The 54,908-nt window shown below is 59.3% G+C and carries 58 protein-coding genes; 30 read left to right on the top strand and 28 right to left on the bottom strand.

Annotated elements, in window-relative coordinates; genetic code table 11:
* Positions 1 to 78: 78 nt before the first annotated feature.
* Both AC1DWG_RS00290 and AC1DWG_RS00285 read left to right on the top strand, forming a co-directional pair.
* Positions 79 to 810, top strand: a complete 732-nt coding sequence (locus tag AC1DWG_RS00290; protein WP_008045785.1) for a carbonic anhydrase — start codon at positions 79 to 81, stop codon at positions 808 to 810.
* Between the two features lie 90 nt (positions 811 to 900).
* Entirely contained in the window at positions 901 to 2,430 is a 1,530-nt protein-coding gene (locus tag AC1DWG_RS00285) for a SulP family inorganic anion transporter (protein ID WP_477763133.1), read from the top strand.
* A gap of 120 nt (positions 2,431 to 2,550) precedes the next feature.
* On the opposite strand, the gene AC1DWG_RS00280 is transcribed toward AC1DWG_RS00285, so the two are convergent.
* Entirely contained in the window at positions 2,551 to 3,201 is a 651-nt protein-coding gene (locus AC1DWG_RS00280) for a hypothetical protein (protein WP_477763134.1), read from the bottom strand.
* A 370-nt stretch (positions 3,202 to 3,571) separates the two neighbouring features.
* Here AC1DWG_RS00280 and coxB point away from each other — a divergent pair, with 370 nt between their 5' ends.
* The 4 genes from coxB to AC1DWG_RS00260 all read left to right on the top strand — a co-directional run bounded on the left by coxB (position 3,572) and on the right by AC1DWG_RS00260 (position 7,983).
* Positions 3,572 to 4,699, top strand: a complete 1,128-nt coding sequence (gene coxB / locus AC1DWG_RS00275) for a cytochrome c oxidase subunit II (RefSeq protein WP_477753439.1) — start codon at positions 3,572 to 3,574, stop codon at positions 4,697 to 4,699.
* Between the two features lie 82 nt (positions 4,700 to 4,781).
* Positions 4,782 to 6,380 (top strand): cytochrome c oxidase subunit I, encoded by a 1,599-nt coding sequence (ctaD, locus tag AC1DWG_RS00270; RefSeq protein ID WP_477753438.1) that lies wholly within the window; start codon positions 4,782 to 4,784, stop codon positions 6,378 to 6,380.
* A 138-nt stretch (positions 6,381 to 6,518) separates the two neighbouring features.
* Entirely contained in the window at positions 6,519 to 7,070 is a 552-nt protein-coding gene (locus AC1DWG_RS00265) for a cytochrome c oxidase assembly protein (RefSeq protein ID WP_477753437.1), read from the top strand.
* A gap of 25 nt (positions 7,071 to 7,095) precedes the next feature.
* On the top strand, positions 7,096 to 7,983 hold the full coding sequence (locus AC1DWG_RS00260) for a cytochrome c oxidase subunit 3 (protein WP_477753436.1): 888 nt from the start codon (positions 7,096 to 7,098) through the stop codon (positions 7,981 to 7,983).
* A gap of 19 nt (positions 7,984 to 8,002) precedes the next feature.
* Here AC1DWG_RS00260 and AC1DWG_RS00255 read toward each other — a convergent pair whose 3' ends face one another.
* Positions 8,003 to 8,206, bottom strand: a complete 204-nt coding sequence (locus AC1DWG_RS00255; protein ID WP_223455081.1) for a twin transmembrane helix small protein — start codon at positions 8,204 to 8,206, stop codon at positions 8,003 to 8,005.
* 71 nt (positions 8,207 to 8,277) lie between these two features.
* Here AC1DWG_RS00255 and AC1DWG_RS00250 point away from each other — a divergent pair, with 71 nt between their 5' ends.
* From AC1DWG_RS00250 to AC1DWG_RS00230, 5 genes are read left to right on the top strand one after another with little or no spacing between them, the layout of a single operon-like run.
* Positions 8,278 to 9,018 (top strand): SURF1 family protein, encoded by a 741-nt coding sequence (locus AC1DWG_RS00250; RefSeq protein WP_477787163.1) that lies wholly within the window; start codon positions 8,278 to 8,280, stop codon positions 9,016 to 9,018.
* Positions 8,984 to 9,577, top strand: a complete 594-nt coding sequence (locus tag AC1DWG_RS00245) for a hypothetical protein (RefSeq protein ID WP_477763135.1) — start codon at positions 8,984 to 8,986, stop codon at positions 9,575 to 9,577. Before AC1DWG_RS00250 ends, AC1DWG_RS00245 begins: the two co-directional genes overlap by 35 nt.
* A gap of 10 nt (positions 9,578 to 9,587) precedes the next feature.
* On the top strand, positions 9,588 to 10,661 hold the full coding sequence (locus tag AC1DWG_RS00240) for a COX15/CtaA family protein (protein WP_477753434.1): 1,074 nt from the start codon (positions 9,588 to 9,590) through the stop codon (positions 10,659 to 10,661).
* Entirely contained in the window at positions 10,649 to 11,548 is a 900-nt protein-coding gene (gene cyoE, locus AC1DWG_RS00235; RefSeq protein WP_477763136.1) for a heme o synthase, read from the top strand. The genes AC1DWG_RS00240 and cyoE overlap by 13 nt, the downstream gene beginning before the upstream one ends.
* On the top strand, positions 11,545 to 12,180 hold the full coding sequence (locus tag AC1DWG_RS00230; protein ID WP_477763137.1) for an SCO family protein: 636 nt from the start codon (positions 11,545 to 11,547) through the stop codon (positions 12,178 to 12,180). The genes cyoE and AC1DWG_RS00230 overlap by 4 nt, the downstream gene beginning before the upstream one ends.
* 136 nt (positions 12,181 to 12,316) lie before the next feature.
* Here AC1DWG_RS00230 and AC1DWG_RS00225 read toward each other — a convergent pair.
* The 8 genes from AC1DWG_RS00225 to zur form a co-directional block, all read right to left on the bottom strand.
* Positions 12,317 to 13,539 (bottom strand): IS3 family transposase gene (locus tag AC1DWG_RS00225; protein ID WP_477787110.1). Its coding sequence is split into 2 segments (ribosomal slippage): positions 12,317 to 13,188 and positions 13,188 to 13,539, totalling 1,224 coding nucleotides; the frame shifts between segments, so codons are not numbered across the junction.
* A gap of 108 nt (positions 13,540 to 13,647) precedes the next feature.
* A complete protein-coding gene (locus tag AC1DWG_RS00220) occupies positions 13,648 to 14,421 on the bottom strand; it encodes a MetQ/NlpA family ABC transporter substrate-binding protein (RefSeq protein ID WP_477765413.1) in 774 nt (257 codons plus the stop codon).
* A 74-nt stretch (positions 14,422 to 14,495) separates the two neighbouring features.
* Positions 14,496 to 15,170, bottom strand: coding sequence for a methionine ABC transporter permease (locus tag AC1DWG_RS00215; protein ID WP_477753430.1), 675 nt, complete (start codon positions 15,168 to 15,170; stop codon positions 14,496 to 14,498).
* Positions 15,170 to 16,177 (bottom strand): methionine ABC transporter ATP-binding protein, encoded by a 1,008-nt coding sequence (locus tag AC1DWG_RS00210; RefSeq protein ID WP_477753429.1) that lies wholly within the window; start codon positions 16,175 to 16,177, stop codon positions 15,170 to 15,172. Before AC1DWG_RS00210 ends, AC1DWG_RS00215 begins: the two co-directional genes overlap by 1 nt.
* Before the next feature lie 278 nt (positions 16,178 to 16,455).
* A complete protein-coding gene (locus AC1DWG_RS00205) occupies positions 16,456 to 17,172 on the bottom strand; it encodes a PA5502 family lipoprotein (protein ID WP_477765412.1) in 717 nt (238 codons plus the stop codon).
* A gap of 37 nt (positions 17,173 to 17,209) precedes the next feature.
* Entirely contained in the window at positions 17,210 to 17,998 is a 789-nt protein-coding gene (gene znuB, locus AC1DWG_RS00200; RefSeq protein ID WP_477753427.1) for a zinc ABC transporter permease subunit ZnuB, read from the bottom strand.
* On the bottom strand, positions 17,991 to 18,776 hold the full coding sequence (gene znuC / locus AC1DWG_RS00195; protein ID WP_116262474.1) for a zinc ABC transporter ATP-binding protein ZnuC: 786 nt from the start codon (positions 18,774 to 18,776) through the stop codon (positions 17,991 to 17,993). Before znuC ends, znuB begins: the two co-directional genes overlap by 8 nt.
* Positions 18,776 to 19,258, bottom strand: a complete 483-nt coding sequence (zur, locus tag AC1DWG_RS00190; RefSeq protein WP_477765411.1) for a zinc uptake transcriptional repressor Zur — start codon at positions 19,256 to 19,258, stop codon at positions 18,776 to 18,778. The genes znuC and zur overlap by 1 nt, the downstream gene beginning before the upstream one ends.
* Positions 19,259 to 19,324: 66 nt before the next feature.
* Between zur and znuA the strand changes: the two genes are divergently transcribed.
* Entirely contained in the window at positions 19,325 to 20,245 is a 921-nt protein-coding gene (gene znuA / locus AC1DWG_RS00185; RefSeq protein ID WP_477765410.1) for a zinc ABC transporter substrate-binding protein ZnuA, read from the top strand.
* A 76-nt stretch (positions 20,246 to 20,321) separates the two neighbouring features.
* Here the strand turns inward: znuA and AC1DWG_RS00180 are convergent, their stop codons facing one another.
* On the bottom strand, positions 20,322 to 21,272 hold the full coding sequence (locus AC1DWG_RS00180; protein WP_007989412.1) for a homoserine kinase: 951 nt from the start codon (positions 21,270 to 21,272) through the stop codon (positions 20,322 to 20,324).
* A gap of 57 nt (positions 21,273 to 21,329) precedes the next feature.
* A complete protein-coding gene (locus AC1DWG_RS00175) occupies positions 21,330 to 21,620 on the bottom strand; it encodes a DUF2782 domain-containing protein (RefSeq protein ID WP_116262477.1) in 291 nt (96 codons plus the stop codon).
* 74 nt (positions 21,621 to 21,694) lie between these two features.
* Between AC1DWG_RS00175 and polA the strand changes: the two genes are divergently transcribed.
* Positions 21,695 to 24,499 carry a DNA polymerase I gene (gene polA / locus AC1DWG_RS00170; RefSeq protein WP_477787109.1) on the top strand — a complete coding sequence of 935 codons (2,805 nt, stop codon included), beginning with the start codon at positions 21,695 to 21,697 and terminating at the stop codon, positions 24,497 to 24,499.
* Positions 24,500 to 24,845: 346 nt separating this feature from the next.
* Here the strand turns inward: polA and yihA are convergent, their stop codons facing one another.
* The gene (gene yihA / locus AC1DWG_RS00165; protein WP_008002192.1) at positions 24,846 to 25,490 is read right to left on the bottom strand and encodes a ribosome biogenesis GTP-binding protein YihA/YsxC; all 645 of its coding nucleotides are present in this window, start codon (positions 25,488 to 25,490) and stop codon (positions 24,846 to 24,848) included.
* Between the two features lie 191 nt (positions 25,491 to 25,681).
* On the opposite strand from yihA, the gene AC1DWG_RS00160 reads away from it, so the two are divergent.
* From AC1DWG_RS00160 to AC1DWG_RS00130, 7 genes are all read left to right on the top strand, one after another.
* Positions 25,682 to 25,972, top strand: a complete 291-nt coding sequence (locus tag AC1DWG_RS00160; RefSeq protein WP_223455051.1) for a c-type cytochrome — start codon at positions 25,682 to 25,684, stop codon at positions 25,970 to 25,972.
* Positions 25,973 to 26,017: 45 nt separating this feature from the next.
* On the top strand, positions 26,018 to 26,647 hold the full coding sequence (locus AC1DWG_RS00155) for a c-type cytochrome (RefSeq protein WP_477754123.1): 630 nt from the start codon (positions 26,018 to 26,020) through the stop codon (positions 26,645 to 26,647).
* A 199-nt stretch (positions 26,648 to 26,846) separates the two neighbouring features.
* Positions 26,847 to 27,488 (top strand): thiol:disulfide interchange protein DsbA/DsbL, encoded by a 642-nt coding sequence (locus AC1DWG_RS00150; protein ID WP_108218734.1) that lies wholly within the window; start codon positions 26,847 to 26,849, stop codon positions 27,486 to 27,488.
* 14 nt (positions 27,489 to 27,502) lie between these two features.
* Positions 27,503 to 28,381, top strand: a complete 879-nt coding sequence (locus AC1DWG_RS00145; RefSeq protein WP_218431436.1) for an endonuclease/exonuclease/phosphatase family protein — start codon at positions 27,503 to 27,505, stop codon at positions 28,379 to 28,381.
* Entirely contained in the window at positions 28,378 to 30,372 is a 1,995-nt protein-coding gene (locus AC1DWG_RS00140; protein WP_477787108.1) for a GGDEF domain-containing protein, read from the top strand. The genes AC1DWG_RS00145 and AC1DWG_RS00140 overlap by 4 nt, the downstream gene beginning before the upstream one ends.
* A gap of 92 nt (positions 30,373 to 30,464) precedes the next feature.
* Complete coding sequence (locus AC1DWG_RS00135; RefSeq protein ID WP_477787107.1) at positions 30,465 to 31,244, top strand: N-acetylmuramoyl-L-alanine amidase; 780 nt, start codon at positions 30,465 to 30,467, stop codon at positions 31,242 to 31,244.
* A gap of 77 nt (positions 31,245 to 31,321) precedes the next feature.
* A complete protein-coding gene (locus AC1DWG_RS00130; protein WP_477754120.1) occupies positions 31,322 to 32,941 on the top strand; it encodes an EAL domain-containing protein in 1,620 nt (539 codons plus the stop codon).
* 7 nt (positions 32,942 to 32,948) lie between these two features.
* Here the strand turns inward: AC1DWG_RS00130 and AC1DWG_RS00125 are convergent, their stop codons facing one another.
* Together AC1DWG_RS00125 and algB are read right to left on the bottom strand one after the other, a co-directional pair.
* Positions 32,949 to 34,739, bottom strand: a complete 1,791-nt coding sequence (locus AC1DWG_RS00125; RefSeq protein ID WP_477787106.1) for an ATP-binding protein — start codon at positions 34,737 to 34,739, stop codon at positions 32,949 to 32,951.
* A gap of 10 nt (positions 34,740 to 34,749) precedes the next feature.
* Positions 34,750 to 36,096 (bottom strand): sigma-54-dependent response regulator transcription factor AlgB, encoded by a 1,347-nt coding sequence (algB, locus tag AC1DWG_RS00120; RefSeq protein ID WP_477787105.1) that lies wholly within the window; start codon positions 36,094 to 36,096, stop codon positions 34,750 to 34,752.
* Positions 36,097 to 36,533: 437 nt separating this feature from the next.
* On the opposite strand from algB, the gene AC1DWG_RS00115 reads away from it, so the two are divergent.
* The 4 genes from AC1DWG_RS00115 to AC1DWG_RS00100 all read left to right on the top strand — a co-directional run bounded on the left by AC1DWG_RS00115 (position 36,534) and on the right by AC1DWG_RS00100 (position 40,603).
* Positions 36,534 to 36,821 carry a hypothetical protein gene (locus AC1DWG_RS00115; protein ID WP_477765403.1) on the top strand — a complete coding sequence of 96 codons (288 nt, stop codon included), beginning with the start codon at positions 36,534 to 36,536 and terminating at the stop codon, positions 36,819 to 36,821.
* A gap of 68 nt (positions 36,822 to 36,889) precedes the next feature.
* Entirely contained in the window at positions 36,890 to 37,054 is a 165-nt protein-coding gene (locus AC1DWG_RS00110) for a DUF1328 domain-containing protein (RefSeq protein WP_003177151.1), read from the top strand.
* A 792-nt stretch (positions 37,055 to 37,846) separates the two neighbouring features.
* On the top strand, positions 37,847 to 39,178 hold the full coding sequence (gltP, locus tag AC1DWG_RS00105; RefSeq protein ID WP_477765402.1) for a glutamate/aspartate:proton symporter GltP: 1,332 nt from the start codon (positions 37,847 to 37,849) through the stop codon (positions 39,176 to 39,178).
* A 195-nt stretch (positions 39,179 to 39,373) separates the two neighbouring features.
* On the top strand, positions 39,374 to 40,603 hold the full coding sequence (locus tag AC1DWG_RS00100) for a nucleoside recognition domain-containing protein (RefSeq protein ID WP_223443495.1): 1,230 nt from the start codon (positions 39,374 to 39,376) through the stop codon (positions 40,601 to 40,603).
* Here AC1DWG_RS00100 and AC1DWG_RS00095 read toward each other — a convergent pair.
* Positions 40,585 to 41,682 carry an aminopeptidase gene (locus AC1DWG_RS00095; RefSeq protein ID WP_477787104.1) on the bottom strand — a complete coding sequence of 366 codons (1,098 nt, stop codon included), beginning with the start codon at positions 41,680 to 41,682 and terminating at the stop codon, positions 40,585 to 40,587. The genes AC1DWG_RS00100 and AC1DWG_RS00095 overlap by 19 nt on opposite strands.
* 59 nt (positions 41,683 to 41,741) lie before the next feature.
* On the opposite strand from AC1DWG_RS00095, the gene AC1DWG_RS00090 reads away from it, so the two are divergent.
* A complete protein-coding gene (locus tag AC1DWG_RS00090) occupies positions 41,742 to 42,164 on the top strand; it encodes a PA0061/PA0062 family lipoprotein (RefSeq protein ID WP_477765400.1) in 423 nt (140 codons plus the stop codon).
* 41 nt (positions 42,165 to 42,205) lie between these two features.
* Positions 42,206 to 42,628, top strand: a complete 423-nt coding sequence (locus AC1DWG_RS00085) for a PA0061/PA0062 family lipoprotein (RefSeq protein WP_477754112.1) — start codon at positions 42,206 to 42,208, stop codon at positions 42,626 to 42,628.
* Between the two features lie 4 nt (positions 42,629 to 42,632).
* Here the strand turns inward: AC1DWG_RS00085 and AC1DWG_RS00080 are convergent, their stop codons facing one another.
* The gene (locus AC1DWG_RS00080) at positions 42,633 to 42,866 is read right to left on the bottom strand and encodes a DUF1161 domain-containing protein (RefSeq protein ID WP_477754111.1); all 234 of its coding nucleotides are present in this window, start codon (positions 42,864 to 42,866) and stop codon (positions 42,633 to 42,635) included.
* Between the two features lie 392 nt (positions 42,867 to 43,258).
* On the opposite strand from AC1DWG_RS00080, the gene AC1DWG_RS00075 reads away from it, so the two are divergent.
* On the top strand, positions 43,259 to 44,260 hold the full coding sequence (locus AC1DWG_RS00075) for an LLM class flavin-dependent oxidoreductase (protein WP_477787103.1): 1,002 nt from the start codon (positions 43,259 to 43,261) through the stop codon (positions 44,258 to 44,260).
* Positions 44,261 to 44,328: 68 nt separating this feature from the next.
* Here AC1DWG_RS00075 and AC1DWG_RS00070 read toward each other — a convergent pair whose 3' ends face one another.
* Positions 44,329 to 44,550, bottom strand: coding sequence for a DUF1161 domain-containing protein (locus AC1DWG_RS00070; RefSeq protein WP_477765398.1), 222 nt, complete (start codon positions 44,548 to 44,550; stop codon positions 44,329 to 44,331).
* A 121-nt stretch (positions 44,551 to 44,671) separates the two neighbouring features.
* On the bottom strand, positions 44,672 to 44,887 hold the full coding sequence (locus AC1DWG_RS00065) for a dodecin (RefSeq protein ID WP_008002152.1): 216 nt from the start codon (positions 44,885 to 44,887) through the stop codon (positions 44,672 to 44,674).
* 157 nt (positions 44,888 to 45,044) lie between these two features.
* Between AC1DWG_RS00065 and AC1DWG_RS00060 the strand changes: the two genes are divergently transcribed.
* Positions 45,045 to 45,368 (top strand): ElaB/YgaM/YqjD family protein, encoded by a 324-nt coding sequence (locus AC1DWG_RS00060; protein ID WP_150728191.1) that lies wholly within the window; start codon positions 45,045 to 45,047, stop codon positions 45,366 to 45,368.
* On the opposite strand, the gene AC1DWG_RS00055 is transcribed toward AC1DWG_RS00060, so the two are convergent.
* Positions 45,365 to 46,258, bottom strand: coding sequence for a LysR family transcriptional regulator (locus AC1DWG_RS00055; RefSeq protein WP_477759756.1), 894 nt, complete (start codon positions 46,256 to 46,258; stop codon positions 45,365 to 45,367). The genes AC1DWG_RS00060 and AC1DWG_RS00055 overlap by 4 nt on opposite strands.
* Positions 46,259 to 46,382: 124 nt before the next feature.
* Here AC1DWG_RS00055 and trpB point away from each other — a divergent pair, with 124 nt between their 5' ends.
* Together trpB and trpA are read left to right on the top strand one after the other, a co-directional pair.
* The gene (gene trpB / locus AC1DWG_RS00050) at positions 46,383 to 47,603 is read left to right on the top strand and encodes a tryptophan synthase subunit beta (RefSeq protein WP_008002146.1); all 1,221 of its coding nucleotides are present in this window, start codon (positions 46,383 to 46,385) and stop codon (positions 47,601 to 47,603) included.
* Positions 47,603 to 48,415, top strand: a complete 813-nt coding sequence (gene trpA / locus AC1DWG_RS00045; protein WP_477787102.1) for a tryptophan synthase subunit alpha — start codon at positions 47,603 to 47,605, stop codon at positions 48,413 to 48,415. Before trpB ends, trpA begins: the two co-directional genes overlap by 1 nt.
* Before the next feature lie 153 nt (positions 48,416 to 48,568).
* Here trpA and AC1DWG_RS00040 read toward each other — a convergent pair whose 3' ends face one another.
* From AC1DWG_RS00040 to AC1DWG_RS00005, 8 genes are all read right to left on the bottom strand, one after another.
* The gene (locus AC1DWG_RS00040) at positions 48,569 to 50,530 is read right to left on the bottom strand and encodes a DUF7844 domain-containing protein (protein ID WP_477765397.1); all 1,962 of its coding nucleotides are present in this window, start codon (positions 50,528 to 50,530) and stop codon (positions 48,569 to 48,571) included.
* Positions 50,527 to 50,847: a DUF2388 domain-containing protein gene (locus AC1DWG_RS00035; protein WP_108231768.1), complete on the bottom strand. Its 321-nt coding sequence runs from the start codon at positions 50,845 to 50,847 to the stop codon at positions 50,527 to 50,529. Before AC1DWG_RS00035 ends, AC1DWG_RS00040 begins: the two co-directional genes overlap by 4 nt.
* 27 nt (positions 50,848 to 50,874) lie before the next feature.
* Positions 50,875 to 51,192 (bottom strand): DUF2388 domain-containing protein, encoded by a 318-nt coding sequence (locus AC1DWG_RS00030; protein ID WP_477765396.1) that lies wholly within the window; start codon positions 51,190 to 51,192, stop codon positions 50,875 to 50,877.
* Between the two features lie 107 nt (positions 51,193 to 51,299).
* The gene (locus tag AC1DWG_RS00025; protein ID WP_477756308.1) at positions 51,300 to 51,620 is read right to left on the bottom strand and encodes a DUF2388 domain-containing protein; all 321 of its coding nucleotides are present in this window, start codon (positions 51,618 to 51,620) and stop codon (positions 51,300 to 51,302) included.
* 142 nt (positions 51,621 to 51,762) lie between these two features.
* Positions 51,763 to 51,972 (bottom strand): DUF1127 domain-containing protein, encoded by a 210-nt coding sequence (locus tag AC1DWG_RS00020; RefSeq protein ID WP_477765414.1) that lies wholly within the window; start codon positions 51,970 to 51,972, stop codon positions 51,763 to 51,765.
* Between the two features lie 258 nt (positions 51,973 to 52,230).
* Positions 52,231 to 52,446, bottom strand: coding sequence for a DUF1127 domain-containing protein (locus AC1DWG_RS00015; protein ID WP_108218709.1), 216 nt, complete (start codon positions 52,444 to 52,446; stop codon positions 52,231 to 52,233).
* 319 nt (positions 52,447 to 52,765) lie between these two features.
* A complete protein-coding gene (locus AC1DWG_RS00010; protein WP_477787101.1) occupies positions 52,766 to 54,259 on the bottom strand; it encodes an acetyl-CoA hydrolase/transferase family protein in 1,494 nt (497 codons plus the stop codon).
* A 213-nt stretch (positions 54,260 to 54,472) separates the two neighbouring features.
* Positions 54,473 to 54,908, bottom strand: a 436-nt coding sequence (locus AC1DWG_RS00005) for an NAD(P)(+) transhydrogenase (Re/Si-specific) subunit beta (RefSeq protein WP_477787100.1), incomplete at its 5' end; no start/stop codon positions are given.

The raw sequence follows: 54,908 nt of genomic DNA, 5'->3' as shown, positions 1-54,908 counted from the left end.
GATGTTTTTTAACCAGCCACTGGCATCACACCGGACCACACGGGATGACTCCCTGAGCCCGCCAATGAGGATGAATTGATGAGTGACAAGGATAAACAGCCGTTGGCTGCGTCGGCTTCAGCCCAACCCGAGGCAGAAACCGCCGATGCAGCGTTGCAGCATATCGTTGACGGCTTTTTGCATTTTCATCATGAGATCTTTCCTCAGCAGGAAGAGCTCTTCAAGAAACTCGCCACGGCCCAGCGGCCGCGAGCGATGTTCATTGCCTGCGCCGATTCGCGCATTGTTCCTGAATTAATCACTCAAAGCTCCCCAGGCGATCTGTTCGTGACTCGCAACGTCGGCAACGTTGTACCGCCTTACGGGCAAATGAACGGCGGTGTTTCCACGGCGATCGAGTACGCCGTACTGGCTCTGGGGGTGCATCACATCATCATTTGCGGGCATTCCGACTGCGGCGCCATGCGTGCGGTGCTCAACCCGGACAGTCTGGAAAAAATGCCCACGGTCAAAGCCTGGCTGCGTCATGCCGAAGTGGCCAAAACCATGGTGCAGGAGAACTGCAACTGCTCTAGCGAAAGCGAAAGCATGCACATCCTCACCGAAGAGAACGTGATCGCCCAATTGCAGCATCTGCGCACCCATCCGTCGGTGGCTTCGCGCATGGCCAACGGTCAGCTATTTATTCACGGCTGGGTCTACAACATCGAAACCAGCGAAATCAAAGCGTACGACGCCGATCAAGGTTGTTTCCTGCCGCTCAATGGCAGCCTGCCAATTCCCGTGGCGACGCCCAAAGCGCGCTTCTAAACCCTCCTAAATCGTTGTGTGGTTCATCCGAGGCTGCCGTTCAGGCAGCCTGGCTTTGCCATGCCTGAAGAAAACTTCGGGAGACTCACCATGCGTGCTGCTCGACTCAAAGCTGTTCTGCCACGGGAGCTGTTGGCTTCGGTGGTTGTTTTTCTTGTCGCCCTGCCCCTGTGCATGGGCATCGCGATTGCCTCGGGGCTGCCGCCGGCGAAAGGGCTGATCACCGGCATCATCGGTGGTCTGGTGGTCGGTTGGTTGGCCGGCTCGCCACTGCAAGTCAGCGGCCCGGCGGCGGGCCTGGCCGTTCTGGTATTCGAGTTGGTCCGCCAGCATGGCATCGCCATGCTCGGGCCGATTCTGTTGCTGGCGGGTTTGCTGCAACTGGTTGCTGGCCGATTGAAGCTGGGCTGCTGGTTTCGGGTGACGGCGCCTGCGGTGGTGTACGGCATGCTGGCCGGGATTGGCGTGCTGATCGTGCTGTCTCAGGTGCATGTAATGCTTGATGCCGTGCCCAAGCCCTCGGGCCTGGATAACCTGGCAGCTTTCCCGGCAGCGCTGGCTCAGGCGTTGCCCACGTTTGGCTGGCAAGCCGGTTTACTCGGTTTGTCGACGATCGCCGTCATGTGGCTGTGGGAGAAATTCCGTCCGCAATCCCTGCGCTTCATTCCCGGCGCGCTACTCGGCGTCGGTCTGGCCACGCTTGCCAGCCTGGTGTTGGCATTGCAGGTCAAACGGGTTGAGGTGCCGGCCAACCTGACGGAGGCCATCGACTGGCTGAAGCCAGCGGATCTGCTCAACCTGGCTGATCCGACCTTGCTGATCGCGGCGTTTGCCGTGGCCTTCATCGCCAGCGCCGAAACCTTGCTCTCAGCCGCCGCGGTTGATCGCATGCACAGCGGTCAGCGCTCGGACTTCGACCGGGAATTGTCGGCGCAAGGTATTGGCAACATGCTGTGTGGCTTGCTTGGGGCGTTGCCGATGACCGGCGTTATCGTGCGCAGCTCGGCGAACGTTCAGGCCGGAGCAACCACGCGGTTTTCAACCATTTTCCACGGCCTGTGGTTGTTGGCGTTCGTGCTGTTGCTGTCCAGCGTGCTGCAAAGCATTCCGGTGGCGAGCCTGGCGGGCGTGCTGGTGTACACCGGTTTCAAATTGGTGGATCTCAAGGTCTTCCGTGGTTTGGGCCGGTATGGTCGGGCGCCGATGTTCACCTATGCGGCAACTGCGCTCGCCATCGTTTTCACGGACCTGCTGACCGGCGTGTTGATTGGCTTCGGCCTGACGCTGGTGAAGCTGGCGCTTAAAGCCTCGCGATTGAAAATCAGCCTGATCGACCTGCCTCAGGAAGGGCAAATGGAATTGCGCCTGGTGGGCGCGGCGACCTTCCTCAAAGTGCCGGCGCTGACCCAGGTGCTGGGCAGCATTGCACCGGGCACAACAGTGCATGTGCCACTCAACAATTTGAGCTACATCGATCACTCGTGTCTGGAACTGCTGGAGGAATGGGGGCGGGCGAATGCGGCCAAGGGTTCGAAGCTGTTGATTGAATCGCGGGGGTTGAAGCGCAGGCTCGAGGGGCGGGTGCGGACGAATACGGGCGTCGGTTCGACAGTGGTTTAACGACAGTCCTTTGTGGGAGCGAGCCTGCTCGCGATGAACGATAACGCGGTCTGCCTGACAAACCGCGTCGACTGAATCGCGAGCAGGCTCGCTCCTACAGGTACTGTGTTGAACTCTGGATCAAGCTGCCGGCTGATCCAGCTCCAGGCCCACGCCCAAACGGCGCGACATGCACGGCCAGCGCTTCCACGCGGCACCGGTGTCCGGGCTGCTGAGCTTGTCGCGGTAGGCTTCCACCGACTCTAGCGCAAAGCTCTCTTCGGTCAACATTTGATCGAACGCGTGATGTACGACTTCGTCCAGTTGGTTGGCAAACTCCTCGCCGATCAATTGGTGAGCAATCAGGTTGGCGACAGTCATGTCCAAGGGGATCAGTGGCTGGCCGAAATGCTTGATGTACAGGTCGTTCACCTCTTCGACAAACCGGTGCGCCAGATAGGCTTCATCCAGCAGGCTGTCGAGCCCGACGTGGCCGTCCATGATGGCTGGCGGCTGGAGGAAGTACTGCTCGGCGATTTCCAGCACCGGTTTGATCTGTGACTCAATGCCCGCTTCCCTGGCGACTTCATTGGCTGCATCCAGCAGATCAGGCACTTCTTCGATGTAGGCGGCGACAAATCGCGTCAGTACGCCGTTGGTATCGGTCTCCGGCAACTGGATCGCCGGGTGTAGATGAGGCAGTTTACTTTCCAGCTGACGCGTCAGCAGGCCGGTCTCGGCTTCATGTTGTTGGGCTTTTTGGATCTGCTCGCGCAATGCGGCGGTGTTCATGAAAACTCCAGGAAACAAGGCAATGAAATAGGGAAGACATAACTTAGCTGGCTTATGAAAAATGCTAAGACGCATTTGTCATAATTATTTCATCCTTGAGACGGCCCCGTTATATCGATTAGCCACCACTCGTCTGCATCCTTCTCCATTCGTGCCTTGCAAAGCAAGTTAATGCTGTCTCAGATGATTTACGCCTTCGCATTGCGAGGTCAGAGGTGCTGTCTATACTCGGGTTGGAATGGAGCTAGCTGATGACGCCCGACTGCATGTGCAGCAAGGCCCGGCGATTCAAGTTCGTAGTCTGATGCAGCCGCTCCCTTGCCGCAGGTGAAAGCCGGCGGGATAACAAGAACGATAAGGGGAACCCGCAATGATGCGACATCCACATGTCTGGATGGGCCTCCTGTTGTGGTCGATTTTCAGTCAGGCGCAAGCGGCCTGGACTGTGAATATGGCGCCTGGAGCGACTGAAATCAGTCACGCAGTATTCGACCTGCACATGACCATTTTCTGGATCTGTGTGGTGATCGGCATCATCGTTTTTGGTGCCATGTTCTGGTCGATGATTCTCCACCGCCGCTCGACCGGGCAGGTGGCCGCCAAATTTCATGAAAGCACCACCGTCGAAATCCTCTGGACCATCGTGCCCTTCCTGATCCTGGTGGCCATGGCGGTTCCCGCTACCGCAACCCTGATCAAGATGTACGACGCCAGCGAGCCGGAGATCGATATACAGATCACCGGCTACCAGTGGAAGTGGCATTACAAATACCTGGGCCAGGACGTCGAGTTCTTCAGCAACCTGACCACCCCCCAGGATCAAATTCACAACAAGGAAACCAAGAGCGAGCACTACCTGCTTGAAGTCGACAAGCCATTGGTGCTGCCGGTCGGCACCAAGGTGCGCTTCCTGGTGACCTCCGCCGACGTGATCCACTCCTGGTGGGTGCCGGCTTTCGCGGTCAAGCGCGATGCGATTCCCGGGTTCGTCAATGAGGCCTGGACCCGCATCGACAAGCCCGGCATCTACCGTGGCCAGTGCGCCGAGTTGTGCGGCAAGGATCACGGCTTCATGCCGACGGTGGTCGAGGTCAAGGAAAAGGCCGATTACGAAAAATGGCTGGCCGATCGCAAGGTCGAGGCCGCGCAGCTCAAAGAGCTGACCAGCAAGGAATGGACGCTCGATGAACTCAAGGATCGCGGCGACAAGGTCTATCACACCACCTGCGTGGCCTGTCACCAGGCCGAAGGCCAGGGCCTGCCGCCGATGTTCCCGGCGCTCAAGGGCTCGAAAATCGCCACCGGGCCAAAAGAGGCTCACCTGAGCCTGGTCTTCCACGGCAAGCCCGGCACCGCCATGGCGGCGTTCGGCAAGCAACTCTCGGAAGTCGATATCGCGGCAGTCGTGACCTATGAACGTAATGCCTGGGGCAACAACAAGGGCGACATGGTCACGCCTAAAGAAGTACTGGAGCTGAAACAGGCGGAAAGCAAATGACCCGGTCTATTGCGCACGTACGGAACCGGTCGGGGCTATGCACCCCGGCCTGCCCAGCCCATCTGTTTGCAGGAGACAGGACATGACTGCTGTAATCGATGAACATGTTCATACCGCCACCGCCACCGACCACGCCCACGGCCCAGCCAAAGGCTTGATGCGCTGGGTGCTGACCACCAACCACAAGGACATTGGCACGCTGTACCTGTGGTTTGCATTCTCCATGTTCCTGCTTGGCGGCTCGTTCGCCATGGTGATCCGTGCCGAGCTGTTCCAGCCGGGACTGCAAATCGTCCAGCCGGAGTTCTTCAACCAGATGACCACCATGCACGGTCTGGTGATGGTCTTCGGTGCAGTGATGCCGGCTTTCGTCGGCCTCGCCAACTGGATGATCCCGCTGATGATCGGCGCGCCGGACATGGCCCTACCGCGGATGAACAACTTCAGCTTCTGGCTGTTGCCGGCAGCGTTCCTGCTGCTGGTATCGACCCTGTTCACCGCCGGCGGCGGGCCGAACTTCGGCTGGACCTTCTATGCACCGCTGTCGACGACCTACGCGCCGGAAAGCGTGACCTTCTTCATTTTCGCCATTCACTTGATGGGGATCAGTTCGATCATGGGGGCGATCAACGTGATCGCGACCATCCTAAACCTGCGCGCCCCCGGCATGACGTTGATGAAAATGCCGCTGTTCGTCTGGACCTGGCTGATCACCGCGTTCCTGTTGATTGCGGTGATGCCGGTACTGGCGGGCTGCGTGACCATGATGCTGATGGACATCCATTTCGGCACCAGCTTCTTCAGCGCCGCCGGTGGCGGTGACCCGGTGCTGTTCCAGCATGTGTTCTGGTTTTTCGGTCACCCCGAGGTGTACATCATGATCCTGCCGGCCTTCGGTGCCGTCAGCTCGATCATTCCGGCTTTTTCGCGCAAGCCATTGTTCGGCTACACCTCGATGGTCTACGCCACGGCGAGTATCGCGTTCCTGTCGTTCATCGTCTGGGCGCACCACATGTTCGTGGTCGGCATTCCGCTGGTGGGCGAGCTGTTCTTCATGTACGCCACACTGCTGATTGCGGTGCCAACGGGCGTGAAGGTGTTCAACTGGGCCAGCACCATGTGGCAAGGCTCGCTGACGTTCGAGACGCCGATGCTGTTTGCCGTGGCGTTCGTGATCCTGTTCTCCATCGGCGGGTTCTCCGGGTTGATGCTGGCCATCGCCCCGGCGGACTTCCAGTACCAGGACACCTACTTCGTGGTTGCGCACTTCCACTACGTACTGGTGCCGGGGGCGATCTTCGGGATCTTCGCCTCGGCCTATTACTGGATGCCGAAATGGACCGGCCACATGTACGACGAAACCCTCGGCAAGCTGCATTTCTGGCTGTCGTTCATTGGCATGAACATGGCCTTCTTCCCGATGCACTTCGTGGGGCTGGCGGGGATGCCGCGACGGATTCCGGACTACAACCTGCAATTCGCCGACTTCAACATGGTGTCGTCGATCGGTGCATTCATGTTCGGCGCCACGCAGATCTTCTTCCTGTTCATCGTGATCAAGACCATTCGCGGCGGTCCGCCAGCACCGGCCAAACCGTGGGACGGGGCTGAAGGCCTGGAGTGGAGCATCCCGTCACCGGCGCCGTATCACACCTTCACCACGCCGCCGGAAGTGAAATGAATACCTTGGCCACTGTAGGAGCGAGCTCGCTCGCGATGAATGTGAAAGCGACGCGTTTTTCCAGACAGCATGCGTTTTCGTTTACGCCCATCGCGAGCAAGCTCGCTCCTACAAGGGGCACGGTGGAGGCTGGAAACCATGGCTGACTCGATTTCGTTGAGGAAACTGGTCACGCGCCTGCTGACCGTGGTGATTGCGATGTTTGTGTTCGGGTTTGCACTGGTGCCGATCTACGACGTGATGTGCAAGGCCTTTGGCATTAATGGCAAGACCGGCGGGCAGTACGAGGGTGAGCAGACGGTCGACACCTCGCGGCAGGTGCGTGTGCAGTTTCTGTCGACCAACACTGCCGATATGCCCTGGGACTTCTATCCCAAGCACGATGAACTGACAGCCAACCCCGGGGCGGTGAACGAAATGATCTTCATCGCCCACAACCCCACCGATAAGCCGATGAGTGCCCAGGCCGTGCCGAGCATTGCGCCGAGCACCGCGGCAGCGTACTTCCACAAGACCGAATGTTTCTGCTTTACCCAGCAAGTGCTGCAGCCCGGTCAACGGATCGAGATGCCGGTGCGTTTCATCGTTGACCGTGACATGCCCAAGGATGTGAAGCACCTGACGCTGTCTTACACGCTGTTCGATATCACCGCCCGACATCCACCGGTAGCTGTAAACACTGGCGGCTGAGCGTGCCCGATAAGGAGAACAATAAATGGCAACTCATGAACATTATTACGTTCCCGCCCAGAGCAAATGGCCGATCATCGCCACGCTCGGCATGGTCACCACCGTGTACGGCCTGGCCACCTGGTTCAACGATCTGAAAGCGGCGCGCCCGGAATCCCACGGGCCACTGATCTTTTTCGTCGGCGGGTTGCTGCTGGCCTACATGCTGTTCGGCTGGTTCGGCACGGTCATCAAAGAAAGCCGCGGCGGCTTGTACAGCGCGCAGATGGATCGCTCATTCCGTTGGGGCATGAGCTGGTTCATTTTCTCGGAGGTGATGTTCTTCATCGCCTTTTTCGGTGCGCTGTTTTATGTGCGTCACATCTCCGGGCCGGCGCTCGGCGGTGAAGGCGCCAAAGGCATCGCGCATATGCTGTGGCCGAACTTCGAGTTCGTCTGGCCGTTGCTGAACAACCCCGACTCGAAATTGTTTCCGCCGCCCAAGGAAGTCATCAGCCCCTGGGGCCTGCCACTGCTCAACACCGTGTTGCTGGTGAGCTCCAGCGTGACCGTGACCATCGCCCACCATGCCTTGAAAAAGGGCCATCGCGGCGCACTGAAGCTATGGTTGGCGTTCACCGTGTTGCTGGGCTGTGGGTTCCTCACGTTCCAGGCCGAAGAGTACATGCACGCCTACCGCGAGCTGGGCCTGACCCTGGGCTCGGGCATCTACGGTGCGACATTCTTCATGCTCACCGGGTTCCACGGCGCCCACGTGACCATTGGCACCATCATCCTGTTCGTGATGCTGATGCGGATCATGCGCGGGCACTTCGACAGCGAGCACCAGTTCGGCTTCGAAGCGGCGAGCTGGTACTGGCACTTCGTGGATGTGGTGTGGATCGGGCTGTTCGTTTTCGTCTATGTGCTCTAAAGCAGCTTGTAGGAGCGAGCTACCACGGGACATGGGAGACCAGTTGGCCGCTGAAAAACCCCCAGGCGATCAGACCGAGGGTAAGGGCGGCCAGCGTCACCCGCACACTCAAGGCAATGACGAGGCGGTTTGAGCGGCTGTCGTCCTTGACCAGAAAAAACAGGCCGCTGAACAGGCTGACAACCGTGGCAATCAGCATCAGGACGATGGCTGCTTTGAGCATGGTGAGACTCCGGGGGACAAGCGATGCATTTGAGTATAGCTATCGCGATGACCAGACTTTCTGGCTATGCCATGAAGTGCTTTCGGCCGGGTATCGTGCCAACGCTTGTGGTGGCGCTGTTGCTGCCGCTGCTGGTGTCCCTGGGGTTCTGGCAGTTGAGCCGGGGCGCGGAGAAAAGCGCGCTGCTGCAAACCTACGCCGAGCGCCGTGTCGCCGAGCCGATGGCCAGCACCGAACTGCAACACACTACAGAGCCGGCCTTCCGCCGGGTTCGCCTGCACGGCCAGTTCGATGTCGAACACAGCCTGCTGCTGGACAACAGTCAACGCAACGGCAGGGTTGGTGTCGAGCTGTTGCAACCGTTTCACGATCAGGCCAGCGGGCTCTGGCTGCTGGTCAATCGCGGCTGGCTGCCGTGGCCGGAGCGCCGCACGCCACCCCAATTCAAGACACCCACCGAAGCGGTCAGCCTCGACGCGTGGGTCTACGTCTCCCCCGGTGCGACGTTCCAATTGCACGCAGATCCCACAACGTCGACATGGCCGAAGCTGATTACGGCCGTTGAGCCAAACAAACTCTGGACAGTACTGAACCGCGAAGGCTTTGCCTTTGAGCTACGCGCCGAAACCGGCCCCGCCACCTATCAGGCCGACTGGCCGGTGGTAGCCATGGGCCCGGAAAAACACATCGCTTATGCCGTGCAGTGGTTCGCCATGGCGATCGCCCTGTTCGGTCTTTATCTCTATCTCGGCTGGCACAATGCAAAGGAGAAACACCATGGGAGCGGCCATGAATCCACCCAGCATGTCTGAGGCGAAACCTTCGGTGAACCGGCGCAAGGGCCGCATGCAACTGCTGTTGATTTTGCTCGGGGTGATCGGTCCTATGATCCTCGCCACCGGCATGTACAAGCTGAATTTCTGGGTGCCCGAGGGCCGCAGTTATCACGGCGAACTGATCGGCAACGGCCAGACCCGCGCCGATATCGGCGTGCAGGCCCAGGAAGATCGCTGGCAGATGCTGGTGACGGCGCCCAAGGATTGCGCGGTGGACTGCCAGCAACTGGTGTATCTGGCGCGGCAGATCCAGATCGGCCTCGGCCGCGATGCGTCCCGCGCCAGCCATGCATTGGCCGCCACGCAGACGCTGAACAGCGATTACGAGACTAAACTTCAACGCGAGTACCCGCAGTTGCAACGCTATTCACTGGACTTGCCTGCCTACACAAAAGGCGCTCAGAGCAATGATGCGCCGCACCTGTGGATCATCGACCCCCACGGCAATCTGGTGCTGCGCTACGACCCGTCGGTGAAGGGCAAGGACCTGCTCAACGACCTGCGTCACCTGCTGAAACTGTCGAATATCGGATAAGGGCATCGTCATGGCCAAACCTGGATTTCGCCTCGCGTTGTTTGCCACCTTGCTGGCACTGATTGTGGTGTTGCTCGGCGCCTACACCCGCCTGACCCACGCCGGCCTCGGCTGCCCGGACTGGCCCGGCTGCTACGGCTTCATCAGCGTGCCGAAAAGCGAAGCCCAGCTGGCCCATGCCGAATTGCATTTTCCGGACACTCCAGTCGAGGCCCACAAGGGCTGGAACGAGATGATCCACCGCTACTTCGCCGGCACGCTGGGGATATTGATCACGGTGTTGGCCGGTCGTGCGTGGTTGCATCGCCGCCATCCGGGGCAACCGGTGAAGTTGCCGTTGTTTCTGTTGGCGGTGGTTTTTGGCCAGGCCGCGTTCGGTATGTGGACGGTAACGCTCAAACTTTGGCCGCAGGTGGTCACCGGGCATTTGCTTGGCGGTTTCGCGACCTTGAGCCTGTTGTTTCTGTTGACCTTGCGCCTGTCCGGCGTATTGCCGGCGCTGACCGTGCCGCGACGTCTGCAGCACTGGGCGACTGCCGGACTGCTGCTGGTGATCGGGCAAATCGCCCTCGGTGGTTGGGTCAGTTCCAATTACGCCGCCGTGGCCTGTATCGACTTTCCTACTTGCCACGGCCAATGGCTGCCGCCTGCCGACTTCGCCAATGGCTTTCACCTGACCCAACACATCGGTCCGAACTATCTCGGCGGGCAACTGGACAGCGATGCCCGTACGGCCATTCACCTGACCCATCGCATCGGTGCATTGCTGGTCACCCTGGTGTTGCTCGGTCTGGCCTGGCAATTGAAGGTTGTCGGCATGACGCGCCTGGCAGGTCTGGTGCTGATTGCCCTTGGTGCACAAATCACACTGGGCATCAGCAACGTGCTGTTCCATCTGCCGCTGCCAGTGGCCGTCGCGCATAACGCGGGCGGCGCGGCGCTGTTGCTGACCATGGTGCTGGTCAATTACCACGCCAGAACCAGTCTGGTCCGGGTCAAACAGCCAATGCGCTGGCACTTCAGCCCACGTAAACACTCAGCCGGGCCCATAACAATAAAAGGAGAGATGCCATGGCGATTCTGATCGGCGAACGTCCCAGTCAGGCGATCTGGCGTGACTACCTGGAGCTGACCAAACCCAAAGTCGTGGTGCTGATGCTCATCACTTCACTGGTGGGGATGTTCCTCGCGACCCGTGCCGGCGTGCCGTGGACGGTGCTGATTTTCGGCAACCTGGGCATCGCTTTGTGTGCCGGTGGCGCGGCGGCGGTCAATCATGTGGTGGACCGGCGCATCGATGCGATTATGGCGCGCACCCACAAACGGCCGCTCGCCGAAGGCCGGGTTTCGCCGGCCGCCGCGCTGACGTTCGCGCTGGTATTGGCGCTCCTCGGACAAGCCCTGCTGCTGGCGTTTACCAACCCGCTGACTGCGTGGCTGACCCTCGCCTCGTTGCTCGGCTACGCGGTGATCTACACCGGATTCCTCAAGCGCGCGACCCCGCAGAACATCGTCATCGGTGGTCTGGCCGGCGCCGCCCCGCCGTTGCTCGGCTGGACCGCCGCCACCGGCCACGTCAGCGCCGAACCGCTGCTGCTGGTGCTGATCATCTTCGCCTGGACCCCGCCGCACTTCTGGGCACTGGCGATCCATCGCAAGGAGGAATACGCCAAGGCCGACATCCCGATGCTGCCGGTCACCCATGGCGTGCACTACACCAAGATTCATATCCTGCTGTATACCTTCGCGTTGCTCGCTGTCAGCCTGATGCCTTACGTGATCCACATGAGCGGTATGCTGTACCTGGCGTGTGCGCTCGGGCTGGGTGCGCGATTTCTGCAATGGGCCGTGGTGTTGTACCGTGGCACTCGGCCGCACGCGGCGATCAACACGTTCAAGTACTCTATTTACTACTTGTTCTTGCTGTTTATCGCCCTGCTCGTAGACCACTACTTACTGTTGAACCTATGACTCGAACCCAGAAAACCGTCTTCATTCTCGTTGCCCTGGTCGCACTGATCCTGGGCCTGACCGTCAACAAGGTGCTATCCGGGAAGAATCAGGGCGATCCTACAGCGCTGATCGACGCCGGCATCATTTTGCTGCCGCAGAGCCGTAATCTGCCGGACGTGACGATGACCAATCAGGACGGCCAGCCGGTCGCGATCAATGAATTGAAAGGCAAGTGGAGCCTGCTGTTCTTCGGCTACACCTTCTGCCCGGACATCTGCCCGACCACCCTCGCCCAGCTGCGACAGATCAAGAGCGAGTTGCCGCCAGAAGCGGTGGATAAACTGCAAATCGTGCTGGTCAGCATCGACCCCAATCGCGATACGCCCAAGCAGCTCAAGCAGTACCTGGGTTACTTTGACCCACAGTTCATCGGCCTGACCCCAGTGTCGACCGAAGAGCTGCAAAAGGTCGCCAACGCGGTGAGCATTCCGTTCATTCCGGCGGACACCAGCAAGCCGAACTACACCGTTGACCACAGCGGCAACCTCGCGGTGATCGGGCCGGACGGCACCCAGCGCGGCTTCATCCGCGCGCCGTTGAATAATGCGAAGTTGGTGGCGCAATTGCCGGTGATGCTCAAACGCCCGTAGGAGCGGGCTTGCCCGCGAAAGCGATCTGACTGACACAGAAATGTTGGATGTGCCGACGCCTTCGCGGGCAAGCCCGCTCCTACAGTTTCGGTCGTCCAGTGTCTAGTCCTGAAATAGGTTTACACCTGTTTCAGCCTCAAAACGCCCGATGCACCGCATCGGGCGTTTTGTATTTCAGCGACAGATGAGGCCGCTCGTTGTTATAGATCTGCACCGACTCGTCCACCATCCGGATGGCCTCTGCAAAATCTTTGGGGCGATGCAGCAATAACTCGTTTTTCAAAATCCCGTTCACACGCTCAGCCAACGCATTTTGGTAGCAGTCGTAGCCATCGGTCATTGAGCAGGTGATGCCGTATTTGGCATGCAGCCGCTGATAAAGCTCGGAGCAGTATTGGACGCCTCTATCCGAGTGATGCACCAGGCGTTGCTCCGTTGTCCGCTGCTTGAGGGCTTTGTTGAACGCCTGGATCACCGATTCGGTGTGCAAGCTTTCATGGACATGGTGCCCCACGATTTTTCGGGAGTACGCATCAGTGATCAAACTCAGATAAGCCACACCCGTTTGCGTCGGTAAGTAGGTGATGTCCGCAACCCATACTTGCTCTGGCGCCTTGGCGACTACCTGAATCGGCCCATCTTTGAGCAGGTTTGGATGCCGGCGAAAACGATGATGGCTGTCTGTCGTTTTGTGATAGGCCCGTCGGCGGGGAAGCAGTTCGCGTCGATCTCGCAAGATATCGAATAAACGGTCTCGACCAACCTTTACGGACACTTCTGGCTCCGTGCGCATTAGATTGTGAAGTTTTCGGGTGCCAAGGCGCGGTTGTCTAAGTCGCTTTTCCCTCACGAACCCCATCACTTCCTGGGCATGACGGGCCCGGGCATCACACGCCGGGTTGCGCTTGTAATAAGCCTGACGGGAAATCCCCATGAACTGGCAAGCCCGACTGATGCTCAGGTCTTGGATCTGCCCTTGGGAGAGGACTTGCCGGATCGCTTTTTTACGACAGAAATACCGAAATCGTTCTTCAAAACATCAACGACGGCTTCGAAAAACTGAGCTTTCTGGTTGGCTTGGGCAAGCTTTTCTTCAAGCTCTTTGATTCGCTGTTCGGGTGTCAGCGGCTTATCGGGCTCATCCATGGAACGGGGTCTCTTGGAGCGAATGGACGCGCCTTGACTCCAGTCCTGCCGACCATGCCTGCGTAACCAGTTCAGTACGGTCGTTTTACCCTGAATGCCATAGCGCTCTTGAGCCTCTTTATAACTCAACTCGCCTTTTTCGACCTGATCGACGACCGACAATTTAAAGGTCAGCGTGTAATCACGCTGACTGCGCCTTTCTCCCGTATTCATTACTCCCTCCTGAGAATGGGTCAGAAGGTGTAAACCTTATTCAGGACGGGACACAGATATAAAAAAGGGGCGCATTGAATGCGCCCCTTTTTTCGTTGCAGCAGTCGATCAGAACGCCGGCACCACTGCGCCTTTGTACTTCTCGAGAATGAAAGCCTTCACTTCCGGGCTGTGCATGGCAGCCACCAGTTTCTTCATCGCTTCGCTGTCCTTGTCGTCCGGACGAGCCACCAGAATGTTCACGTAAGGCGAGTCGCTGCCTTCGATGAACAGCGCGTCCTTGGACGGATCGAGCTTGGCTTCCAGCGCGTAGTTGGTGTTGATCAGCGCCAGGTCGACCTGGGTCAGCACGCGCGGGATAGTCGCGGCTTCCAGTTCGCGGATTTTCAGGTCCTTGGTGTTCTCGGTGATGTCCTTGACGGTCGACAGGATGTTGTTCGAATCCTTCAACTTGATCAGGCCGGCCTTGGCCATCAGCAACAGCGCACGGCCGCCGTTGGTCGCATCGTTCGGGATCACCACGTTGGCGCCGCCAGGCAGTTCAGCAATGGTCTTGTACTTGCTGGAGTAAGCACCCAGAGGTTCCAGGTGCACGCCCGCCACCGACACCAGGTGGGTGCCCTTGGCCTTGTTGAACTCATCCAGGTACGGCTGGTGCTGGAAGAAGTTGGCGTCCAGGCGCTTTTCCGCGACCTGCACGTTCGGCTGGATGTAGTCGGTGAATACCTTGACCTTCAGGTCCACGCCTTCTTTGGCCAGGGCCGGCTTCACGAATTCGAGGATCTCGGCGTGCGGAACCGGAGTAGCCGCGACGGTCAGGGTGTCGGCCGCGTGGGCCGAGAATGCGGCAACAGCAGCGAAGGCGACGAGTAGTTTTTTCATTCAGCTAACTCCTTGTGGGTGCCCGCTTGCGGCGCCGGTTTCCGGCGCCTGCCAGCGAATGGCCGGCTCATGTCTTATTTACGGGAGAAATGCACAACCAGTTTGTCGCCGACGGTTTGCAGCACCTGGACCAGTACCAGCAGCAACACCACCGTCACGACCATCACATCGGTCTGGAAACGCTGGTATCCGAAGCGAATCGCCAGGTCACCCAGACCACCGGCACCCACGACACCGGCCATAGCCGTGTAGGACACCAGTGTAATTGCTGTCACCGTAATCGCCGCGAAGATGCCCGGACGAGCCTCCGGCAGCAACGCGTTGGTGATGATCTGTCGGGTGGTCGCGCCCATGGCCTGGGTCGCTTCGATGATGCCGCGATCCACTTCACGCAGGGCGGTTTCCACCAGGCGGGCGAAGAACGGCGTGGCACCCACCACCAGCGGCGGAATCGCACCGGCGACACCCAGGGACGTGCCGGTGATCAACACGGTGAACGGGATCATCACAATCAACAGGATGATGAACGGCAGCGAACGCAGGATGTTCACCACCAGCGACAACAACGCGTAGACGCCTTTGGCTTCCAGCAACTGGCGCGGGCTGCACAGGAACAGCAGCACTCCCAGGGGCAAGCCGAGCAGCACGGTGAACAGCAGCGAACCGCCGAGCATCAGCAGGGTGTCGCCGGTGGCCAGCCAGATTTCGAACCAGTCGATATTGGCGAAGAAACTTGTCAGGGCTTCCATTAGCGCAGCACCTCCATGTGGACGTCGGCTGCGGTGAAGCGGGCAAAGGCCGCTTCCATGTCACCGCCGGTCACGGCCAGGGTCAGTTGCCCGTAAGGGATGTCTTTGATGCGGTCGATACGACCGGCCAGGATGCTGTAGTCCACACCGGTTTCCCGGGCGACAGTGCCCAGCAGAGGCGCGTAGGTCGCTTCGCCCTGGAAGGTTAGGCGCAGGATGCGCCCCGGTACGTGAGCGAAGTCGTCACGCTGCTCGCTTTCGTCGATCTGCTCGTCTTCCTGCACGAAACGCTTGGTGGTCGGGTGCTTCGGATGCAGGAATACCTCGGCCACCGAGCCTTGCTCGACGATCACGCCGGCGTCCATCACGGCTACCTGGTCGCAAACCCGACGGATCACGTCCATCTCGTGGGTGATCAACACAATGGTCAGTTTTAGCTCGCGATTGATCTCGGCCAGCAACTGCAACACCGATGCGGTGGTTTGCGGGTCAAGGGCGCTGGTGGCTTCATCGCACAGCAGGATTTTTGGCTTGGTCGCCAGGGCGCGGGCAATGCCGACACGCTGCTTTTGTCCGCCGGACAATTGCGCCGGGTACTTTTTCGCGTGGTCGGACAAACCGACCCGCGCCAGCAGCTCGGCCACGCGCGAGTCGATCTCGCTGCGCGACAGCTCGCCGGCCAGGGTCAGTGGCAGCGCGACGTTGTCGGCGACAGTCTTGGAGGCCAGCAGGTTGAAGTGCTGGAAAATCATCCCGACCTGCTGACGGAAGCGGCGCAGGCCATTGGCGTCGAGCGCGGTGACTTCTTCACCGTCGACGGTGATCTTGCCGCCACTGGCGTTTTCCAGGCGATTGATCAGACGCAGCAGGGTACTTTTTCCTGCACCGGAATGACCGATCAAGCCGAAAACCTGCCCGTTCTCAATCGTCAGACTGGTCGGATGCAGAGCGGGGATTTCCTTACCGGCGATGCGGTAGGTTTTATGGACGTTTTGAAACTCGATCACGTAGCGAACCTTGTGGGGCGCGTTAGAAAAGGATCAGCGGTTAGCCGGGCGCGCATTTTAGCCTGTCCGTATAGAGGTTCTTAGCATTTATTTCGCATTTGTCCTGTCATTTGGAAATAACGCGATCAAAGGTCAGAAAAAAGGAACGGCTGAAGAGGCTCACTCCAGCGATTGGTCGGCATCGGGTTTGGGAGAGGTATGCGAAGGCCAAGGCGATTTCGGCCTGAGCATTTTTATTGCCAGAAAGGATGCCTTCGCGGGCTTGCCCGCGAAGCTTTTCAGGGTTTCCGAGGGCTAAGAACCATCTGCGCCGGAACATTGCGCAAAATCTGCCGCTCAAGCTTCAGATCAAACTCAGGATCGAGCTTCTTCACCCGTTTGGTCAGCAAGTTAGCCAGCCAAGGGTAATCATTGGTGCGTGGAGCCTGAATGCTCACGTCGCACTGAAAATTCACCACATCAGCGGCAATGGCATCCAGTTGGCGACGCAGTTTGCCCATATCGTTGATATTCAGCACGATCGTGGTGCTTTCAGCCGTCAGGTCGATAACCTTGGCTTTTGGCTTGGCTTCGGCAGCCTTGAGGGCGGCTTCGGCTTTTTCCAGCTCGGCCTTGCGCGCCTGGGCAATCGAGCCGTTGACTCCGCCGGTCAGTGCCGGAGCCTTGGGCATCAACGCGCGGGCACGGCTCAGGGCGGTCGCGGCGGCATCCACATCACCCTTTTGCAGCACGATCTGGCTGCGGCGCAGGTAGGCTTCGGCCAGTTGCCGCTGGTATTGCTCAAGGGAAACATCGTTGGGCGATTCGGCCTGCAAGGCTGCCAATTGGTCCTCGGCGGTGGCCAGTTCATCGCTGGCGATGTTTTGCTCCAGCTGCACGATGGCCGTGGCCCGTGCATCGGCGGCCTTGGTGGCTTCCGATGGCGTGCTTTGGCAGGCGCCCAGCAGCAAAGAAAATGCGACAAGGAGCAGATAACGGGAGGCGAACGACTTCATTCCTGCGACTCTCTATTTGCGCAAAAAACGAGCAAGTCTACACCCCTCGACGGGGCAGAACAAAACTCAGCAGAAACAGTGCGGCGGCTGCCACCACAATCGATGGGCCAGCGGGGGTGTCCTTGAACCAGGACAGTGCCAGCCCGCCACACACGGCGAGTATGCCCAGCAGGCTCGCGCCCAGTGCCATCTGCTCTGGCGAGCGGGCGTGACGTTGTGCCGCAGCCGCCGGGATGATCAGCAATGAAGTGATCAGCAACACGCCGACGATTTTCATCGCCACGGCAATTACTACGGCGATCAACAGCATCAGGGCCAGGCGCAATCCAGCCACCGGCAGGCCTTCGACCCGGGCCAGTTCTTCATGCACCGTGATCGCCAGCAATGGGCGCCACAACGCAACCAGCAAGACCAGTACCGCAGCACTACCGCCAAGAATCCAGGCCAGATCGGTCGGACTGATCGCCAGCAGGTCGCCGAACAGATAGGCCATCAGGTCGATCCGCACTTCGTGCATGAAGCTTAGTACCACCAGGCCCAGAGAGAGCGTGCTGGGTGCGAGAATTCCCAAAAGTGTGTCGGATGCCAGCGGCTGGCGTTGTTGCAATGTCACCAGCAACACTGCCAACAGCAAGCAGCCGACGGTGACGGCAACGGTCGGGCTGACATCCAGCAGGAAGCCCAGGGCCACACCGAGCAATGCCGCGTGGGACAGGGTGTCGCCAAAATAGGCCATGCGCCGCCAGACCACGAAAGACCCCAGCGGGCCTGCAACGACGGCCAGGGCCAGGCCTGCAAGCAGGGCGTAGAGCAGAAAATCAGCCATGCTTGCAGCTATCTCCGTGAACATGGGGTTTACCCGACGCGGGCGCCTTGACCACCGAGCCATGCAAGTCGTGGGCGTGGTCGTGGTGGTGGTGATAAATCGCCAGGCTTTGTGCGTTTTTTCCGAACAGCTCGACGAAAGCCGGATCGCCGCTGACCTGCTCGGGATGGCCGGAACAGCAGACGTGGCGATTAAGGCAAACCACCTGGTCCGTGGTGCTCATCACCAGATGCAAATCGTGGGAGACCATCAGCACGCCGCAACCGTGACGGTCGCGCAGGCGGGTGATCAGGCTGTACAACTCAGCCTGGCCGGCCACATCGACACCCTGCACCGGCTCGTCGAGCACCAGCAGTTCCGGCTCGCGCAACAAGGCCCGGGCCAGCAACACGCGCTGCATTTCGCCACCGGAAACGCTTTGCACCGGGCTGTCGATCACCTGTTCGGCACCGACTTCCTTGAGTGCCGCCAAGGCCATCGCACGGTCCACGCCCGGCACCAGGCGCAAGAATCGCAGGACCGATAGCGGGAGGGTTGGATCGACGTGAAGTTTTTGCGGCATGTAACCGACCCGCAGTTTCGGCTTGCGCCATACGCTGCCGCTGTCCGGTTTCAACAGGCCGAGCACGGCACGCACCAGTGTGGTCTTGCCGGCGCCGTTGGGGCCGATCAGGGTAACGATCTGCCCCGGTTCGACGCTCAGCTCGATGTTGTCCAGCACCGGTTGCCCGGCGAACGTGACGGCAACCTGCTCAAGACGGATCAGCGCGTTGCTCATCAAGCCCCCTGGCAACCCGAGCAGAGACCGACCACTTCAACGGTCTGGCCTTCGACGATAAACCCGACATCCCTGGCGCTGGCGATGATCGCGTCGCTGATGGATTTTTGTTCGAGCTCGATGGCGGCGTGGCACCCACGGCAGATCAGGAACTGACCCTGGTGAGCATGTTCCGGGTGATTGCAGCCGATGAAGGCGTTGAGCGAGGAGATCCGATGGACCAGGCCGTTTTCCAGCAGGAAATCCAGCGCGCGGTACACCGTCGGCGGCGCGGCACGGCGACCGTCTTGCTCGCTGAGGACCGCGAGAATGTCGTAGGCACCCAGCGGCTTGTGGCTTTGCCACACCAGTTCCAGCACTCGCCGGCGCAACGCGGTCAGGCGCAGGCCTTGACGTGCGCACAGGGCATCGGCCTCGGACAAAGCGCTGTGAACGCAATGTGAGTGGTCGTGGGGACGGCTGGCGATCGGTGTTTTTAGCATGGGCGGCGACGAGTTTTGTGAGAGACGTTATTATGTTACCCGTTCTCGCCTCTTCGAGTGGTCATCGTGTCCCGACTTTTTTCTATCTTTGTCGCATTTACCGCAAGTTTTCTGCTGATCGGTTCGGCGCAGGCCGAGGTCAAGGTCCTTACCAGCATCAAGCCTCTGCAATTGATCGCCGCGGCGGTGCAGGACGGTGTGGCGATTCCCGAGGTCTTGCTGCCACCTGGAGCATCGCCGCATAATTATGCGTTGCGCCCTTCCGACGTGCGCAAGGTGCAATCGGTGGACCTGCTGTACTGGATCGGCCCGGACATGGAAGGTTTCCTGCCACGCGTGCTCAATGGTCGTACGCTGCCCAGCGTCGCCGTGCAAGATTTGGCAGGCATGAAACTGCGCCGCTTCGCCGAAGATAGCCACTCCCACGCCGAAGAAGTCGACGAACACGACCACGATCACCGCCCGGGCAGCCTGGATGCGCACCTGTGGCTGTCGCCGGTTAACGCCCGGGTCATCGCTACGAAAATGGCGGCCGACCTGAGTGCCACCGATCCTGACAATGCTGCGCGCTATCAGAGCAATCTGAAAGCCTTCGACGAGCGCCTTGATGCACTGGATGCGCGCCTGAAGAAACGCCTGGCCGATGTTCAGGGCAAACCTTACTTCGTGTTCCACGAAGCTTTCGACTACTTCGAGGACGCCTACGGCCTCAAGCACGTGGGTGTGTTCAGCGTCGCGGCCGAAGTGCAACCCGGTGCCCAGCATGTCGCGGCGATGCGCGCGCGATTGCAGGAAGTCGGCAAGACCTGCGTGTTCAGCGAACCGCCTCTGCGGCCGCGCCTGGCGGAAACCCTGGTGACGGGTTTGCCGGTGAAACTGGCTGAACTGGATGCGCTGGGCGGGTATACGCCGGCGACTGCTCAGGGGTATGAGCAGCTTTTGGAGAAGCTGGGGAATGATTTGGCAGGGTGTCTGGAGTCGTTATAAACCCATAAAAAGATCGCAGCCTTCGGAAGCGCCTACCTCGGTCCGTAGGAGCTGCCGAAGGCTGCGATCTTTTGCTTTAAAGGGCGAAAGGCAACGGCGTATTGACCGTCTGCCGCTGCGCCAGCCGCAGCTGGAACTCCATCGGATCGTGAATCAACACATCCTGTCCGGCGAACGACTCCGCGGCGATCAAGCGTGACAACCAGAACCGTACGCAAGCCACCCGCAGCATGGTCGGCCACAACTCGGCTTCGGCAGCGGTGAACGGTCGCAGGGCTGCATAAGCGCCCAGCAAGGCCCGCGCTCGCGGTCCATCGATCACGCCATCGTCGTCCGAGCACCAGTCGTTCAAGGCAATCGCCACGTCGTAGAGCATCGGCCCGGAGCAGGCGTTGTAGAAATCGATCAGCCCGGTCAGGTGCGTGCCTTCGAACATCGCGTTATCGCGGAACAGGTCGGCGTGAATGTTCGCCCGCGGCAGTGCCAGGATTTTTTCTTTCTGCCGGGTGATTTCTTCCAGCGCCCGTTGCAGCAGGTCTTTCTGCTCGGCACCGAGATGCGACAGGAACTGCGTGCCCTCTTCCAGCATCCAGTCCAGGCCGCGATCGGTTTTGCGCTTGATCATATTGGCCTGGGTCGCCAGGTGCAGATGGCCGAGCAACTCACCGACCTGTGCGCAATGTTGCGCGTTGGCTTGCTTGATGTGCTTGCCGGCCAGGCGCGGTTGCAGCAACGCAGGTTTGCCCGCCAGTTCGCGCAAGGCCACGCCGTCGGTGGTGCGCAGGGCGTAAGGCACCGGCAGGTCGGCGCCGTGCAGCACGTCGAGCAGTTCGATGAAGAACGGCATTTCCTGAACCGGACCGCGCTCGACCAGGGTCAGGACAAATTCGCCCTGTTCCAGGCTGATAAAGAAATTGGTGTTTTCGCTACCGGCGGCAATCCCCTGGAAATCGAGCAGGCGGCCGAGGCCATAAGGGGCGAGAAAAGCTTCCAGCTCAGGCCGAGCCAGGGGGGTGAACACAGACATGTTTAAGCTGCCAGTACGGGCGCCGCTCGTGAGCCAGCGCCAATTGAAATTAAGAAACTATTTCCACTCAAAGATCTTCCACGCCGGAATCAGCATATCCGGGTAATCCGAGCGGATGTAGTTTGCATCTGTACCGTCCGCACGCACCAGAAAGTATGGCTTTCCACCCTTGGGCGTGACTTTGATCGCATACAGGAAGCCGTTTTGGCGGTACTCCTGAATGAGCTTGTCCCCTTCCGTGCGGATCGTGACTTCCGGCTCGGGTGTCGGCGCATCGTCCGCTGCCATGACGGCCAGTGGTGTGATTGCAAACAAGCCAGCCAGCAACAGGCGATTTAGTGTGCGCATGATAACCTTGTCCCTTTGTCGTCAACGGTCCCGCTATTCTAGCGCCGGACCCGCCGAAAAGGTTGATCCTGCTCATGAGCCAAGCCCCCCTCGTCCTGGTGGACGGTTCTTCTTACCTGTACCGCGCCTTTCACGCGTTGCCGCCGCTGACCACGTCCAAAGGCCTGCCGACCGGCGCGGTCAAGGGCGTCTTGAACATGCTCAAGAGCCTGCGCAAGCAATATCCGAATAGTCCGTTCGCTGTGGTGTTCGACGCCAAAGGTGGGACTTTTCGCGATGACATGTACGCCGAATACAAGGCCAACCGTCCGAGCATGCCTGACGACATGCGCGTGCAGATCGAGCCGCTGCACCAGAGCGTGATCGCCCTGGGCTTCCCGCTGCTGTGCGTCGAAGGCGTCGAGGCCGATGACGTGATCGGTACTCTGGCCCGAAGCAGCGCGGCGGCGGATCGTCCGGTGATCATCTCCACCGGTGACAAGGACATGGCGCAACTGGTCGACGGTCACATTACCTTGGTCAACACCATGACCGGTAGCAGCATGGACGTGGAGGGCGTGAAGGAGAAATTCGGCGTCGCTCCGGAGCAGATCATCGATTATCTGGCGCTCATGGGCGATTCGTCCGACAACATTCCGGGCGTTCCGGGCATCGGTCCGAAGACGGCTTCGGGCCTGCTGGTTGGTGTGAACGGCGGCCTGACCGAACTCTATGCGCAACTCGACATCGTGCCGACCCTGCCGATTCGCGGCGCCAAGACCCTGCCAGCCAAGCTCGAAGAGCACAAGGAGATGGCCTTCCTCTCCTATCAACTGGCGACCATCAAGGTCGACGTGCCGCTGGACGTTGGGCTCGACGACTTGCAAATGGGTCCCGAAGATCCGGCCAAACTCTACGAGCTGTACACCCTGTTGGAATTCAAGAGCTGGCTGAACGACCTTGATCGCGACGCCAAACGCCTGGAACTGAGTGCTGCCGCCGAGCCTGCACCGGCCGCGGATCTGTTCAGCGAACCAGAGGCCGAAGCACCGGCCGCCGCTGCTGAAGCCGCCTATGAAACCATCCTCGATCAGGCGCGGTTCGATGCCTGGCTGGAAAAGCTGAACAACGCCAAGCTGTTTGCCTTCGACACCGAAACCACCGGCATCGATGCGCAGCAGGCGCAACTGGTGGGCCTGTCGTTCGCGGTTCAGGCCAACGAAGCGGCCTACATCCCGTTGACCCATTCCTACATCGGCGTGCCGCAGCAGCTGGATCGCGACACGGTCCTGCGCGCGCTCAAGCCGATTCTGGAGGACCCGAGCAAACTCAAGGTCGGCCAGCACGCCAAGTTCGACATGAACATCCTGGCCAACTGCGCCATCGGCGGCGACCAGGACAACGGCATTACCGTGCGAGGCATCGCCTTCGACACCATGCTTGAGTCCTACGTGCTCAACTCCACGGCCACCCGCCATGACATGGACAGCCTGGCGCAGAAGTATCTGGACCACACCACGGTAAGTTTCCAGGACATCGCCGGTAAAGGCGTGAAGCAGCTGACGTTCGATCAGATCGCCCTGGAGCAGGCCGGGCCTTACGCCGCCGAAGATGCGGATATCACCTTGCGTCTGCACCAGACCCTGTTCGAAAAGCTCTCGGCCATTCCGAGCCTGGCCAGCGTGCTGACCGATATCGAAATCCCGTTGGTGCCGGTGCTGGCGCGAATCGAGCGTCAGGGCGCATTCGTCGATGCCGCCTTGCTGGGCGTGCAAAGCATCGAGCTGGGCGACAAGATGGTGGCGCTGGAGCGTGAAGCCTTCGAGATTGCTGGCGAGGAGTTCAACCTCGGTTCGCCCAAGCAACTGGGCGTGATCCTTTACGAGAAGCTCGGCCTGCCGGTATTGAAGAAAACCGCCAAGGGCCAGCCCTCCACCGCCGAAGAAGTGCTGGCCAAACTGGCAGAAGACGACTATCGATTGCCGAAAGTGCTCATGGAATACCGCTCCATGAGCAAGCTGAAAAGCACCTACACCGACCGTCTGCCGGAGCAGATCAACCCACGTACCGGACGGATCCATACCTCGTATCATCAGGCGGTGGCGTCCACCGGGCGGCTGTCCTCCAGCGACCCGAACCTGCAGAACATCCCGGTGCGCACCGCCGAAGGGCGTCGCATTCGCCAGGCCTTCGTGGCCCCGGCAGGTTACAAGCTGCTGGCGGCGGACTATTCGCAGATCGAACTGCGGATCATGGCGCACCTTTCCCGGGACGAAGGGCTGATGAACGCCTTCCGCCACAATCTGGACGTGCACACCGCGACCGCCGCCGAAGTGTTCAAGGTCGAACTGGCCGACGTGACCTCCAACCAGCGCCGCAGCGCCAAGGCGATCAACTTCGGCCTGATCTACGGCATGGGCGCGCAGAAGCTCGGCAAGGACATCGGCGTCGACACCAAGACCGCCAAGGCCTACATCGATACCTATTTCGCCCGATACCCCGGCGTTCGCCAGTACATGGACCGCACGCGTGCCCAGGCCGCCGAGCAAGGTTATGTCGAGACGTTCTTCGGCCGACGCCTGTACCTGCCGGACATCAACTCCAACAAGCCGCAAGAGCGCGCCGCCGCCGAACGCACGGCGATCAACGCGCCGATGCAAGGCACTGCGGCGGACATCATCAAGAAAGCCATGGTCGCGGTGGATAACTGGCTGACCGCGTCTGGCCTCGACGCCAAAGTCATTTTGCAGGTGCACGATGAACTGGTGCTTGAGGTGCGTGAAGACCTGATCGACCAGGTTCGCGATGAAATTCGCGTGCACATGAGCGAGGCCGCGAAACTGGATGTCCCGTTGCTGGTCGAAGTGGGTGTCGGAAATAACTGGGATGAGGCTCACTGAGCCTTCTTGTAGGAGCAAGCTCGCTCCTACAGAAAATTGTCGTGTTCTGCTGCGGCATAGTGCCGCGGCAGAAGGGCGTGAACCACTTAGTCCGGAAAATTATCAGAGTTATTCCAAAGCTATTTGAAAAAAATCTGAACTAATCTTGCGAACCACCACTCAGAGTTACTGAATGGCTGGTGAAGCCCTTCGATGCTCCTATGTTGTGTTAAGTGTTGGCAGATATCTGGACCCCGCCCTAGCGGTCTAGAGCTTGAACCCCGGAACTTCTCCCTCCCCATATGAAGCCCGGGGTTTTTTTTGCCTGCAGAAAACTGCCTGGGGCGCCCCAGGCAACCTTCGCTGCTTACTGGGCTTCTACTTCGGCACCCTTGTCCGCCAGTTCCATCCATCCAGCCAGTACGGTGTAGGCATCTTCCAGGCCCATGCGTTTCGGGGCCGAAAACAGCTGAATCGTCACGAGATCACCCCAGCCCTTGCGGATTTCCGCCTGAACCTTGAGCAGCGTGTTCTTGGCCGCGCCATAGGTCAGCTTGTCTGCTTTGGTCAGCAGAATGTGCATCGGCATGCCGGCAGCCACGGCCCAGTCGAGCATCAGCAGGTCGAAATCGGTCATCGGATGGCGGATGTCCATCATCAGGATCAGACCTTTCAAACTCTCGCGACCACCCAGATATGCCTCCAGGTGACGCTGCCAGTGTTGCTTGAGCGGGATCGGTACTTTTGCATAACCGTAGCCCGGCAGGTCGACCAGACGGCGTTCATCGTCTAGCTTGAAGAAGTTCAACAGCTGTGTACGCCCCGGGGTTTTCGAGGTGCGCGCCAGGCTGGCATGGGTCAGGGTGTTCAAGGCACTCGACTTGCCGGCGTTGGAACGCCCGGCGAAGGCGACTTCGAAGCCCTCGTCATCCGGACATTGGTCGACTTTGGCGGCGCTGAGCATGAAGGTGGACTGTTGGCACAGACCGAGGATGGGATTCTTGAGTTGCATGGGATTTCCGATGTGGGCGGCGCCAGGAATGGGTGCGGCAAGCAGTGTCGCTTCCGTTTCAGTGACGCCAGTATATAATGCCGCAGATTTTGTGTGCGCTTTGTCCCAGCGTAGGATGAAGTTCACGAGAGCGACAAACCTTGATTGCGCACTAGAACGCAGCTCGCTCTCAACCCTGAAAAGGTCGTTTTATGACGAAATGGCTGCTAGCTGCCGGTGTCTTGATGCCGCTTTACAGCGCTCAGGCTACACAGGATCCGGAAGCTGTGTACAACCGTGTTTGTGGTGCCTGTCATTCCGGCCAACTCCCCATGGCGCCGAAAAAAGGCGATCAGGAAGCTTGGACGCCGAGGTTGGCGAAAGGTATGGAGACGCTGGTGCAACACGTGACCCAGGGTTTCAAGGCGATGCCGCCGCGTGGTTTGTGCATGGACTGCAGTGCCGAGGATTACCAAGCCACCATCCTTTGGATGAGCGAGTAAGCCCGGTCCATAACTCTTAACCCTTAGCCGTAGTTGGATTAGCTGATGAAGAAATTGATCGTGAGTCTGCTGTTGACCGTGGGCATCTCCGGCATGGCCCATGCTGCAGGTGAGGCAGTACAACCGGGTGATGCAAAAGCCGGCCAGGCCAAAGCCGCCGTATGTGGCGCCTGCCACGGCCCGGATGGCAACAGCATGGCGCCAAATTTTCCAAAACTGGCGGGTCAGGGTGAACGCTACCTGACCAAGCAATTGCACGACATCAAGTCGGGCAAGCGCACCGTTCTGGAAATGACCGGTCTGCTGACCAACCTGAGCGATCAGGACCTGGCGGACATCGCCGCCTACTTCGCCAGCCAGAAAGGCAGCGTCGGCGCCGCCGATCCGAAAGTTGTCGCTCGCGGTGAAGCCCTGTTCCGTGGTGGTGACCTGGCCAAGGGGATGCCAGCCTGCACCGGGTGCCATTCGCCAAATGGCGCAGGTAACGCGGCTGCCGGTTTCCCGCACCTCGGCGGCCAGCACGCTCAATACATCGGCAAGCAGCTGACCGACTTCCGCAAGGAAGAAGGCGGCCGCAACAACGACGGCGATGCCAAAACCATGCAGACCATTGCCAAGAAGCTGAGCGACGAAGACATCGCTGCGGTGTCCAGCTACATTCAAGGCCTGCACTGAGGCCGGCGGATCGGGTGTTGAACAGGGTGCTTATCGCCTGCAACGTTAACGCTCGATTAATCCGTGACAGCAAGTATAAAAAGGGTGGCCTTGGCCGCCCTTTTTTGTGGCCGCTGCCGTTACACTACAGAACTCAAGCCCGTCAGGATCTGTCTGAAAACAGTCGCGCGAGGCGATAAAATTTGTCCAGGAGTGAAGCATGCGTAATCTGATCATCAGCGCCGTTTTTGCCGCTGCCAGCCTGTTCGGCATGACCGCCCAGGCTGCTGAAGCCCCCGCCGCACCTTATGTGGAACTGAGCAATCCGGTTCCGGTCGCTGTGCCTGGCAAGATCGAAGTGGTAGAGCTGTTCTGGTACGGCTGCCCGCATTGTTACGCCTTCGAGCCGGTGATCAATCCGTGGGTCGAGAAGCTGCCGACGGACGTGAATTTCGTACGCATTCCAGCCATGTTCGGTGGCCCGTGGGATGCTCACGGTCAGATGTTCCTGACCCTTGAAGCCATGGGGGTCGAGCACAACGTTCATGCCGCGGTGTTCAATGCGATTCAGAAAGAACACAAGAAACTGACCGACAAGGATGACATGGCCGACTTCCTCGCTACCCAAGGCGTGGACAAGGACAAGTTCCTCGCGACCTTCGACTCTTTCGCTATCAAAGGTCAGATCGTCAAGGCGCGTGAACTGGCCAAGAAGTATGAAATCACCGGCGTTCCAACCATGATCGTCAACGGCAAGTACCGGTTTGACGTGGGGTCTGCCGGCGGTGCTGAACAGGCCCTGCAACTGGCCGACAAACTGATCGACAAAGAGCGGGCGGCTAACAAGGCTGCCGCCAACTAAGGGCAGTCACTGCCATGCGCCGATGGGGTACTGAACGTGTCGTTGGCCGGCATGATCCGCGGGTCAACGAGCATCATCTGGAGTCCACGGGCCTGCCCGTAGACAGTCGTCTGCGCTTGCTCAGCTTCAATATCCAGGTCGGCATCAGTACCGAGCGTTATCGGCATTACCTGACCCGGGGCTGGCAGCATCTGCTGCCGCACACCGGACGTGCCGACAATCTGCAGAAAATCGGCAATCTGCTGGGCGATTTCGATCTGGTCGCCTTGCAGGAAGCCGATGGCGGCAGCCTGCGGTCAGGCTACGTCAATCAAGTCGAACACCTGGCCCAGCTCGGCGCCTTCCCCTACTGGTATCAACAACTCAATCGCAACCTTGGTCGCCTGGCCCAGCACAGCAATGGCGTGCTCAGTCGATTGCGTCCGTGGGCCATTGAAGATCATCCGTTGCCGGGGCCAAAAGGTCGCGGAGCCATTCTGGTACGGTTCGGCGAAGGCCCGGAAGCGCTGGTGGTGGTCATGATGCACCTGGCCTTGGGTGCCCGGGCGCGCAGCCTGCAACTGGCCTACATCCGCGATCTGATTGGCGATTACAAACACCAGGTACTGATGGGCGACATGAATACCCATGCCAGTGACCTGCTGCAAAACTCTGCGTTGCGCGATCTCGGCCTGCTTGCGCCACAACTGGAAGCGACGTTTCCCAGCTGGCGCCCGCAGCGCTGCCTGGACCATATCCTGCTGAGCCCGAGCCTGACCCTGGAAAAGGTCGAGGTGCTGGCACAGCCCATTTCCGATCACCTGCCGGTCGCGGTAGAGATTCGTCTGCCGGGTTCGCTCACGGCCGATGCATTGCCCGCGTTGAGTCCTGCCCTTCGCGGATCCCATGAATGAGCGACGAAACACAGCGCTGGAAAGAGAAATACCTCAAAAGCATTGAACAACAGGAAAAGCTCGAACGTCGCTGGGACGCGCGGCTCGACTTGCTGCGCCGTGGACTGGTGCGCAGCACCCTGGCGGCGGAAGGCACTGACCGCGCCGTTGACCAGTGCATGAAGGAAATGCGCGAGGTCGTGCGTACCGACGACATGGACGCCGGCCTGGCCGCGCTGATTCCACGCCTGGAAAAAGCCGTGCTCGACTCCGAGCAGCGTCGGGAAACCCGGATCAACCAGACCAGTGCCGCCCTGACTGCGCTGGTCACTCAACTGCAAACATTGCCGCTGCCACGGGATGTGAGCCGGCCACTCAAGAGTTTCGCCAAGCAACTGGAGGCGCGGGTCAGTCAGGCACGTGAGATACCGTTGTTGCTCAGCGAACTGAGTGGCTTGCAAGGCAAGGCCCTGAGCCAGCTGGAGACCCCGACGGAACCCGATCGGCCGGGCTTGCTGCAGCGGTTGTTCGGCGGTCGTGAAGCGCAGGAGACGGCGGCCTCAACGGCTACTTCTCCTGCGCTGGCTGCCCCTGTAGCCGAGAGCCCTGTGGCGATTATCGAGTCGGCCCCGGTCGTGATTGAGCCAGCAATCTGCGAGGTACCCGCTGTTGAGCGAGCTGAGGACGAGTCCGTGCCGACTGAGCCAGCCGTGGCTTTTGCACCTCCGGCTGCGGAGCCTCAACCATCCAGTGCAGCCTCGACAGAAATCGAATCGGCCGAGCAACCAGCTCCGGAAACCATTGCGACACCCCCTGAGCCGCAAGCGAACCCCGACGAGCTGACCGCGCCAGCATCGACGGATAGTGTGCCCGTACCTCCGATTCCGACGGAGGACGTGGTCGCCACCGATCAGGCGCCATCCGAACACGACATTCTCTACGCACTCCCGGACTCCCCCGAGCCCTCCTACAGTTCGGTGGCCAGTCACATCGAAGACACGCTGCTAGGGCTGCTCGACGACCTGACATTGCCCGAACATTATCGCCCGCAAGCCGAATCCATGCGCGATCGTCTGAAAAACGGTTTGAACTGGTACGAATTGCTGCCGATCCTCGACGACTTCGCCACGTTGATGCTGGCCATTACCGACAGCGGCCAGCATGAGTTCGAAGCCTATCTACAACGATTGAACGAGCGCCTCGAATCGTTCCAGAGCAACTTGCAGGCCGCCACCGCAGGGCACGCCGACAACCGTTCGGCTGCGCGGCAGATGGACACGCAGATCCGCGAACAGGTCGATGGCTTGCAAAGCAGCATGCAGGAAGCCGCGGACCTGGAAGATCTCAAGCACGTCCTGGAAAACCATCTCGAAGGCTTGCTGGGCACCATGGACCAGCACCAGAAACAGCGCGATGAGCGCGAGCAAGAGGTCGCTGCGCGCTTGCATAGCCTGGCCGAGCGGGTCGCCCATATGGAGCAGGAGGCCCAAGGTTACCGTGAGCACCTTGAAGAGCAGCGTCAGAAGGCATTGGTCGACCCGTTGACCGGTCTGCCCAACCGCGCGGCCTGGAGCGAGCGCCTGGACCATGAAGTCACACAATGGCAGCAACATGGCAACACGTTGCTGCTGGCCATGCTGGACCTCGATCATTTCAAGCGTATCAATGATAACTACGGGCACCTGGCCGGTGACAAAGTGCTGAAAATCATCGCCAGCGTGTTGCGCAAGCGTCTGCGCGGGACGGATTTCATTGCGCGGTTTGGCGGCGAAGAGTTTGTGCTGTTAATGCCATCCACGGTGCCGGCGGCGGGGCTGAAGTTGCTGGAAAGCTTGCGTGCCTCGATTGAGGCCTGTCCGTTCCACTTCAAGGGAGAGCCGGTGACCATCACCGTGTCTATCGGAATGACGGCGTTCAGGCAGGGTGAGCATGGCGATCAAGCGCTTAAAAGAGCCGACCAGGCGCTGTATCGCGCAAAAAATGCCGGCCGCAACCGCGTGGAGCCGGGCTGATCGTCAATTGTTCCATTTTGTTTGATTGCCGTCCGCCCGCCAGGCATTACGTTACACTGTTGCATTATTGTCTTATGTGTACTGCCTTCGCCATGAAATATTTTGCTCTGATCGCGTCACTGATTCTGCTGGCCGGCTGCGCCAGCGGTCCCCGTTTTGACACCAGTCATCCTTCAGCCAATTACGACAGCCGTGTGCAGTTCGTGGTGGTGCATTACACCAACGCCTCGCTGGAGCGTTCGTTGCAATTGCTGACCCACGGTGAAGTCAGCAGCCATTACCTGATCGGCGACGACAAGGGCGCCACCATCTACAAACTGATGGATGAAAATGTGCGGGCCTGGCACGCCGGGGAGAGCGAGTGGAATGGCCGGACCTGGCTGAATTCCAGTTCCATCGGTATCGAAATCGTCAACCCGGGCTTCAAGGACACCCCGACCGGACGCGTGTGGTACCCCTACACCGAAGATCAGGTCCAGTCCTTGATCGTATTGCTAAAGGACATCAGCAAGCGTCAGGGCATAAGGCCTCGCGACATTATTGGTCACAGCGATATTGCACCGTTGCGCAAACTCGACCCGGGGCCGCTGTTCCCTTGGAAGCGTCTGGCCGCCGAAGGCCTGGGCATCTGGCCGAACGAACAGTCGGTGGCGCGCCAGCAAATGCAGTTCGCCGAACAATTGCCGAGCATCAGCTGGTTTCAGGCGCAATTGGCCCGCCTGGGTTATACCTCGCCACAAACCGGCGAGCTCGACGTCGCGACACGCCATGTAATAGCGGCATTCCAGATGCATTTCCGCCCGGCGCGCTTCGATGGAACTCCGGATGCGCAAACTGCAGCGCTGCTTTTTGTGTTGAATCAGACAAAATAATGACGCCCGCCCGACGGTCAGGGCTATTTTTCCAATCAGCAGCTATAACTCATTGGTAATCCGTCGGATATTACACAATGCCTGCTGCTCGAGAGACCTTCCATAGTTGGTTCCATCGCCCCTGGTTTTTGGGGCTGCTGTCTGCTGTCTTGAGCGCAACGTTATTGATGGCCGGCAGCCTGTTCGTCGCCATACACCAGGTCGAGCAAAACGAAAGCGAAGAAATGAATGCTCAGGGGGAGCGCTTCCTCGCCCGCCTGGAACAGCTCTTCGGGCAACTGCGTGAAAGCCTTGACGATCTTGAAGCGCAACCGTTGCGCGGCTGCGATGCTGAAATGATCGCGACCTTGCAACAGGTTACGTTCAATTATCGCTTCGTCTACGAAGCCGCCTACATGGACTCCTCGCGAATCTGCTCCAATCGCCCTCGCCAGGAAGGGCTGTCGCTGAGTCGATCGCCAGACATAAAAGGCCCGACTTACAGCTATTGGCTCAACACCACCACCGAACCCGATGAAAACCGCGCCGCGCTGATGCTCGGGCGCGGGAATTTCCGGGTCGCGACCTCTCGCGGTCATTTGACCGATATGGTCGACCTGTCACCGGGCAGCAGCCTGCTGGTAGTCCTGGACCATGGCGCGCGGGCGATTCCGGTGCTGGGTGCTTCTCAGATCTGGCCACCAGCCGAGGCCTGGCCACCGAAAAACCGTGATGCGCTGCAGATCACCCAGACACGCCTGATATACCGCATGCCCACCGACAACCCGGAGTATCAATTGGTGTTGATCAGCCCGCGTACCGGCATGCACATCCCGGCGGTCTGGTGGTGGCTGCTGCCGGCGAGCCTCGCGTTGGGTATATGCGTTGGGTTCCTGGTGTTTCTGCTGGTGCGCCAGCGGCAGTCGCTGGATGCCGAACTGACCGGCGCGATTCGCCGTGGCGAGTTGCAGGTGCTGTATCAACCGATCTTCGACCTCGATAGCCGCAACTGTGTCGGGGCCGAAGCGCTGCTACGCTGGCGCAGGCCGGACGGTACTCTGACCAGTCCCGACCTGTTCATCCCGATGGCGGAGAACACCGGGCAGATTCGCCAGATGACGGACTTCGTCCTGCAACGCCTGCTTGAGCAACTCGGCCAGTTGCTGCGTGCCAACCCGCAACTGTACATCTCGGTCAATCTCGCGGCGTGTGATGTGATGGTTCCGCGGATTGGTCAGGTGATGGCGCGGCTGCTGACCCTGCACCGTGTCGCTGCGCAGCAAATTGCCTTTGAGGTCACCGAGCGCGGGCTGGTCGATGTGGTGGTGGCCCGGGAAAACCTGCAAGCCTTGCGGGATGTCGGACACCAGGTGTTGATCGATGACTTCGGCACCGGCTATTGCAGCCTCGCCTATTTGCAAACCCTGCCGGTGGATTGCCTGAAAATCGACAAGGCGTTCATCGATGCATTGGGCCATGACGCCGCCAGCAGCGGCGTGGCCCCGCACATCATTCACATGGCCCAGTCGCTGCACCTGAAGGTGATTGCCGAAGGCATCGAACATGAGGCCCAGGCCGAATTCCTCAGCAGTGAAGGCGTGAAGTTCGGCCAGGGGTGGCTGTTCGCCCGCGCGCTGAGTTCCGTGCAGTTCATTGAATTGATAACCCGGGGCCGACGCCTGGCCGGCGCTGGCCGACGTCTGGATGACGAGGCGTGAAGGTGAGCTAAACGGTCAGCGCCATGTAGAACTGAGTACCTTGCCCCGGCCGGGAGTAGACGCCCATGCGCCCGCCATGCAATTGCACGATTTCCTTGCACAAGGCCAGGCCGAGCCCGGCCCCGCCCTTCTTGCGTCCGACCTGTACGAACGGCTCGAAGATCCGCCCCTGTTGACCGTAGGCGATGCCTTCGCCGTTGTCCTCGACACTGATGATGACCCGGTCGCCGTGGCGCCGGGCCTGCAGGCGTATCCGCCCGCCGGAGCCGGTGTGACGCAAGGCGTTGTCGAGCAAGTTGTCGAGTACCCGGTCCAGTTGTGGCTGGTCGGCCTGTAACCGCGGCAAAGGCCCCTGCACTTCCACCAGCAGACTGATTTCTTTCTCCTCGGCCGATGTGGCAAAGCGCGATTGAGCCTGTTCCAGCAATGCCTCGATGGCACACGGCGCCAGGGTGAGTTTCTGCAAACCGTTCTGGTAACGGGAGAAATTCAGCAGGTCATTGATCAACTGCATCAGCCGCTGCATCTCTTCATTCACGGTATCGAGCAGATCGGCTTCCCGGGAATCCGGGGCAAAATGAGCGCGCTCGCGGAACAATCCGAAAGCCATGTGCATGCCGGTGACCGGTGTGCGCAACTCATGGGAGGCGCGCAATACAAATTCGCTGCGTACCCGTTCGAAGGCACGCTGTTCCGTGACGTCATGCAGCACCATCACGGCACCGAGAATATGTCCCTGGGTATGGCTTACCGGGGTCAGGCTATAGGTCAGTAGTCGTGACTCGCCATCGACTTCGATGCTCAAGTCTTCCGGCGCCCGCTCCAGCGTGCTGCCGCGCAGCACCAGTTGTAGTTGCTCATCGAGTTCGGGGCGCTCCAGCGCCGTGCCCAACCCTAGACCCAGACGATCGGATTCCCAGCCCAACTGACGCTGGGCCACAGGGTTAAGGTGTTCCAGATGACCCTGACGGTCAATCATCAGCAGTCCGTCGTCAATGCTGTCGAGCACGGCCTGCAAACGCTGTTGACCGGCCAGCAGTTCATCGACGTTAGTGGCCTGATGCTCACGCAGCGCTTGGGCCATGATCCCGAAACGCCGGGACAGCTGGTTCAACTCCACCGCCGAAGAGATCGGCAGGGTGACATCGTAATTGCCCTGGCCGATATTGTCCGCCGCCTTGACCAAAGCCTCGATGGGCTCCCCGAAGCGCCGGGCGATGGCCTGCGCGGTCACGAAGCCGACGATCAGCACCGCCAGCCCCACCAGGCCAAGCAAACCGGCAATCAGCAGCGCCTGCTCCCGGGCCTGACGATCGGTATCGTTGATGTTATCCAGTGCGCGCTTGTGCTCGGCGATCAGGCCATTGCGTAGCGCGTTGAATTTTTCCATCAGGTCGCCGTGGCTGCCGAGCACATTCGACGGGGCCGGGGACGTTTCATAAGCCTGGATAAAGCGCTCATAGTCGGCCTTGGCTTTTCTGAAGCCGTACTCGCCTCCGGACTGCGCTGGCTCCTGGGCGATACCTTCCTCCAGCAGTTCGAAGTAATGCTGTTTCGAGGCGGCGAAAGCGGCGGATTCAGGTTTCTCGCTGAGCATGATGATCAGTTGATCATCCAGGGTCTGACGCAGCTTGAGCCCCAGGTCCAGAGTGACGAAGTTGTTGCGGGTGGGCACTTCCTGGCTGCCGGCCATCTGCATCACGCTGACCAGCCCGAGCAAGAGCCCGAGCAACGCGATGGTCATCAGTGCGGAGATGCTCAGGAACAGCCGGGTCCGCAATTTCATCGCCAGTTTCATCCGCTGCTGCTCACAAGTTGTACTGTTTGCGTTTGCGGTACAGCGTCGAGGCGTCGATGCCCAGGGTTTTCGCCGCTTGATCCAGGGTGTCGGCGGTGGTGAGGATCGCGCCGATGTGGGCCTTTTCCAGCTCCTCCAGGCTCAGTGCCGCACCGATGCGCGGTGCATTGTTGACCGGAGTTTCGGCCATACCCAGATGACTGATCTCGACCCGCTCCTGCGGACAGATGATGCTCGCCCGCTCGATCACGTTGCGTAGCTCACGGATGTTGCCCGGCCAGCGATAGCTCAGCAGCGCTTCCCGGGCTTCGTCGCTGAAGGCGCGCGCGGGACGGGCGTACTCCTTGACGAAGCGCGCCAGGAAACGGTCGGCCAGGTTGAGAATATCTTCGTGGCGTTCGCGTAGCGGTGGCAGGTGCAAGGTAATGACATTCAGGCGATAGAGCAGGTCTTCACGGAAACGACCGTCGCGGGCCATGTCCTCAAGATTGAGGTTGGTGGCCGCAAGGATGCGCACATCGGCACGACGGGTCACCGGATCACCGACGCGCTCATATTCTTTGTCTTGAATAAAACGCAGCAACTTCGGCTGCAATGTCAGGGGAAAATCGCCGATCTCGTCGAGAAACAGCGTGCCGCCGTCCGCCTGGTTGACTCGCCCCAGGGTACTTTCGCTGGCACCGGTGAAGGCGCCACGGCTGTGGCCGAAAAGTTCGCTTTCCATGAGTTCAGCGTTCAGCGACGGGCAGTTGATCGTGACGCAGGATTTCTTCGCGCGTTTGCTCCAGCCGTGAATGGCTTGGGACAGCTCGCCCTTGCCGGTACCGGATTCACCAAGAATCAGGATATTGGCATCGGTCGTGGCAACCTGGCGGGCGGTTTCGAGTACCACTTTCATGGCCGGGCTGTGGGAGTCCAGGCCATCCTTGGATTTGCGCACTTCACCTTCCAGGGCCTCCAGTCGCGCCGACAGTTGCCGCACTTCCAGTTGCTTGGCGGTGGCCAGCCGCAATTGATCGGGGCTGCACGGTTTGACCAGATAGTCGGCGGCACCGGCCTGAATCGCATCCACTGCGGTGTCGACGGCTGAGTGCGCAGTGACGATCACCACCCGCATCCAGGGCGCCTGAATACGCATCTGGGCCAGCACATCGAGGCCGTTGTCTTCACCCAGACGCAAATCGAGGAAGCACAGGTCGAAGACCTGCCGCTGCAACAGGGCTTCTGCCTGCGCGGCGCTGGTAGCGGTGGCCACGCTGTAGCCTTCGTCTTCGAGGCAATAACGGAAAGTACGCAGGATGGCGGACTCATCATCCACCAGCAGAATGCGGCCTTGATGCTCAGTGGCTGATTCCATTTTCCTACGCTCCTTAATAAATATCTTTATTTAGTCTCAGAGAAATCGGGCAAGTTGCATGATTGATTCTGAGCCATTCCTGTCATGGCAGGGTAGATTTCATCCCATGTATCGGTTAGCCACCTGATTTTGCGGGTCTTTGAATAGATGTCCGGTTTCTGACAGCGGCCAGCGTAAAATTCTGACACCCGCGCCCTCCTCCCAATTCAAAAAATTTACGCATTCCTTCAAACGAATCATGCAATACGCACGACCGCGCAAGTGGCATCGTGCAGGATGCGTGCGAAGTGATTTCTTCTATGATCATAAGATATTGAAATTAAAAGAAATTAAATCGAGTCAAGGCTGGCATGCGGGCTGCAATTGTCTGGTTAACCAGGGCATTCAAAAACAAACGCCCGCTATCGAATACCGACCCGAGAGGCAGGAGCTCCAGGATGAACCGTCAACGTGCCGCCCACCTGCACCTCTCGCCTGTGCAAATCGAGCAAGGACTGTTTGCTGTTCTGGCGCTGTTGATCACCCTGATCGGCGGCCAGCAGTTTCAGCGCTGGGAGCAGGGCCAGCAGCCTGAAACGCCACGTCTGTCGATTCAGCATCCGACCCAAACCCATTTCAGCGCGGTCAGCAGCGGTCAGGCCGATAGCACCCCGATGCGCATGATGGATGTCGACCAGGCCGGGCCTGTGGGTGAGATACGTCATCAGGAGCGTTGGGTGTTCTAGGTAAACTTCCGCGCATCCGATGCGCCGGGAAACGCAGCACCTCTAAACAGAGCGTAAGGAGAATCATCATGTTGAGCTGGGCAATCACATTCCTGATCATCGCCATCATCGCCGCTGTATTGGGCTTCGGTGGTATCGCGGGCACCGCCACGGGTATCGCCAAGATTCTGTTTGTCGTGTTCCTGGTGATGTTCATTGCCTCCTTCTTCTTTGGTCGTCGCGGTCGAGGCTGACATGAGAGGTTTGTTCAAGGCACTGGCAGCCGCCCTGTCGATGGAGCAAACGAAGAAAGATCCGAACGGGTATTGAAGTACGCACATGAGGGAGGCCACAGCGCCTCTTTCCACCTGCGTCACCTGAGGAAGGCTGGCGCATGACCAAGGGGTCGGGACGTTCTGCCTGTTTCAGGGGTGGAGTGACCTACGGGTACAGCGAGTGCCTGCGCAAGGGCTGGGTCAGGAAAAGCTACTGCGCAAGTTCGCCGGACCGCCATGGTTCGACGGGCTTGCGAAGGGCTTGATCACGCAACACATTGAAATAGAGCGCTCGTCTCGGTTTCCTCACCGTTATCGCGTCCTTGTCCTGGTTACGTCGGAAAATACTTTTCCCGGTGTTTCACCAGCGACCGTATATCGAGAAAAACCACCTTTTTTTTGCCGCGATTTTTCGCTTCGTCCTGCGGGATTTTGCTGAAAAATCAATCCTCGGCCACCGCTCAAAAAACATTCAATCTGCTCTGTGATGACCGGTTCACGGCACTTATACCTGCCGAAATGTCGCATTCGAACCGGTTGGGACGCGTGTTTTACTAAAAAAACCTCATGCCGATTCGGCATAGGGTAGGCGTTTACGGCATTAGACGGCGCTCCCTTGCATCGGAATAGTTGCGCCTTTTTCGCCTGCCGGAGAGCCGTAAACACGCGTTCCGGGGCACCTTATCCGGGGGTAGATGCACTAGACTTTTTCGCCATAAGCGTTCCAGTTCGCGCATCTCCCTGAGTCAAACAACAAGTAAGGGTAAAGATATGAAGAAGGCAAAGCTTAGCCTCGCCTGGCAGATCCTCATCGGTCTGGTATTGGGGATTGCAATCGGTGCGCTGCTCAACCATTTCAGTGCCGAGAAAGCCTGGTGGATCAGCAACGTCCTGCAACCGGCAGGCGATATCTTTATCCGTCTGATCAAGATGATCGTAATCCCGATCGTCATCTCCTCCCTGATTGTCGGCATTGCCGGCGTCGGTGATGCCAAGAAGCTGGGGCGTATCGGCTTCAAGACCATCATTTACTTCGAGATCGTCACCACCATCGCCATCGTGGTCGGTCTGCTGCTGGCCAACCTGTTCCATCCGGGTGCCGGCATCGACATGAGCACTCTGGGTACTGTGGACATTTCCAAGTACCAGGCCACGGCGGCCGAGGTTCGGCATGAACACGCGTTCGTCGAAACCATCCTCAACCTGATCCCGTCGAACATTTTTGCGGCCATGGTTCGCGGCGAAATGCTGCCGATCATCTTCTTCTCTGTATTGTTCGGTCTCGGTTTGTCGAGCCTGCAGGCGGACTTGCGCGAGCCGCTGGTGAAGATGTTCCAGGGCGTATCGGAAAGCATGTTCAAGGTCACTCACATGATCATGAACTACGCCCCGATCGGCGTGTTCGCACTGATCGCGGTGACTGTGGCCAACTTCGGCTTCGCGTCGCTGATACCGCTGGCTAAACTGGTGATCCTGGTTTACGTCGCCATCGCCTTCTTCGCTTTCGTGATCCTGGGCCTGATCGCTCGCCTGTTCGGCTTCTCGGTGATCAAGCTGATGCGCATCTTCAAGGATGAGCTGGTACTGGCCTACTCCACCGCCAGCTCCGAAACCGTGCTGCCGCGCGTGATCGAGAAGATGGAAGCCTACGGCGCGCCGAAAGCCATTTGCAGCTTCGTGGTACCGACCGGTTACTCGTTCAACCTCGACGGTTCGACCCTGTACCAAAGCATCGCGGCGATCTTCATTGCCCAGCTGTATGGCATCGACCTGTCGATCAGCCAGCAACTGTTGCTGGTACTGACGTTGATGGTCACCTCCAAAGGCATCGCCGGCGTACCGGGCGTGTCCTTCGTGGTGCTGCTGGCTACCCTGGGCAGCGTCGGTATTCCTCTGGAAGGCCTGGCGTTCATCGCCGGTGTCGACCGCGTCATGGACATGGCCCGTACCGCACTGAACGTGATCGGCAACGCCCTGGCTGTTCTGGTTATCGCTCGTTGGGAAGGCATGTACGACGACGCCAAGGGCCAGCGCTACTGGAACTCCCTGCCGCACTGGCGCAGCAAGGAAAAACTGCCGGCAGGTGAAATTTCCAGCAACTGACACAAATCTCCTGTAGGAGCTGGCTTGCCAGCGAAGACGGCTTCGAGCCTTGCATCGCCAGCTATGACGCCTTCGCCGGCAAGCCGGCTCCTACATTGGTTATGTGGTGCGTATGTACAAACCCCGGAGAAATCCGGGGTTTGTCGTTTCTGGCCACCCCGCTATCATTCGCGGATCTTTTGGGGGATTTGACTGATGCTCAATGGCCTGTGGCTTGGCTTCTTCATCGTGGCAGCCGTATCGGCGCTGGCGCAGTGGCTGATCGGCGGTAATGCCGGGATTTTCGCGGCAATGGTGGAAAGCATTTTTGCCATGGCCAAGCTGTCGGTCGAAGTCATGGTGCTGCTGTTTGGCACCCTCACCCTCTGGCTGGGTTTTCTACGCATTGCCGAGAAAGCCGGGATCGTCGAATGGTTGGCCAAGGCTCTGGGGCCACTGTTTTTGCGCCTGATGCCTGAAGTCCCGCCTGGTCATCCGGCCATCGGCCTGATCACCCTGAACTTCGCCGCCAATGGCCTGGGCCTGGACAACGCCGCCACACCGATCGGCCTCAAGGCCATGAAGGCGCTGCAAGAACTCAATCCCAGCGCCACTGTCGCCAGCAACGCCCAGATCCTGTTCCTGGTGCTCAACGCCTCCTCGCTGACCCTGCTACCGGTGACGATCTTCATGTATCGCGCCCAGCAAGGCGCGCCTGACCCGACGCTGGTGTTTCTGCCGATCCTGCTGGCGACCAGTTGCTCGACCATTGTCGGCTTCCTGTCGGTGGCGTTCATGCAGCGCCTGCGCATCTGGGACCCGGTGGTGCTGGCCTACCTGATCCCCGGCGCCCTCGCCCTCGGTGGTTTCATGGCGTTGCTGGCGACCCTTTCGGCGACCGCGCTGGCCGGCCTGTCGTCGATCCTCGGCAACGTGACGCTGTTTGGCCTGATCATGCTGTTTTTACTGATCGGCGCGCTGCGCAAAGTGAAGGTCTACGAGGCCTTCGTTGAAGGAGCCAAAGAGGGTTTCGACGTCGCCAAGAACTTGCTGCCCTATCTGGTGGCGATGCTCTGCGCAGTGGGCGTACTGCGTGCGTCCGGGGCGCTGGACTTCGGTCTGGATGGCATTCGCCATCTGGTGGAATGGGCCGGTTGGGACACGCGATTCGTCGATGCGCTGCCGACGGCGATGGTCAAACCCTTCTCGGGTAGCGCCGCCCGGGCGATGCTGATCGAAACCATGAAGACCTCGGGCGTCGACAGCTTCCCGGCGCTGGTGGCGGCGACGGTCCAGGGCAGCACCGAAACGACGTTCTATGTGCTGGCGGTGTACTTCGGCGCCGTGGGCATCCAGCGCGCACGACATGCAGTCGGTTGTGCATTGCTAGCGGAGCTTGCCGGGGTGCTGGGCGCGATCGGGGTTTGCTACTGGTTCTTTGGTTGATCGGCCTCGCCAGCCAATGCTTTCAGCGCGGCCTTACGCTCGTCCGCCGGCAAGGCGCCGAGCTTTTCCACGGCAGCGTAAAACTTGAGCCAGTCGCCATCCTCCTGATGGAACAGCGTGGCAAATGCCGGAACCCATTGGTCGTACAAACCAAATGGCAATAGCCGGGCATTATTCATGGGGGCATAGATCCAGGTATCGTAGCGTTTGTCTGCGGCCCACTGATTGTCGCGCAATTGCCGGTATTCGCTGCGCAAGCGCTCGAACTCGGCAGCCTTTTGCTGGCGCATTTGTTCGGTTGGCAACGGCAAGGTGTAGAGTTTTTCCAGTCGGGTGCGGGTCTTGAGCACCAACGCAGTGAACTGGTTGCGCTGACGCGCCTGCGCATTGTTATCCGGTGGCAGGAGGCGGTAGGCGCGCCATTGGCGAGTACCTTCCTGCTCGACGAAGGTGGCGAAGGATTCGTTGAACTCCGTGTCGTCCTTCACATAGAAACGCTGATGGGCCAGCTCGTGAAAGATCAGCGTGGCCAGTCGCTCATCCCCCCAGCCCATCATCGAACTGATGATCGGGTCGTTGAACCAGCCGAGTGTCGAATAGGCTTCGACACCACCAATCGACACGTCCATGCCCTGCAAGCGTTGCATAGCTGCTTCGCCGCGGGCTGCACTCTGGCTGTAGTAACCGCGATAAGCCACGCAACCGGCGATGGGGAAGCAGTGGTTTACGGGTTTTAGGGAAAATTCCGGCGTGGCGAAGACATTCCAGACGACGAAGGGACGCCCAATGTCCGCGTACAAGCGGTAACTCGGGTTATCCGGCAGGTGCAATTGCTGGCTGGCGAACGTTCGGGCCTTTTGCGATTGCTCCAGGTGTGTACGCAGCTTTTGATCGCGCGCCGGGTCGGCAATCACGCTGGAAACCGGCTCCCTGGCCCGCAGCAACTGCAGTTGGCCGCTGGCCAGTTGGCTGTAATAGCTGGCGCTGGTGCAACCGTTGAGCAACAAAAACAACACACCCGGAAACAAAACGCGAAAAACGCGATCAAGTAACCCAAGGCTAGGAAGCGGCCTGATCACAATAATTCTTCCTTGGAGAGTCTTTCCACAAGACTATCCCGCCTGACTGGAGCTCCGCTATGCGCATGTTGATGCTGACAGGAGGCCTGCTGATGCTGGCCGGCTGTGCTTTTTTCGGACTACCCCGCCCTGATCCTGCGCAAGCCTGGATCGACCTGGAGTCGAAGCAAGAAGATACGAAGCTGCAAGCGCTGGAGGTCGATGACAAGGCCACCGACGATAAACGCTATTTCCAGGTCCAGCCCGGTAGCCATGAGTTGACGGTCCGCTACCAATTCTCGGTCCAGCCTACCAACATCGGCCCTGATGCCGAACCGTTGTGGCGCGATTGCCAGTTGAACGTGAAATTCAACGACTTCAACGCGGGCGAGCGTTATCGGTTACAGGCGGGGAACATCGGCTTTCGGCCTTGGGCGAAACTCTACGATCAACAGCGAAAAGTGATTGGCCAAGGCACGCCTGCGGGCTGCCAACACTCCTGATCGGCGTTATGCTGAATGCATAACCCCTTGGGACATTCATCATGTACAGGTTGATGCTGTTGCTGGTTGCCAGCATTGTCGCTGGCTGTCAGAGCCCGATGCCGACGGCTAATCCAAAGATGGCCTGGGTCGATTTTTCCACGCCCTTCCCTAACGATAAATTGCTGATGGCCGAGCGTCTGGATAAACAGCGCTTGGCCGACGGGCGTTATTTTGAGGTTATGCCCGGCAGCCATGAACTGATCGTCCGCTTCGACTTCGAAGTACCTGGTGGCGGGGGCTTGAACATGATGGGCGGCCCTTCTGAACGCATATGTTACTTGACCATCAACTTCGATCATTTCGAAGCCGGCCAACGTTATGTGCTTGAAGGCCGCTCGATTGCCTTCATCCCTGAAGCCAGGCTATACAACGCCAAGCGGGAGATCGTTGCAGAAGATCGAGAGTCTTACTGCCTGATGTGAGTGGTCAGCGGTTGTTCTTCTGGTAGATGATTTTCTTGGTACCGTTTTCGCACGAGCCAACGACCATGTTCTGGTCGTGGACCTCGTCGTTGGTGACGATTTCAAGCGTGTAGGCGGTGACGCCACTGGCCTGGATCTTGGCTTCGATCTCGGCCTTGAGTTCTTCGCAGGGTTTCGGCGCTGCGAGGGCCGAAGCGGCCAGTGCGCAACAGATAACCGCCAAGGCAAAACGTTTCATGGTTTGAAGCTCCTTTGAGGCAGCACGCACAGTCGTGGGTTTTCGCTGCTGTCGTTTATTCGACCACAGTTTTAGCGGGCAAATCTGTCGCGACGCAAAAAAGATCGCAGACGTGAGCACTTTTTGCCGAATGATCCCGGCAGGTTGCTCAAGGCAGCGATCTCTTGTTCTCAACGAAAATCTAGCCGACCAATGTTGCCTCCAATCTGATCTTCGCATTCCGCACGTTGGACACCGGGCAGACCTGTCCGATCAATCCGCTTTTTTCGATGGATTTTTTACCGGGCTATTGAAACTCGGGTATATGCCCACATTGCATGAACACGCTTTTGGATTCGGCAGGTTTGCGTTCGCAAGAACAAACCTGCGCCCTCAATTGGAGAAGCAGGTTTATGAAACGACTGTCCGATATCAAGTTCTCGACCCTCGATCTGGTGCCGGTGCGCGAGAACGGCAGCGCGGCCCAGTCGCTGCGCAATTCGCTGGACTTGGCGCAGCACGTCGAGAAATTCGGTTACAACCGCTTCTGGGTGGCTGAGCACCACAACATGGACGGCATCGCCAGTTCCGCGACTTCGGTACTGCTCGGTTATCTGGCCGGTGGTACGTCGACCATTCGAGTCGGTTCGGGTGGGGTGATGTTGCCCAACCACGCACCGTTGGTGATCGCCGAGCAGTTCGGCACCCTGGAAAGCCTTTATCCGGGCCGGGTCGATCTGGGCCTGGGTCGCGCGCCCGGTTCCGACCAGATGACCGCACGTGCGCTGCGCCGCGAACGCTCCGGCAGCGCCGACGATTTCCCGGAAGATGTGGCGGAACTGGTGCGCTACCTCGGGCCACGTACACCGGACCAACGCATCATCGCCATGCCGGGCACCGGGACCAATGTGCCAGTCTGGTTGTTGGGGTCGAGCCTGTTCAGTGCACAACTGGCCGGTGAGCGTGGTTTGCCCTACGCCTTCGCATCGCATTTCGCACCGCGCTACATGCATGAAGCGATTCGGGTCTACCGCAATCACTTCAAACCGTCAGCCGTTTTGGCCAAACCCTACGTGATGCTCGGTGTGCCATTGGTGGCAGCCGATACCGACGAGCAGGCCGATTACCTGGCGACTTCGGTGTTCCAGCGGATTCTCGCCCTGATGCGTGGCCAAAGCCTGGTACAGCGTCCGCCGGTGAAGACCATGGACGGCCTGTGGCTGCCCCATGAAAAAGAGGCTGTGCACGATTTCCTTGGCCTGGCCATGATCGGCAGCCCGCAGAAAATTCGCGCCAAACTCGAGGTTTTGATCGAACAGACTCAGGCTGACGAGCTGATTTTCACCTGTGACCTGTACGAACATGCGGATCGCGTACATTCCTACGAGTTGTTGGCGCAGGTCATGCGAGGCTGATACTCAAACAGCAAGCATGAAAAAGCCGACGCCCTGGCGTCGGCTTTTTCATTCAAGTGGGAATCGGTCTACTTTTTATAGACGATCACTTTGGCGCCTGCCTCGCATTTACCGACCACTTTCCCGCCGGCAGCGGCACCTTTATCGACAATCTCCAGCGAATATCCGGAAACGCCCTTGGTATCAAGTTTCGCTGCGATTTCGGCTTTCAACTCTTCGCATGACTTGCCGCCCGCCAATGCGCTCCCCGCAAGGCTCAACAAACCTACCGCCAACATAAACTTCTTCATCGGTTGCATTCCCTGGTCGGATCATAGGGGTAACCAGCCGTCAGCCGGACGCACTCATGTAGTGCTTTGCCATTCCCTATGGCATTCGGCCGGCGTGCAAGTTCAGAAGACTAGCCCAAAGTCAGCTGCTGGCAATCCGGAACCCGACTTTCAAGGTCACCTGAAAGTGCGCAGCCTTGCCGTCCCTGATGTGCCCGCGGGTCTCGGTCACTTCAAACCATTCCATGTACTTGATGCTTTTGCTGGCTTCGGCCAGCGCGTTGTTGATCGCATCTTCGATACTGCTGGTGGACGAGCCAACCAGCTCGACTTTCTTGTAGGTGTGATGGTCAGACATGGCGTTCTCCTCGGCGTGTGAATTACAGCCTAGCAGTGATTTTTCCTATTTCTTCTGTTGGCCGTTCTGAGTGTGAAGTTCATATTTTCTGCACTTTCTTGAGCCCATGAAGTCCCAACCAACACACGCCACTCATCACCATTGCAGGAGAGCCACCATGGCCAACACCTCGTTACGCAAAGCCTCATTGCAAAGCATGGAAGCCGAGATCGAGAGTCTGCTCAAGTCTTTGGAAAGCCTGAAGGGCGACGCCTCGGACGAGTCGCGTAAAACCCTCAATACCCTGAAAAGCAACGCCGAAAATGCCTTGAAGCACTCGCGCCATCTGCTTGCCGATGCTTATGAGGAGGTCAAGGTCAAAACCCGCGAAACCGGGATTGCCACCCGGGACTACGCCCAGGAACACCCCTGGACAACAGCCGGTGTCGCCGTGGGCGCATTGGGCCTGCTGGCCGCTTATCTGTTGTGCAAGCGTGATTAATCCGCTCGACGCAGCTCGTTCTTGAGCCACTGCGCCAGTTGCCGGGCGCGCCCGTCCGCGGCGCGCTTGGGTAGCCACAACGCCAGTTGCGCCGGGGTTTCACTGAAGCCCCAAGGTGCAACCAGGCGGCCGGCCTTCAAGTCCTCCGTCACCAAAGGTTCGGGGGCAATCGCCACGCCCAGACCCGCGACGGCGGCCTCCAGCAAGTAATACAAATGTTCAAATCCCTGGCCGTACTTCAGCGCCCTGGCGTCGAGGCCCCGTGGTTGCGCCCAGTTCGGCCAGGCTTGCGGGCGTGAAGTGGTGTGCAGCAAGGGTTCGTTCAGCAGTGCGGTTTCCGGCGCTTGCTTGAGCCGTTCATAGCCGACGAACCGAGGGCTCATCACCGGACCGATACGTTCGCTGGCCAGCTCAAAAACCTGCATGTCCGCCGGCCAGGGTGGCTCGGCAAATACCAGCAAAGCATCCAGCCCCGGTCTTCGCGGATCCAGATCGCCTTCTCCGGCCGACAGGTGCAGGCGCAAGTCCGGCAGGTCGGCATTGAGCCGCCCCAGTCGCGGGATAAACCAGCGCGCCAGCAGGCTTCCCGAGCAACCGAGCACGAATGGCGCATCGGCTGTGCTTTGTGTGAGTTCAGCGCAAACGCTGCGCAGGCGCTCGAAGGCTTCGCTGCTGGCGTCACGCAGGCGTAACCCGGCATCTGTGAGTTTCAGGCCGCGTCCGTCCTTGATGAACAGGCTAACGCCGAGGTGTTCTTCAAGCACCTTGAGTTGCCGGCTGACGGCCCCATGGGTGACGTGCAACTGCTCGGCCGCCTGACTGACGCTGTTCAAGCGGGCAGTGGCTTCGAAGGCGCGAAGCGCGTTCAGCGGAGGAAGGTCATGGCTCATGGGATCTGTGAGTTTTCCTGACAGGTTGTGGCGATCTTATCGGTTTTCAGGCCGGGGCGTCAGGGGTAGAGTGAAGCCCACTATCTCTTTATGCATCACTTCACGCATTCAACTGGAGCGCCAAATGACCCAGACTAATCTGCGCAACGGCCCTGATGCCAACGGCCTGTTTGGCGCGTTCGGCGGCCGCTACGTTGCCGAAACCCTGATGCCGTTGATCCTCGACCTGGCCCGTGAATATGAGCTGGCCAAGGAAGACCCTGCATTCAAGGAGGAACTGGCCTACTTCCAGCGCGACTACGTCGGGCGTCCAAGCCCACTGTACTTCGCCGAGCGTCTGACCGAGTTCTGTGGCGGCGCGAAGATCTACCTCAAGCGCGAAGAGCTGAACCACACCGGCGCGCACAAGATCAACAACTGCATCGGCCAGATCCTGCTGGCGCGGCGTATGGGCAAGAAGCGCATCATCGCTGAGACCGGCGCCGGCATGCATGGTGTGGCCACTGCCACCGTCGCCGCGCGCTTCGGTCTGGATTGCGTGATCTACATGGGCACCACTGACATCGAACGTCAGCAGGCCAACGTGTTTCGCATGAAGCTTTTGGGTGCCGAAGTGATCCCGGTGGTGGCCGGCACCGGCACGCTGAAAGATGCGATGAACGAAGCCCTGCGTGACTGGGTGACCAACGTCGACAGCACCTTCTACCTGATCGGCACCGTGGCCGGTCCGCACCCTTACCCGGCGATGGTCCGCGACTTCCAGGCCGTGATCGGCAAGGAAACCCGTGAGCAACTGCAAGCCCAGGAAGGCCGTCTGCCAGATAGCCTGGTGGCGTGCATTGGCGGTGGTTCCAACGCCATGGGCCTGTTCCACCCGTTCCTCGACGACAAGAGCGTCGAGATCATCGGCGTTGAAGCTGCCGGTTACGGCATCGAGACCGGCAAGCACGCAGCCAGCCTGAACGGCGGCGTACCCGGTGTGTTGCACGGCAACCGCACCTTCCTGCTGCAGGACGATGATGGCCAGATCATCGATGCCCACTCGATCTCCGCTGGCCTGGACTACCCGGGCATCGGCCCGGAACACGCCTGGTTGCATGACATTGGCCGCGTTCAGTACACCTCGGTGACCGACGACGAAGCCCTCGCTGCATTCCACCAGTGCTGCCGCCTGGAAGGGATCATCCCTGCCCTGGAAAGCGCCCATGCCCTGGCTGAAGTATTCAAGCGCGCACCGACCTTGCCAAAAGATCACCTGATGGTGGTCAACCTGTCCGGCCGTGGCGACAAAGACATGCAGACCGTGATGCACCACATGGAACAATCAAAGCAGGAGAAACACTGATGAGCCGCCTGCAAACGCGTTTTGCCGAACTCAAGGAACAGAACCGCGCCGCCCTGGTGACCTTCGTGACCGCTGGCGACCCGAGCTACGACACCTCTCTGGCAATCCTCAAGGGCTTGCCAGCGGCTGGTGCCGACGTGATCGAGCTGGGCATGCCCTTCACCGACCCGATGGCTGACGGCCCGGCCATCCAGCTCGCCAACATCCGTGCGTTGGGTGCCAAACAGAATCTGGCGAAAACCCTGCAAATGGTTCGCGAGTTCCGCCAGGACAACAACGAAACGCCGCTGGTGCTGATGGGGTACTTCAACCCGATCCACATGTACGGCGTACCGCGCTTCATTGCCGAAGCCAAAGAGGCCGGGGTTGATGGCCTGATCGTGGTCGATCTGCCGCCTGAACATAACAGTGAGCTGTGCGACCCGGCGCAGGCCGCGGGCCTGGATTTTATCCGCCTGACCACGCCAACCACCGACGATGTGCGCCTGCCGACCGTTCTTAACGGTAGCTCCGGCTTCGTCTACTACGTCTCGGTGGCCGGTGTGACCGGCGCCGGTGCCGCCACGCTGGAACACGTCGAGGAAGCGGTCGCCCGTCTGCGTCGCCATACCGACTTGCCGATCAGCATCGGTTTCGGTATCCGGACTCCGGAACAGGCGGCGTCCATCGCGCGTCTGGCCGACGGTGTTGTGGTGGGTTCAGCGTTGATCGATCACATCGCCAATGCCACCTCCTCGGAACAAGCCGTGGATGGCGTGCTGAGCCTGTGCTCTGCGTTGGCCGATGGCGTGCGTAAAGCCCGCGTCAGCTGAAGGCAAAGTTCCTGATACAGAGGAATTAGAGCCTCGCGGCACAGACTAAACAGCAAGACCGAGGGCTTCAGGACTGTGTTCTGAAGCCCTTTTTGCTGTGTGTGGCTAACCGCTGTAAACCTTTTGGGAGCAAGCACCCACAAGGTTGCGGTCTCAAGGCAGCTCTATCCCGCCCGACGCCTTGTGCAGTTTGCGCAGGTGCTCACCAATCTGCTTCACGTTGGCCTCGTTGGCGGCCATCTCGGCGGCACGGCTCGGCTCAAGCAATGCCCTCACTTCCTTGTCCAGATCCCCGGACAGGGCCAGGAGCTGCTTCTGGCGCTGGCTGCTTTCCGCTTCCAGATGCTCCCACTCGCTTGGTTGCGGCAAGCCATAACCGTTAGTGCCCAGCAGCTCCGCCGGCCGGCTGAGGAAACCACTGTTGGCGAGAATGTCCTTCAGCGTCTCGTTGGCCTTGTCCATGCCGCCATTCTTCAGCTCTCGGGCGCCCAGATAACGCTGCTTCACTTCATCCTGGGCCAGCAGCAATTGCTGACGGAAACTGGCCTGTTCCAATAGCAGCAACGCCGCGCTGGTGCGCAAATCGGCCTGCTCGAACCATTGCCGACGCTCCGCGGCTTTCAATTCGAGCCAGTCTTCGACGGTTTCCTGTTTGATCGGCAAGTGCTTTTTCAGGATCTCGAACATGGCCTGATAGCGCTCGCGGAAGGAGTCGAAACGATAACCCAGGCGCAAGGCTTCCCGCGGGTCGTCCAGCACGCTGGTGTCCGCCAGCCCGCGGCCTTTCAGCACTTCCAGCAAACCATTGGGCATGATGTTGTCGAGTCCCACCAATTGCGGGTTATTGGTACCGCCACGCAGTAATTTCAGCTCTTCCACCGCGCAGTTGTTCGACAGGAAGAAGTAGTTGCCGTCATAGCTCCAGTGCATCTCGGCGGCACGTCCCACCACGTCTTCAATCTCGTTGCGCGACAGGTTCAGGGGTACGGAGGCCAGGCTGCGCAGTTCGGTCTTGGTGTATTCGTCAATGACCTGGGACAGCGGCAGGATAAACAGCCGCGACGGGTATTTACCGACCAGGCCATCCCAGCTCGACAGCTGTACGTCGCCGACGAAGGCGCGGTACGACAGCACCAGATGCTGGTCCAGGTCCAGTCGACAATCCGGTCCGCGTGGTCGGCCCGGCGCGCAGATCACCAGGCGTAACATGCTGTGGCCCCAGCGGCTGAACAGGTTCTGGTTAGCTTCGGCCAACAGATAGTCAATGGCATACACCCGCTCCGGATCGACCTGGCCCAAAGGTGTCCTGGCGAAGTCGTTGCCGGCATTGAGGAAAGCGAAGGTTTTATTGCAGGTGTTTTTGGTAGCGGGCGCCCAACCGAAATGTTCCTTGTAGTAGCGGTACAGTGCGGGTCGGCGGCAGGCGTAGCTCGGGTCGAGGAGGAAATACTCCATGTTGACCGCGACGAATTCCTTTGGACTGCTGGTCTCGTAGATGTCCGGGCTGCGGGCAATCTGGCGGTTGTGCTGTTCGCGTTCACCGCGACGGCCTACGTATTGCTGCCAACCGGCGAGATCGAGCAGGCGTGGATCATCACTGAGGGTAAAACGCCGATCCGACTGGCCCCGGCATTGGTCGGGAATGCCAACCAACCCTGAGCTGTTGTTGCGCTGGGTGCAGCGTTGAATCAGCTTGCGCTCGGCATCCGGCCACAGGCGTGAGCGATCGTAGATGTGAGTCAGCTCGTGCAACACCGTGGCCAGCATTTCCCGGCGCACGGTGCCATGGGGGCGATGGGTTTTCCTCGTCGCGGCGCTGCCATCGGTGAGGCCGGCCAGCAGGTTGCGGTTCAGATCGAGCTCGGACACCAGTGATGCCTGACCGTAGGCGTTGCGTGGCATGTCATCGGTCCAGCCGACGTCGATGCGTCGATCGAGTTGCTCGATAAAGCGTGGCGGCAGCGCCTGCATGGCTTCATCGAGCAACGCCTGGCTGGCTTGCTGTTGCGCGGGCGTCAGGCCTTCGGTCTTGAGCTGTAACTGAAGGCCTGCGTGGGCCGTGTTGCCGAGCAGCAACAGGGCCCCGGCCAGCAGCCAGGCGCATGGACGCTTCACAGTGCGAGGATGGCTTCGGCGAGGTCCTGGTCACTGGCGTCACGGGCTTCCGGCACGCGGGTGCGCAGCAAATCGAAGGCGGATTCCAGGTGAGCGCCACGAATGTCGCCATTGCTGGCAACGAAACTGGCGGCGTCGTCCTGGGCTTCGCGCACGATTTTCGAATCGCGAATGGACGTGGTGGTGTCGGAGGTGAAATCGAGGGTGCGCTGGGTGGCGCGGATCAGCATGTTACTGGTGGCAACCAGAGTATGTGCCTGGGACACATCGGCCAACAGCAGCAGGCCTAAGGTGGCAGCAATCAGCGGGTTACGCATGGAACGACTCCAGAAAAACAGGGATAACTATTGGACGAGAATTGCTTGTGCCAGTTCAAGGTCGCTGGCATGAAGTTTTGCCTGGGATCGGCGCAGATACCGCAGGACCGACTCCAGTCGTGCGCCTCTCAGTTGGCCATCACTGGCAATGAATGCCGCAGCGTCATCCTGGGCGGCGAGCAGCAGTTTATGGTCGAAGGGGGCGCTGGTCACCAAACTTGTGGCGTAACCGCTGGCGACGATGCCTTGGGTGGACAGATTGAAGGCGTCATAAGCGTGGGCCGATCCGCAGTAACCAAGGGTAAGAAAGACTGGAGCGATCAAGAGACTTGAAGGAAAACGCATGAGACTCGACAGGTGAAAATGAGTCCCAAGGCTAGCGCAAGGCCCGATCTAGAGCCAGCGTCGAAACATTGGGGCGCGCCGGGCGTGCCCCATGTCTGTGCAGTCGTTTAGATCGTCAGGATCGCTTGCGCCAGTTGGGCGTCGGTTGCGTTCAGCTGTGGCGCCTGGCGGTGAATGTGGTCGATGGCGCTTTCCAGTTTCACGCCGCGGATGGAACCTTCACTGGCGACGAAGCTGGCAGCGTCGTCACGGGCCGCGAGGACGATCTTGTCATCCTTGAACGAAGACGAGACGACATCGGTAGTCGCATCGGACGTGGCTTTGAGTGCATTGACGACAGCATCCGTGGTCACGATGAAGCTGCTGGCTTGGGCACTGGCAGCTACGGCAAACAGGGCTGCAGCGCTGAGCAGACGGAGACGGGACATGGGTAACTCCTTTGTGTAAACCAATTGAAAAATGGCGCAGTGTCTGCAAAGTCAGACGCCAGGCGCTTGGCGCTCGCCACGTTCTGGTTTGATATTAGGCCTGAGTGTGTCAGTTCGAACAGCCCGTCATGCAAACAGGAAGTCAGCGCCAGAACGGTTTATCCAATTCATTGATGCGGTCGGCGTGGCTGATACCAAGATCTGATATCTGACAATCATCGAGTTGAGCCAGTAAACGTCGTGTTCTCGCCCTTTCGAGACTAGCGAACAGTCCTGTTAACAGATCTCTGACCCAGTTCAGGCAAGGTCTCGATTGAATTTCGGGCTTGGAAACATCCCGTAAAGAATTCATGGCGCGGTCCCTGTCCTGATAAGTGGAGAGCTTCATGCTGACACCCGCCGAATATCCATTACAGACACACTACGGCAATATTGTACTCATTCAGTTAGTGCTTTTTGCAAACTGTACTGGTGTTGAAGATTCCCTACTGTCAGACCGGATTTGACAGGCCAAAACGACAAAACCCGTCGTGGTTTCCCACGACGGGTCTTGTTTTTTCAATTCGGGTTGCTGGCGGTGGACCTTCAGGTCAGAGCCAGCGACGCTAACTTAGCGCCAGAACGGCTTGCTCAGCTCTTCGTAGCGTTGTGCTTCGCTAATCCCGGCGTCAGCCAGCAGACGCGAGTCCAGGCGAGCCAGTTGATGGCGGCTGGTGATGCGGCGCTGCCACAGCATCAGGTTGGCGATAACGCGCAGAGGCAGGGAAGCCTGGGTTTTTGCAGCAGTGTCTTGAAAGAACAGATCGGAACTGAGTGTACGTTCCATGGTGGTCATCCTTCCGCTTATGGCGGGATTAGGTAGTGGTTTAACTGGTGCCCATGATCCTCTCGTTTGCCTAGTCCCTGTAGATACAGTTCATCTGTATTGTGAGGGCTCAGTTAACTGTTTATAGGGGGTGTACTGGTCGAAATAGAGGCAACTGTACCTGTCCGCACTATTAAGGTGCGAAATTGCTGTTTTTGTCCGATGGGGTAGGAATTTTCCCTAGGAAATGACCGGTACAGCAGTACAGTTTTTTTCATATTGCGAAGAGGCAAGAGCAAGCTGACGAAACTGTGTTTGCGCCAGCTGCTATCTGTACCAATTACTTCTTCAGCATTTGCCCGGTTTCTTCCAGGTTTATGTGCCAGCTCAAGGCGTCACGCAGAATGTGCGGGGTGTGCCCGCCGATGGCGCATGCGGCGGTGAAGTAATCATTCAGCGCCTGGCGGTAATCCGGGTGCACGCACTTGTCGATGATGACCCGGGCACGCTCCCGCGGTGCCAGGCCTCGCAGGTCTGCCAGACCGACTTCGGTCACGAGGATGTCGACGTCATGTTCGGTATGGTCAACGTGGCTCACCATCGGCACCACGCTGGAGATCGCACCACCCTTGGCGATCGACTTGGTCACGAACACGGACAGGTGCGCGTTGCGCGCGAAGTCGCCCGAGCCACCGATGCCGTTCATCATCCGTGTACCGCAGACATGGGTGGAGTTGACGTTGCCATATATGTCGAACTCCAGGGCGGTGTTGATGCCGATGATGCCGAGGCGGCGCACGACTTCAGGGTGGTTGGAGATCTCCTGCGGACGCAGGACCAGTTTGTCCTTGTAGCGCTCCAGATTGCCGAACACGTCGGCATTGCGCCGGCTCGACAGGGTGATCGAACTGCCCGAAGCAAAACTCAGCTTGCCCGCATCGATCAGGTCGAAGGTCGAATCCTGCAGCACCTCGGAATACATCGTCAGGTCTTCGAACTGCGAGTCGATCAGGCCACACATCACCGAGTTGGCGATGGTGCCGATACCGGCTTGTAGCGGGCCGAGCTTGTTGGTCATGCGTCCGGCTGCCACTTCCTGTTTGAAGAAGTCGATCAGGTGGTCGGCAATGGCTTGGGTCTCGGCGTCCGGCGCCAGCACAGTGGAGGGCGAGTCAGCCTGGTTGGTGACCACGATGGCAACGATTTTTTCCGCTGGAATCGGGATGGCAGTGCTGCCGATGCGGTCGTCGACTTTGACCAATGGAATCGGGGTGCGGGTCGGACGATAGGTCGGGATATAGATGTCGTGCAGGCCTTCGAGGTTGGGGTTGTGCGCCATGTTGATCTCGACAATCACGTGCTTGGCGAAAATCGCGAAGCTGGCCGAGTTGCCGACCGAGGTGGTTGGCACGATATGCCCTTGCTCGGTGATCGCCACGGCTTCAATCACGGCAATGTCCGGCAGTTTCAATTGCTGGTTGCGCAATTGCTCCACGGTTTCCGACAAGTGCTGGTCGATGAACATGACCTCGCCGGCATTGATCGCCTTACGCAGGGTGCTGTCGACCTGAAACGGCATGCGTCGCGATAGCACGCCAGCTTCGGTCAACTGCTTGTCGAGGTCGTTGCCCAGGCTCGCGCCGGTCATCAGGCTGATCTTCAGCGGCGTGACCTTGGCGCGCTCGGCCAGCGCCTGGGGGACGGCCTTGGCTTCGCCGGCGCGAGTAAAGCCACTCATGCCGACGGTCATGCCGTCCTCAATCAGAGCGGCAGCGTCGGCAGCGCTCATCACTTTGTCCAACAACGAAGGCAGGCGAATACGGTCACGGTACATGGATTGTTATCTCGGGCAACAGGTAGCAGGACGTGCAGTCTAGTGAATTGCGCCAGCTTCTGTCCCGCTACCAAGGTCGCAATCGAGGCGTCTATTCCGGGCCTTTCAAGCAAAACACCGTTACCGGATCGGTAACAAAAGAATAGTTTGTCCGACGATTTGCGCAAACAAAAACGCCCCGACGAGTCGGGGCGTTCTGTGTGCCGCAGAAGGTTAGTCGACGGCCTTGACCATGTCTTCGATGACCTTTTTCGCGTCGCCGAACACCATCATGGTTTTATCCAGGTAGAACAGCTCGTTATCCAGGCCGGCATAGCCGCTGGCCATCGAGCGCTTGTTGACGATGATGGTCTTGGCCTTGAACGCCTCGAGGATCGGCATGCCGGCAATCGGCGATTTCGGATCGTTCTTCGCGGCCGGGTTGACCACGTCGTTGGCACCGAGCACCAGCACCACGTCGGCCTGGCCGAACTCGGAGTTGATGTCGTCCATCTCGAACACCTGGTCGTAAGGCACTTCGGCCTCGGCCAGCAACACGTTCATGTGGCCGGGCATACGACCGGCAACCGGGTGGATCGCATACTTCACGGTCACGCCGCGATGGGTCAGCTTCTCGGTCAGTTCCTTCAGCGCATGCTGTGCCCGCGCT

This window comes from Pseudomonas sp. P4_B3, from assembly GCF_056402295.1.
The sequence above is the reverse complement of the archived record's forward strand: the minus strand, read 5'-3'. Positions and strand labels throughout refer to the sequence as shown.

Bases quoted from the DNA above. Each gene is read 5' to 3' on its own strand.
- AC1DWG_RS00290 (WP_008045785.1), top strand. From the start codon at position 79: ATGAGTGACAAGGATAAACAGCCGTTGGCTGCGTCGGCTTCAGCCCAA.
- AC1DWG_RS00285 (WP_477763133.1), top strand. From the start codon at position 901: ATGCGTGCTGCTCGACTCAAAGCTGTTCTGCCACGGGAGCTGTTGGCT.
- AC1DWG_RS00280 (WP_477763134.1), bottom strand. From the start codon at position 3,201: ATGAACACCGCCGCATTGCGCGAGCAGATCCAAAAAGCCCAACAACAT.
- coxB (WP_477753439.1), top strand. From the start codon at position 3,572: ATGATGCGACATCCACATGTCTGGATGGGCCTCCTGTTGTGGTCGATT.
- ctaD (WP_477753438.1), top strand. From the start codon at position 4,782: ATGACTGCTGTAATCGATGAACATGTTCATACCGCCACCGCCACCGAC.
- AC1DWG_RS00265 (WP_477753437.1), top strand. From the start codon at position 6,519: ATGGCTGACTCGATTTCGTTGAGGAAACTGGTCACGCGCCTGCTGACC.
- AC1DWG_RS00260 (WP_477753436.1), top strand. From the start codon at position 7,096: ATGGCAACTCATGAACATTATTACGTTCCCGCCCAGAGCAAATGGCCG.
- AC1DWG_RS00255 (WP_223455081.1), bottom strand. From the start codon at position 8,206: ATGCTCAAAGCAGCCATCGTCCTGATGCTGATTGCCACGGTTGTCAGC.
- AC1DWG_RS00250 (WP_477787163.1), top strand. From the start codon at position 8,278: ATGAAGTGCTTTCGGCCGGGTATCGTGCCAACGCTTGTGGTGGCGCTG.
- AC1DWG_RS00245 (WP_477763135.1), top strand. From the start codon at position 8,984: ATGGGAGCGGCCATGAATCCACCCAGCATGTCTGAGGCGAAACCTTCG.
- AC1DWG_RS00240 (WP_477753434.1), top strand. From the start codon at position 9,588: ATGGCCAAACCTGGATTTCGCCTCGCGTTGTTTGCCACCTTGCTGGCA.
- cyoE (WP_477763136.1), top strand. From the start codon at position 10,649: ATGGCGATTCTGATCGGCGAACGTCCCAGTCAGGCGATCTGGCGTGAC.
- AC1DWG_RS00230 (WP_477763137.1), top strand. From the start codon at position 11,545: ATGACTCGAACCCAGAAAACCGTCTTCATTCTCGTTGCCCTGGTCGCA.
- AC1DWG_RS00220 (WP_477765413.1), bottom strand. From the start codon at position 14,421: ATGAAAAAACTACTCGTCGCCTTCGCTGCTGTTGCCGCATTCTCGGCC.
- AC1DWG_RS00215 (WP_477753430.1), bottom strand. From the start codon at position 15,170: ATGGAAGCCCTGACAAGTTTCTTCGCCAATATCGACTGGTTCGAAATC.
- AC1DWG_RS00205 (WP_477765412.1), bottom strand. From the start codon at position 17,172: ATGAAGTCGTTCGCCTCCCGTTATCTGCTCCTTGTCGCATTTTCTTTG.
- znuB (WP_477753427.1), bottom strand. From the start codon at position 17,998: ATGGCTGATTTTCTGCTCTACGCCCTGCTTGCAGGCCTGGCCCTGGCC.
- znuC (WP_116262474.1), bottom strand. From the start codon at position 18,776: ATGAGCAACGCGCTGATCCGTCTTGAGCAGGTTGCCGTCACGTTCGCC.
- zur (WP_477765411.1), bottom strand. From the start codon at position 19,258: ATGCTAAAAACACCGATCGCCAGCCGTCCCCACGACCACTCACATTGC.
- AC1DWG_RS00180 (WP_007989412.1), bottom strand. From the start codon at position 21,272: ATGTCTGTGTTCACCCCCCTGGCTCGGCCTGAGCTGGAAGCTTTTCTC.
- AC1DWG_RS00175 (WP_116262477.1), bottom strand. From the start codon at position 21,620: ATGCGCACACTAAATCGCCTGTTGCTGGCTGGCTTGTTTGCAATCACA.
- polA (WP_477787109.1), top strand. From the start codon at position 21,695: ATGAGCCAAGCCCCCCTCGTCCTGGTGGACGGTTCTTCTTACCTGTAC.
- yihA (WP_008002192.1), bottom strand. From the start codon at position 25,490: ATGCAACTCAAGAATCCCATCCTCGGTCTGTGCCAACAGTCCACCTTC.
- AC1DWG_RS00160 (WP_223455051.1), top strand. From the start codon at position 25,682: ATGACGAAATGGCTGCTAGCTGCCGGTGTCTTGATGCCGCTTTACAGC.
- AC1DWG_RS00155 (WP_477754123.1), top strand. From the start codon at position 26,018: ATGAAGAAATTGATCGTGAGTCTGCTGTTGACCGTGGGCATCTCCGGC.
- AC1DWG_RS00150 (WP_108218734.1), top strand. From the start codon at position 26,847: ATGCGTAATCTGATCATCAGCGCCGTTTTTGCCGCTGCCAGCCTGTTC.
- AC1DWG_RS00145 (WP_218431436.1), top strand. From the start codon at position 27,503: ATGCGCCGATGGGGTACTGAACGTGTCGTTGGCCGGCATGATCCGCGG.
- AC1DWG_RS00140 (WP_477787108.1), top strand. From the start codon at position 28,378: ATGAGCGACGAAACACAGCGCTGGAAAGAGAAATACCTCAAAAGCATT.
- AC1DWG_RS00135 (WP_477787107.1), top strand. From the start codon at position 30,465: ATGAAATATTTTGCTCTGATCGCGTCACTGATTCTGCTGGCCGGCTGC.
- AC1DWG_RS00130 (WP_477754120.1), top strand. From the start codon at position 31,322: ATGCCTGCTGCTCGAGAGACCTTCCATAGTTGGTTCCATCGCCCCTGG.
- AC1DWG_RS00125 (WP_477787106.1), bottom strand. From the start codon at position 34,739: ATGAAACTGGCGATGAAATTGCGGACCCGGCTGTTCCTGAGCATCTCC.
- algB (WP_477787105.1), bottom strand. From the start codon at position 36,096: ATGGAATCAGCCACTGAGCATCAAGGCCGCATTCTGCTGGTGGATGAT.
- AC1DWG_RS00115 (WP_477765403.1), top strand. From the start codon at position 36,534: ATGAACCGTCAACGTGCCGCCCACCTGCACCTCTCGCCTGTGCAAATC.
- AC1DWG_RS00110 (WP_003177151.1), top strand. From the start codon at position 36,890: ATGTTGAGCTGGGCAATCACATTCCTGATCATCGCCATCATCGCCGCT.
- gltP (WP_477765402.1), top strand. From the start codon at position 37,847: ATGAAGAAGGCAAAGCTTAGCCTCGCCTGGCAGATCCTCATCGGTCTG.
- AC1DWG_RS00100 (WP_223443495.1), top strand. From the start codon at position 39,374: ATGCTCAATGGCCTGTGGCTTGGCTTCTTCATCGTGGCAGCCGTATCG.
- AC1DWG_RS00090 (WP_477765400.1), top strand. From the start codon at position 41,742: ATGCGCATGTTGATGCTGACAGGAGGCCTGCTGATGCTGGCCGGCTGT.
- AC1DWG_RS00085 (WP_477754112.1), top strand. From the start codon at position 42,206: ATGTACAGGTTGATGCTGTTGCTGGTTGCCAGCATTGTCGCTGGCTGT.
- AC1DWG_RS00080 (WP_477754111.1), bottom strand. From the start codon at position 42,866: ATGAAACGTTTTGCCTTGGCGGTTATCTGTTGCGCACTGGCCGCTTCG.
- AC1DWG_RS00075 (WP_477787103.1), top strand. From the start codon at position 43,259: ATGAAACGACTGTCCGATATCAAGTTCTCGACCCTCGATCTGGTGCCG.
- AC1DWG_RS00070 (WP_477765398.1), bottom strand. From the start codon at position 44,550: ATGAAGAAGTTTATGTTGGCGGTAGGTTTGTTGAGCCTTGCGGGGAGC.
- AC1DWG_RS00065 (WP_008002152.1), bottom strand. From the start codon at position 44,887: ATGTCTGACCATCACACCTACAAGAAAGTCGAGCTGGTTGGCTCGTCC.
- AC1DWG_RS00060 (WP_150728191.1), top strand. From the start codon at position 45,045: ATGGCCAACACCTCGTTACGCAAAGCCTCATTGCAAAGCATGGAAGCC.
- AC1DWG_RS00055 (WP_477759756.1), bottom strand. From the start codon at position 46,258: ATGAGCCATGACCTTCCTCCGCTGAACGCGCTTCGCGCCTTCGAAGCC.
- trpB (WP_008002146.1), top strand. From the start codon at position 46,383: ATGACCCAGACTAATCTGCGCAACGGCCCTGATGCCAACGGCCTGTTT.
- trpA (WP_477787102.1), top strand. From the start codon at position 47,603: ATGAGCCGCCTGCAAACGCGTTTTGCCGAACTCAAGGAACAGAACCGC.
- AC1DWG_RS00035 (WP_108231768.1), bottom strand. From the start codon at position 50,847: ATGCGTAACCCGCTGATTGCTGCCACCTTAGGCCTGCTGCTGTTGGCC.
- AC1DWG_RS00030 (WP_477765396.1), bottom strand. From the start codon at position 51,192: ATGCGTTTTCCTTCAAGTCTCTTGATCGCTCCAGTCTTTCTTACCCTT.
- AC1DWG_RS00025 (WP_477756308.1), bottom strand. From the start codon at position 51,620: ATGTCCCGTCTCCGTCTGCTCAGCGCTGCAGCCCTGTTTGCCGTAGCT.
- AC1DWG_RS00020 (WP_477765414.1), bottom strand. From the start codon at position 51,972: ATGAATTCTTTACGGGATGTTTCCAAGCCCGAAATTCAATCGAGACCT.
- AC1DWG_RS00015 (WP_108218709.1), bottom strand. From the start codon at position 52,446: ATGGAACGTACACTCAGTTCCGATCTGTTCTTTCAAGACACTGCTGCA.
- AC1DWG_RS00010 (WP_477787101.1), bottom strand. From the start codon at position 54,259: ATGTACCGTGACCGTATTCGCCTGCCTTCGTTGTTGGACAAAGTGATG.